The 55,401-nt window shown below is 71.3% G+C and carries 52 protein-coding genes and 1 pseudogene (2 of these 53 cut by a window edge); 29 read left to right on the forward strand and 24 right to left on the reverse strand.

Annotated features, from left to right (window positions below; genetic code table 11):
• Positions 1-457, forward strand: the 3' portion of a protein-coding gene (locus ACJX2R_RS05980) for a carbohydrate ABC transporter permease (RefSeq protein ID WP_262701182.1). 431 nt of this gene lie to the left of the window's left edge; the window shows 457 of its 888 coding nt (coding positions 432-888); its start codon lies off the left edge, out of view; the stop codon is at positions 455-457.
• Here the strand turns inward: ACJX2R_RS05980 and ACJX2R_RS05985 are convergent.
• The gene (locus ACJX2R_RS05985; RefSeq protein ID WP_413099123.1) at positions 451-1,548 is read right to left on the reverse strand and encodes a LacI family DNA-binding transcriptional regulator; all 1,098 of its coding nucleotides are present in this window, start codon (positions 1,546-1,548) and stop codon (positions 451-453) included. The two genes, ACJX2R_RS05980 and ACJX2R_RS05985, sit on opposite strands and share 7 nt — an antisense overlap.
• A 677-nt stretch (positions 1,549-2,225) precedes the next feature.
• On the opposite strand from ACJX2R_RS05985, the gene ACJX2R_RS05990 reads away from it, so the two are divergent.
• From ACJX2R_RS05990 to ACJX2R_RS06030, 9 genes are read left to right on the forward strand one after another with little or no spacing between them, the layout of a single operon-like run.
• Entirely contained in the window at positions 2,226-3,572 is a 1,347-nt protein-coding gene (locus ACJX2R_RS05990; RefSeq protein ID WP_413099124.1) for an SUMF1/EgtB/PvdO family nonheme iron enzyme, read from the forward strand.
• A gap of 9 nt (positions 3,573-3,581) precedes the next feature.
• The gene (locus ACJX2R_RS05995) at positions 3,582-4,295 is read left to right on the forward strand and encodes a class II aldolase/adducin family protein (protein WP_262701098.1); all 714 of its coding nucleotides are present in this window, start codon (positions 3,582-3,584) and stop codon (positions 4,293-4,295) included.
• A 4-nt stretch (positions 4,296-4,299) separates the two neighbouring features.
• Entirely contained in the window at positions 4,300-5,364 is a 1,065-nt protein-coding gene (locus ACJX2R_RS06000; RefSeq protein WP_413099125.1) for an LLM class flavin-dependent oxidoreductase, read from the forward strand.
• A complete protein-coding gene (locus ACJX2R_RS06005) occupies positions 5,361-6,755 on the forward strand; it encodes a condensation domain-containing protein (RefSeq protein WP_413099126.1) in 1,395 nt (464 codons plus the stop codon). The genes ACJX2R_RS06000 and ACJX2R_RS06005 overlap by 4 nt, the downstream gene beginning before the upstream one ends.
• Positions 6,739-8,496, forward strand: coding sequence for a non-ribosomal peptide synthetase (locus ACJX2R_RS06010; RefSeq protein WP_413099127.1), 1,758 nt, complete (start codon positions 6,739-6,741; stop codon positions 8,494-8,496). The genes ACJX2R_RS06005 and ACJX2R_RS06010 overlap by 17 nt, the downstream gene beginning before the upstream one ends.
• A complete protein-coding gene (locus tag ACJX2R_RS06015) occupies positions 8,493-9,713 on the forward strand; it encodes a PLP-dependent aminotransferase family protein (RefSeq protein ID WP_413099128.1) in 1,221 nt (406 codons plus the stop codon). Before ACJX2R_RS06010 ends, ACJX2R_RS06015 begins: the two co-directional genes overlap by 4 nt.
• Positions 9,710-10,201 (forward strand): pyridoxamine 5'-phosphate oxidase family protein, encoded by a 492-nt coding sequence (locus ACJX2R_RS06020; RefSeq protein ID WP_413099129.1) that lies wholly within the window; start codon positions 9,710-9,712, stop codon positions 10,199-10,201. The genes ACJX2R_RS06015 and ACJX2R_RS06020 overlap by 4 nt, the downstream gene beginning before the upstream one ends.
• Positions 10,198-11,451, forward strand: a complete 1,254-nt coding sequence (locus tag ACJX2R_RS06025) for an MFS transporter (RefSeq protein ID WP_413099130.1) — start codon at positions 10,198-10,200, stop codon at positions 11,449-11,451. Before ACJX2R_RS06020 ends, ACJX2R_RS06025 begins: the two co-directional genes overlap by 4 nt.
• Positions 11,452-11,467: 16 nt before the next feature.
• Positions 11,468-12,211 (forward strand): class I SAM-dependent methyltransferase, encoded by a 744-nt coding sequence (locus ACJX2R_RS06030; RefSeq protein WP_413099131.1) that lies wholly within the window; start codon positions 11,468-11,470, stop codon positions 12,209-12,211.
• Between the two features lie 4 nt (positions 12,212-12,215).
• Here ACJX2R_RS06030 and ACJX2R_RS06035 read toward each other — a convergent pair whose 3' ends face one another.
• Positions 12,216-13,238, reverse strand: a complete 1,023-nt coding sequence (locus tag ACJX2R_RS06035; protein ID WP_413099132.1) for a Gfo/Idh/MocA family oxidoreductase — start codon at positions 13,236-13,238, stop codon at positions 12,216-12,218.
• Positions 13,239-13,339: 101 nt separating this feature from the next.
• Positions 13,340-14,122 (reverse strand): TIM barrel protein, encoded by a 783-nt coding sequence (locus ACJX2R_RS06040; RefSeq protein WP_413099133.1) that lies wholly within the window; start codon positions 14,120-14,122, stop codon positions 13,340-13,342.
• A 262-nt stretch (positions 14,123-14,384) separates the two neighbouring features.
• Between ACJX2R_RS06040 and ACJX2R_RS06045 the strand changes: the two genes are divergently transcribed.
• Positions 14,385-15,410, forward strand: a complete 1,026-nt coding sequence (locus ACJX2R_RS06045; protein ID WP_413099134.1) for a LacI family DNA-binding transcriptional regulator — start codon at positions 14,385-14,387, stop codon at positions 15,408-15,410.
• A 22-nt stretch (positions 15,411-15,432) separates the two neighbouring features.
• Here the strand turns inward: ACJX2R_RS06045 and ACJX2R_RS06050 are convergent, their stop codons facing one another.
• Positions 15,433-16,128, reverse strand: coding sequence for a type 1 glutamine amidotransferase domain-containing protein (locus tag ACJX2R_RS06050; protein WP_262701109.1), 696 nt, complete (start codon positions 16,126-16,128; stop codon positions 15,433-15,435).
• Positions 16,129-16,330: 202 nt separating this feature from the next.
• Between ACJX2R_RS06050 and ACJX2R_RS06055 the strand changes: the two genes are divergently transcribed.
• A complete protein-coding gene (locus ACJX2R_RS06055) occupies positions 16,331-17,287 on the forward strand; it encodes a LysR family transcriptional regulator (RefSeq protein WP_413099135.1) in 957 nt (318 codons plus the stop codon).
• Between the two features lie 32 nt (positions 17,288-17,319).
• Here ACJX2R_RS06055 and ACJX2R_RS06060 read toward each other — a convergent pair whose 3' ends face one another.
• Both ACJX2R_RS06060 and ACJX2R_RS06065 read right to left on the reverse strand, forming a co-directional pair.
• Positions 17,320-18,036 (reverse strand): response regulator transcription factor, encoded by a 717-nt coding sequence (locus ACJX2R_RS06060; RefSeq protein WP_413099136.1) that lies wholly within the window; start codon positions 18,034-18,036, stop codon positions 17,320-17,322.
• Between the two features lies 1 nt (position 18,037).
• A complete protein-coding gene (locus ACJX2R_RS06065; RefSeq protein ID WP_413099137.1) occupies positions 18,038-19,288 on the reverse strand; it encodes a sensor histidine kinase in 1,251 nt (416 codons plus the stop codon).
• A gap of 262 nt (positions 19,289-19,550) precedes the next feature.
• Between ACJX2R_RS06065 and ACJX2R_RS06070 the strand changes: the two genes are divergently transcribed.
• The 3 genes from ACJX2R_RS06070 (at position 19,551) to ACJX2R_RS06080 (ending at position 24,607) form a co-directional block, all read left to right on the forward strand.
• The gene (locus ACJX2R_RS06070) at positions 19,551-22,010 is read left to right on the forward strand and encodes an ABC transporter permease (RefSeq protein WP_413099138.1); all 2,460 of its coding nucleotides are present in this window, start codon (positions 19,551-19,553) and stop codon (positions 22,008-22,010) included.
• Between the two features lie 124 nt (positions 22,011-22,134).
• Positions 22,135-23,568 carry a cytochrome ubiquinol oxidase subunit I gene (locus ACJX2R_RS06075; RefSeq protein WP_413099139.1) on the forward strand — a complete coding sequence of 478 codons (1,434 nt, stop codon included), beginning with the start codon at positions 22,135-22,137 and terminating at the stop codon, positions 23,566-23,568.
• Positions 23,569-23,584: 16 nt separating this feature from the next.
• Positions 23,585-24,607 (forward strand): cytochrome d ubiquinol oxidase subunit II, encoded by a 1,023-nt coding sequence (locus ACJX2R_RS06080; protein WP_413099140.1) that lies wholly within the window; start codon positions 23,585-23,587, stop codon positions 24,605-24,607.
• A gap of 50 nt (positions 24,608-24,657) precedes the next feature.
• On the opposite strand, the gene ACJX2R_RS06085 is transcribed toward ACJX2R_RS06080, so the two are convergent.
• The 11 genes from ACJX2R_RS06085 to ACJX2R_RS06135 form a co-directional block, all read right to left on the reverse strand.
• Entirely contained in the window at positions 24,658-25,527 is an 870-nt protein-coding gene (locus ACJX2R_RS06085; protein ID WP_413099141.1) for an FHA domain-containing protein, read from the reverse strand.
• Complete coding sequence (locus ACJX2R_RS06090; RefSeq protein ID WP_413099142.1) at positions 25,524-27,455, reverse strand: serine/threonine-protein kinase; 1,932 nt, start codon at positions 27,453-27,455, stop codon at positions 25,524-25,526. The genes ACJX2R_RS06085 and ACJX2R_RS06090 overlap by 4 nt, the downstream gene beginning before the upstream one ends.
• Before the next feature lie 215 nt (positions 27,456-27,670).
• The gene (locus tag ACJX2R_RS06095; protein ID WP_413099143.1) at positions 27,671-28,105 is read right to left on the reverse strand and encodes a septal ring lytic transglycosylase RlpA family protein; all 435 of its coding nucleotides are present in this window, start codon (positions 28,103-28,105) and stop codon (positions 27,671-27,673) included.
• A 74-nt stretch (positions 28,106-28,179) separates the two neighbouring features.
• Positions 28,180-28,992 (reverse strand): glycoside hydrolase family protein, encoded by an 813-nt coding sequence (locus ACJX2R_RS06100; RefSeq protein ID WP_413099144.1) that lies wholly within the window; start codon positions 28,990-28,992, stop codon positions 28,180-28,182.
• An 11-nt stretch (positions 28,993-29,003) separates the two neighbouring features.
• The gene (locus tag ACJX2R_RS06105; protein ID WP_413099145.1) at positions 29,004-29,801 is read right to left on the reverse strand and encodes a thaumatin family protein; all 798 of its coding nucleotides are present in this window, start codon (positions 29,799-29,801) and stop codon (positions 29,004-29,006) included.
• A 22-nt stretch (positions 29,802-29,823) separates the two neighbouring features.
• Positions 29,824-30,579, reverse strand: a complete 756-nt coding sequence (locus ACJX2R_RS06110; RefSeq protein WP_413099146.1) for a chitinase — start codon at positions 30,577-30,579, stop codon at positions 29,824-29,826.
• Between the two features lie 515 nt (positions 30,580-31,094).
• Positions 31,095-31,721, reverse strand: coding sequence for an alpha-ketoglutarate-dependent dioxygenase AlkB (locus ACJX2R_RS06115; protein WP_413099147.1), 627 nt, complete (start codon positions 31,719-31,721; stop codon positions 31,095-31,097).
• A gap of 167 nt (positions 31,722-31,888) precedes the next feature.
• The gene (locus tag ACJX2R_RS06120) at positions 31,889-32,824 is read right to left on the reverse strand and encodes a fumarylacetoacetate hydrolase family protein (protein WP_413099148.1); all 936 of its coding nucleotides are present in this window, start codon (positions 32,822-32,824) and stop codon (positions 31,889-31,891) included.
• A gap of 170 nt (positions 32,825-32,994) precedes the next feature.
• On the reverse strand, positions 32,995-34,110 hold the full coding sequence (locus tag ACJX2R_RS06125; RefSeq protein WP_413099149.1) for a polyprenyl synthetase family protein: 1,116 nt from the start codon (positions 34,108-34,110) through the stop codon (positions 32,995-32,997).
• The gene (locus tag ACJX2R_RS06130; RefSeq protein ID WP_413099150.1) at positions 34,107-35,153 is read right to left on the reverse strand and encodes a tetratricopeptide repeat protein; all 1,047 of its coding nucleotides are present in this window, start codon (positions 35,151-35,153) and stop codon (positions 34,107-34,109) included. The genes ACJX2R_RS06125 and ACJX2R_RS06130 overlap by 4 nt, the downstream gene beginning before the upstream one ends.
• Before the next feature lie 209 nt (positions 35,154-35,362).
• Positions 35,363-35,776, reverse strand: a complete 414-nt coding sequence (locus tag ACJX2R_RS06135; RefSeq protein ID WP_413099151.1) for a DUF4186 domain-containing protein — start codon at positions 35,774-35,776, stop codon at positions 35,363-35,365.
• A gap of 123 nt (positions 35,777-35,899) precedes the next feature.
• On the opposite strand from ACJX2R_RS06135, the gene ACJX2R_RS06140 reads away from it, so the two are divergent.
• Positions 35,900-36,643, forward strand: coding sequence for a class I SAM-dependent methyltransferase (locus ACJX2R_RS06140; RefSeq protein WP_413099152.1), 744 nt, complete (start codon positions 35,900-35,902; stop codon positions 36,641-36,643).
• Between the two features lie 29 nt (positions 36,644-36,672).
• On the opposite strand, the gene ACJX2R_RS06145 is transcribed toward ACJX2R_RS06140, so the two are convergent.
• Positions 36,673-37,233, reverse strand: a complete 561-nt coding sequence (locus ACJX2R_RS06145) for a GNAT family N-acetyltransferase (protein ID WP_413099153.1) — start codon at positions 37,231-37,233, stop codon at positions 36,673-36,675.
• Positions 37,234-37,342: 109 nt separating this feature from the next.
• Here ACJX2R_RS06145 and ACJX2R_RS06150 point away from each other — a divergent pair, with 109 nt between their 5' ends.
• From ACJX2R_RS06150 to ACJX2R_RS06165, 4 genes are all read left to right on the forward strand, one after another.
• A complete protein-coding gene (locus tag ACJX2R_RS06150) occupies positions 37,343-37,906 on the forward strand; it encodes a TetR/AcrR family transcriptional regulator (protein ID WP_413099154.1) in 564 nt (187 codons plus the stop codon).
• Between the two features lie 39 nt (positions 37,907-37,945).
• Entirely contained in the window at positions 37,946-38,332 is a 387-nt protein-coding gene (locus tag ACJX2R_RS06155; protein ID WP_413099155.1) for a tautomerase family protein, read from the forward strand.
• A 213-nt stretch (positions 38,333-38,545) separates the two neighbouring features.
• Positions 38,546-39,013, forward strand: coding sequence for a DUF2269 family protein (locus ACJX2R_RS06160; protein WP_413099156.1), 468 nt, complete (start codon positions 38,546-38,548; stop codon positions 39,011-39,013).
• Positions 39,014-39,126: 113 nt separating this feature from the next.
• The gene (locus ACJX2R_RS06165) at positions 39,127-40,182 is read left to right on the forward strand and encodes a lipoyl protein ligase domain-containing protein (RefSeq protein ID WP_413105779.1); all 1,056 of its coding nucleotides are present in this window, start codon (positions 39,127-39,129) and stop codon (positions 40,180-40,182) included.
• 52 nt (positions 40,183-40,234) lie between these two features.
• Here ACJX2R_RS06165 and ACJX2R_RS06170 read toward each other — a convergent pair whose 3' ends face one another.
• The 3 genes from ACJX2R_RS06170 to ACJX2R_RS06180 all read right to left on the reverse strand — a co-directional run bounded on the left by ACJX2R_RS06170 (position 40,235) and on the right by ACJX2R_RS06180 (position 43,000).
• On the reverse strand, positions 40,235-41,095 hold the full coding sequence (locus ACJX2R_RS06170; RefSeq protein WP_413099157.1) for a helix-turn-helix domain-containing protein: 861 nt from the start codon (positions 41,093-41,095) through the stop codon (positions 40,235-40,237).
• Positions 41,096-41,190: 95 nt separating this feature from the next.
• Positions 41,191-42,042 (reverse strand): hypothetical protein, encoded by an 852-nt coding sequence (locus ACJX2R_RS06175; protein WP_413099158.1) that lies wholly within the window; start codon positions 42,040-42,042, stop codon positions 41,191-41,193.
• A gap of 319 nt (positions 42,043-42,361) precedes the next feature.
• On the reverse strand, positions 42,362-43,000 hold the full coding sequence (locus ACJX2R_RS06180; protein ID WP_413099159.1) for a TetR/AcrR family transcriptional regulator: 639 nt from the start codon (positions 42,998-43,000) through the stop codon (positions 42,362-42,364).
• Between the two features lie 119 nt (positions 43,001-43,119).
• Between ACJX2R_RS06180 and ACJX2R_RS06185 the strand changes: the two genes are divergently transcribed.
• From ACJX2R_RS06185 to ACJX2R_RS06210, 6 genes are all read left to right on the forward strand, one after another.
• Entirely contained in the window at positions 43,120-43,956 is an 837-nt protein-coding gene (locus ACJX2R_RS06185; protein WP_413099160.1) for an SDR family NAD(P)-dependent oxidoreductase, read from the forward strand.
• Between the two features lie 432 nt (positions 43,957-44,388).
• A complete protein-coding gene (locus ACJX2R_RS06190; RefSeq protein WP_413099161.1) occupies positions 44,389-45,018 on the forward strand; it encodes a TetR/AcrR family transcriptional regulator in 630 nt (209 codons plus the stop codon).
• Positions 45,019-45,071: 53 nt separating this feature from the next.
• Positions 45,072-45,743 carry an enoyl-CoA hydratase-related protein gene (locus ACJX2R_RS06195; RefSeq protein WP_413099162.1) on the forward strand — a complete coding sequence of 224 codons (672 nt, stop codon included), beginning with the start codon at positions 45,072-45,074 and terminating at the stop codon, positions 45,741-45,743.
• Positions 45,744-45,844: 101 nt separating this feature from the next.
• Positions 45,845-46,300, forward strand: a complete 456-nt coding sequence (locus ACJX2R_RS06200) for a PaaI family thioesterase (RefSeq protein ID WP_413099163.1) — start codon at positions 45,845-45,847, stop codon at positions 46,298-46,300.
• Between the two features lie 88 nt (positions 46,301-46,388).
• The gene (locus tag ACJX2R_RS06205) at positions 46,389-47,483 is read left to right on the forward strand and encodes a CapA family protein (RefSeq protein WP_413099164.1); all 1,095 of its coding nucleotides are present in this window, start codon (positions 46,389-46,391) and stop codon (positions 47,481-47,483) included.
• 63 nt (positions 47,484-47,546) lie between these two features.
• Positions 47,547-48,002 carry a hypothetical protein gene (locus tag ACJX2R_RS06210; protein WP_413099165.1) on the forward strand — a complete coding sequence of 152 codons (456 nt, stop codon included), beginning with the start codon at positions 47,547-47,549 and terminating at the stop codon, positions 48,000-48,002.
• Between the two features lie 59 nt (positions 48,003-48,061).
• Here the strand turns inward: ACJX2R_RS06210 and ACJX2R_RS06215 are convergent, their stop codons facing one another.
• Positions 48,062-48,499, reverse strand: a complete 438-nt coding sequence (locus ACJX2R_RS06215) for a TIGR03618 family F420-dependent PPOX class oxidoreductase (RefSeq protein ID WP_413099166.1) — start codon at positions 48,497-48,499, stop codon at positions 48,062-48,064.
• A gap of 238 nt (positions 48,500-48,737) precedes the next feature.
• Between ACJX2R_RS06215 and ACJX2R_RS06220 the strand changes: the two are divergent.
• Positions 48,738-49,466 (forward strand): annotated as a pseudogene (locus ACJX2R_RS06220) (sensor histidine kinase); the annotation flags it as partial.
• Positions 49,467-49,497: 31 nt separating this feature from the next.
• On the opposite strand, the gene ACJX2R_RS06225 reads toward ACJX2R_RS06220, so the two are convergent.
• Positions 49,498-52,227: a helix-turn-helix transcriptional regulator gene (locus ACJX2R_RS06225; RefSeq protein ID WP_413099167.1), complete on the reverse strand. Its 2,730-nt coding sequence runs from the start codon at positions 52,225-52,227 to the stop codon at positions 49,498-49,500.
• Positions 52,228-52,299: 72 nt separating this feature from the next.
• Between ACJX2R_RS06225 and ACJX2R_RS06230 the strand changes: the two genes are divergently transcribed.
• Entirely contained in the window at positions 52,300-53,196 is an 897-nt protein-coding gene (locus ACJX2R_RS06230) for an MBL fold metallo-hydrolase (RefSeq protein WP_413099168.1), read from the forward strand.
• Positions 53,187-54,353, forward strand: coding sequence for a carboxylesterase family protein (locus ACJX2R_RS06235; RefSeq protein ID WP_413099169.1), 1,167 nt, complete (start codon positions 53,187-53,189; stop codon positions 54,351-54,353). Before ACJX2R_RS06230 ends, ACJX2R_RS06235 begins: the two co-directional genes overlap by 10 nt.
• Positions 54,354-54,445: 92 nt before the next feature.
• Here the strand turns inward: ACJX2R_RS06235 and ACJX2R_RS06240 are convergent, their stop codons facing one another.
• Positions 54,446-55,401, reverse strand: the 3' portion of a protein-coding gene (locus ACJX2R_RS06240) for an MHYT domain-containing protein (protein WP_413099170.1). It continues 13 nt past the right edge of the window; 956 of the gene's 969 nt are visible here — the last part of the coding sequence; its start codon lies off the right edge, out of view; the stop codon is at positions 54,446-54,448.

Consider the following 55,401-nt stretch of genomic DNA (forward strand, 5'->3'; position numbering starts at 1 on the left):
GCTGTTCCGGCAGATGCTCGCGATGAACCTCGTCGACACCTATGCGGCGGTGATCCTGCCGCAGGTGGTGGCGCCCGCGATGGTGTTCATCCTGAAGAAGTTCTTCGACGGCATTCCGCGGGAGCTGGAGGAGGCGGCCCGGATCGACGGGGCGGGCAGCTTCCGGGTGTTCTGGAGCGTGGTGCTGCCGCTGTCCCGGCCGATCCTCGCGGCCGTGGCCATCTTCGTCTTCATCAACACCTGGAACAACTTCCTCTGGCCGTTCATCAGCACCAGCGATCCGCAGCTGATGACGCTGCCGGTGGGGCTGTCGACCGTGAAGGACTCCACCGGGCTCCGCAACGCCCAGGAGTCGGCCGCCTCGATCCTCGGCTCCATCCCGCTGCTCGTCGTCTTCATGCTGTTCCAGCGGCAGATCGTGAAGTCGGTGGCCACCACGGGTCTGGGAGGTCAGTGAGCCGTAGTGGCGATACCGCCCTCGGTGGACTCGCGGGTGTGGAGGGTGTGGCCGACGACGACCTCCTGGGCCGGGCGGTCCGGTGTCTCGATCCGCTCCAGCAGCAGATCGACGGCGCGCCGGGCGATGGCGCCCTTGTCCGGCGCCACGCTGCTCAGGCTCGGTGTGCTGTAGCGCGCGGCCTCGATGTCGTCGAAGCCCATCACGGCCATGTCGTCCGGCACCCGCAGTCCGCGCTCGTACAGGGTTCGCAGCGCGCCGAGGGCGAGCGCGTCGTTGAAGCAGAACACGGCGTCCGGCAGGGCGGGCCGGTCCAGCAGCGCCGCCATCGCCCGGGCGCCCTCGGCCAGGTGGTAGCGGGGCGTCTCCCGCTCCAGGAGGGGGTCCAGCGGCAGCCCGGCCTCCTCCAGGGCCTCGCGGTAGCCGGTCCTGCGTAGCAGCGGTGTGCCGATGTACGGCTCGGGCTGGATGCCGATGGCGGCGATCCTGCGGCGCCCGCCGGCCACCAGATGGGCCACGGCCTCCTTGGCGGCGGTCACGTTGTCGATCACCACATGGTCGGCGAGGCCGCCGCTGGGCCGTTCGCCGATGAGCACGAGGGGCACGGTGCCGAGGTGGTTCGCCAGGGCGCTGCCGTGCAGGGCGAGCGGGCTCACCACCATGCCGTCCACGACCTGGTCACCGAGGCCGTGGATCACCGCCGACTCCCGCTCGCGGTCGCCGAGGGTCTGCTCGATCAGCAGGGTGCGGCCGTGTTCCTCGGCCGTGGTGAGGAAGTGGCGTCCCAGCTCGGCGAAGTACGGGACGTCCAGCTCGGGCAGGACAAGACCGAGCATGCCGGTGCTGCCGCGGCGGAGGTTGCGCGCCACCCGGTTGGGCCGGTAGCCGAGCTCCCGGATGGCCCGCTGGACCCGCTCCCGGGTCGCCGGGGACACATGCACAAAGCCGTTGATCACATTCGACACGGTCTTCGGGGAGACCCCGGCGAGCGTCGCCACGTCCTTGACGGTGGCGCTCCGGCCGGCACCGTCCGAGCGCTTCCGCCCCGGTGTCGCCTGGTCCCTGGTGGTCTGCTGTTTCACGGCGGTCACCGACCGATCCTAGAGCGTGCCGGTCGCGGGCCGCACCGCCGGGCACGCCGCGGGCCCCGTCCCGACCTCGGCGACCGCGGGCCGACGCGAAGATCGAAACACAACCGGAATGGAATACTCAATTCAGCTTGAACACCAAGATTACATAAAGTCGAAAATCTTTTTGGCTCGCATCCGTTGTGGCAGAGGTGACGGATGCCTATAGTGCCGTGAGGTGTACAGGCAACTCCCCGAGCGGATGCTGGACGTCACGCAACGGAGGAAGTGTAGTGCCGCTGATTTCCTGGGTGTCCGATCACCTCGGACTCTTTCGAAGATGCAGATGACCATGGTGCGCCGCTGACCACGGCGCCTGTCACTGACAAGACCCCCGGCCCGGTGCTGTCGCGGCCGGTGCGCATCTCTCTCAGGAATCCTTGAAACGGGGAGACCTTCTCGTCACCGCGCCCTCGGGCGCCCATGAGTGGCCACGCTGTGCGCGTGGCTTGGAAAACTCCGACCGGCGAGCGAATGGAGGTGACTGAGGATGACAGCCGAGGACTTCCTGGCTTCCCGCGAGGCGGGCGAGGCCGCGACCAAGTGGTAATCGTCGCGACCGATAGGTAAGGGGCGCCGGGCGGATCTCCGTATTCGCCCGGCACCCCGTCAGGGCAGTGTGTACGAGGGTGGGTGGGACAATGCTGCACGGCCTCTTGAACGAGGAATCAATAAACTTACTTCAGGGCCAGGAGTATCGCGATCGGATCCAGCGGATAGAAAAGGCGCTGACCGATGCCGCCGACGGCGACCTCTCGCTGAAGGAACTGGCCGAGTGGGCGGTCGGGCACCGGGACTGGAACGTCAGGCGCCTCGCCGTGGAGACCCTCGGCGCCCGGTTCGTCGACGCGCCCGAGGCACGGGCGGCAATCACCGAGGCGATCCACGACGACGTCGACTGGGTGGCCTTCACCGCCATCAAGGTCGCCGGAGAGCACCGGATCCCGGAGGCGGTGGCCCATATGATCCGCATCTCCGGCTGGCCCAGCAACTTCACCAAGCCCGCCTACGCCCGCAAGCCCGTGGGCTGCGGTGCCGCCTTCACCAAGCGCGCCCTGCTCGACTTCTTCGACTCCACCGATCCGGACGAGCTCCGTGAGCTGGAGGACCGCCACTTCGCCCGGCTGCGGGCCACGGTGGACTCCGCCAGACGCGAACCGGACCTGCGCGATGCCGTGCTGATTCCGGCCGGGCCCTTCATCGCCGGGGCCCGGGTGAACGACATCGGCCCCTTCCAGATGGACAACACCGACAATCCGCTGCGCGTCGAGGAACTTCCCGCCTATTACATCGACCGGACCACGGTGACCAACGCCCGGTACGCGGAATTCCTCGACGCGGTGGATGGCTCCAGGGAGTTCGCCCACCCCGATGAGCCGGACGGCAAGGACTACACCCCGGCGCACTGGCACGATCCCCGGTTCAACGGGCCGGACTCCCCGGTGGTCGGGGTCGACTGGTACGACGCCTACGCGTTCACCCGCTGGGCCGGGGGCAGGCTGCCCTCGGAGAACGAATGGGAGAAGGCCGCCCGCGGAACCGACGGCCGGATCTATCCATGGGGCGACGAATGGAGCAATGACAAGGCACAAAGCGTCTTCACGGCATACGGACGCGATGACATCCGGAATCTCGCGGAACTGGAGGAGCTGCTCGTCACCACCACCGTCTCCTGGCCCGAGCGCCCGGTGGCCGCGGCCGACTCCCATCCGGCCGGCGCGAGCCCCTACGGAGTCCTCAACATGGCGGGGAACGTCTGGGAGCTCACCCGCACCAATTTCTTCACCCGGGCCGATATGGCCCCCTTCTTCAAGGGACGCTCGGGGCAGGAATTCATGAACCGTCCCGAGGCTTTCCATGTGCTGCGCGGTGGGACGTGGACCTCGCCTCCGGTCTGCCTGTCGACCTTCTACCGAGGTAAGGATCTGCTCACCGACCGGCACAACGAAGTGGGATTTCGCTGCGTATACGACGCTTCTGGAAAGTGAGGACGCACCATGCCGGACCGAGGCGAGCGCGATGTGCTGCGGCAGTCTCTGGTGGAGGGGATCCACCTGCTCGCGGAGCTGGGCTACAGCGAGGGCATCGCGGGCCATGTGAGCGTGCGCGACCCGGAGGACCCGGATGCCTACTGGGTCAATCCCTTCGGTCTGGACTTCCACCATGTGAGGGTCGACGATCTGCTCCTCGTCGGGGCGCAGGGCACCGTCCTGGAGGGCTCGGGCGAGCTCAATCCCTCGGTGGACCCGCTCCATGGTGAACTGCACCGCAACCGGCCGGACCTGGTGGCCTTCGCCCATACCCACTCGATGTACGGCAAGACCTGGTCGTCCCTGGGCCGACTGCTCGATCCGATCACTCAGGACGCCTGCGTCCTCTACCGGCGGCACGGCCTGTACGACCGGTTCACCGGTCTGGTCAACGCGCGCCAGGAGGGCAAGGAGGTCATCGAGGCCATGGGCGACGGCACTGCCGTGATCATGCAGAATCATGGCTTCCTGGCCGGGGGCCGCTCCCTGGGCGAAGCGATCTGGCTGTTCATCGTGATGGAGCGGGCCGCCGCGTCCCAGCTGATGGCCGAGGCCGTCGGCACGCCGCGGCTGATCCCGCACGAGACGGCCCTGGAGACCGGGCGCGCGCTGGCCAGGCTCGAATTCGCCGACCGGCAGTACCGGAACCTGTACGAGACGACCTGCCGGCGCGGGAAGTGACACCATGAAGGTCGGGCTCAACTTCCTGCCCACCGTGGGCCCCGGCGAGATGCCGGCCGAGCGGTTCTACGACGAGATCATCGAGCTCAGCGAGCTGGCCGACCGGCTCTCCTTCAGCCATGTGAAGCTGGTCGAGCACCACTTCCACGAGTGGGGCGGATACAGCCCGGACCCGGTGGCGCTGCTGTCGGCCATCGCCCGGCGGACCACCCGCGTACGGCTGGTGACCGGGGCGGTCACCCCCGCGTTCACCCACCCCATCAAGCTGGCCGCCTCACTGTCGGTCCTCGACAACCTCTCCCACGGCCGCCTCGACGCCGGGTTCGGCCGGGCGTTCCTGCCCTCGGAGTTCGAGGCGTTCGGCGTGGACATGGCCGACAGCCGGGCTCTGCTGGAGGAGAACGTCGAGGCCGTCGAGCGGCTGTGGACGGACGAGGGCTTCCGCTGGGAGGGCCGCTTCCACCGCTTCGGCCCGCTGCCCGCGATGCTGCCCCGTCCCGCGCAGCGGCCCCGGCCACCGGTGTTCATCGCCGCCACCACCTCTCCGGAGACCTTCACCTGGGCCGCGTCCAAGGGGTACCACCTCATGATCATCCCGGTGGTGGCCAGCCATGCGAAGCTCACCGGGCTTCTCGATCTGTACCGCGCCACCCGGATGGAGCACGGCCACTCCCCCGACTTCCGACTGCACGTCAGCTATCACTGCTATGTGGCGGAGAGCCAGGACGAGGCGGTGGCGCGAGCCGAGGAGCACTACGCCGCGTACCGGGCCAAACAGCTAGAGGCTTACGGGAGTTGGCGCGGCATCACATCGGACCAGTACCAGGGCTATGAGCGCATGGAACAGGCGGCCCGCACGACCACGGTGGCCGGTCTGATGGCTGCCGACAACATCATCGTGGGCGGGGTGGCCGAGACCGCCGCCACCATCCGCCGCATCGGCAAGCTCTACCCCGGCGCCGAACTGAGCCTGCAACTGCGGTTCGGGTCCGTCTCGCACACCGAGGCCATGCGGGCGGTGCGGCTGCTCGGGGAGCGAGTGCTGCCCGAGCTCATGGAGGCCGTATGACCCCGTCCGGCGATCCGGTTCCGCTCAGTCCGCAACAGGAGTGGATCTGGGAGAGCATGCGCTTCATGAACCCGGACGACGCGGCGATGACCAGGACCAATGTCGCCCTGGCGTTCACGATCCGCGGCCCCCTGGACACCGGGCGGCTCGAACGGGCGCTGGCCGATGTCCACCGGAGGCACGAGGCGCTGCGCACCAGCCTCAGCGACCTGGGCACCGCACCTCGCACCCACGTCCAGGACGCGGAGGACTCGCCCCCGCCCCTCCTCGCCCTGGTGGATCTCTCCGGCGTGCCACCGGAGGATCGGGACGCCTACTGCGAGCTGGTGGCCGGCGCCGAGGAGCACCGCGTCTTCGACTATGTCCGGGGCCCGCTGTGGCGGGCGACGCTGGTGCGCCGCTCCCCGACGGACCATGTGCTGGTCCTGTCCGCCGCCCATCTGGTGCTGGACGCCCCCTCGGTGCAGCTGGTCGTCCGCCACCTGGCCGAGGCGTACGAGGGGACCGCCGCTCCGGCACGACAGGAGCAGTACCGCGACTTCGTGCGGCGGGCCGCCCGGCCGCCCGCGGACGCCGACCGGCGTCTGGAGCACTGGCGCCGGGTGCTCAGCCCCCCGCCCGCCCCGCTCGACGTCCGCACCGACTACCCCGCGGCCCCACCGCCGGTCTTCCTGCGGGAGACGACGCCGTTCCGGGCCGAGGCCGATGCGGAGGCCCTCGCCGGGCTCCGCGGCCGGGCGGGCGTCACCCCCTATCTGATCCATGTCGCGGCCTATGCGGCCGCCCTCGCGGACCTCTGCGGGGCGCGGCGCGTCGTGGTCGGATCCACGCTGACCCGTCTGGAGCTCAAACCGGATCCGCATACCGTCGGGCACTTCGCCGATCTGGTGCTGCTGCCGATCGAGGTCCGCCCCGAGCACACCTTCGGCGAGCTTCTGGAACACGTCAGGGACACCGCCCTCGACGCCTACGACAACCAGTTGCCGTATCTGCGCATCGCCGACGCGATCGACCCGGACTTCACGGCCAGACGGCCCTGGCCGGCGAGGGCGCTGTACCACGTGTGGGTGCGCGGCAGCGTCCTCAACGCCGACCTGGGCCCGCCGGAGCGTATCGGCGACGCCGAGGTCCGCCCCTTCGAGTTCACCAGGGAGACCTGCTATCCCATCGAGCTGGACGGCGATCGGTACGCGCATGTCTACGGCCAGAACGTGGTGCCCACCCTCTACGCCGGCCCCACCGGGCTGGAGGGCGAGATGACGTACAACCGCGCGGTCTTCACCCCGGGCACCGCACAGCGCTACGTCGACCGCCACTGCCAGAACCTGGAACGCATGCTCAAGGACCCCCAGACGCGGATCGGGGAGGTGTGGCATGACAGCGGCCGCTGACCCGCCCGGACACGGCCGTCCGGCCCGCACCCACGACCTGGTGCGCGACGCCGCACTACGGTGGCCGGACCGGCCGGCGCTGATCGAGGGCGACACCGTCCTCAGCTACCGCCAACTCGACCAGTGCGCCGAGGACTTGGCCCAGGCCCTGGTGGCACGGGGGGCGGCCGACGACATGACCATCGCGGTCAGCGCGCCACGCTCCGCCGAGCACGTGATCGCCGCGCTCGCCGTGTGGAAGGCCGGTGGCGTCTGTGTGCCACTGGCGACGGATCTGCCCCCGGCCCGGATCACGGAGATGCTGCGGATCGCCGGGGTGCGATTGACAGTGGGTCCGGGACCGGCCATCAGCGAGGTCGCGGATCCCGCCGTGGAGCAGCCACTCGCCGGTCTGCCCCCGGCTCCGGAGGGCGAGGACGGCGCCGTCGCCTGCGTCTACTTCACCTCGGGCTCGACCGGCAGCCCCAAGGCGGTGGCCCTCACGCACGCGGGCATCGTGAACGAGGCGCTGTGGTCCCATGACGCCTTCTCGATCCGCCCCGAGGACCGCAGCGGTTGGCTGGCCTCCCCCGGATTCGCCATCTCCCGATGGGAGTTGTGGACCCCGCTGACCGCGGGCGCCGCCATCGCCGTCTCCGAGGAAGGCACCGTCCGCGAGCCGGGGGCGCTCCGTGACTGGCTGCTGGACCAGGGGGTGACCTGGAGCATCGTGGTGACCGGGCTCGCGGAACGGCTCTTCGGCGTCCCCTGGCCCGCGGACTGCCCGCTGCGCCTGCTGGTGACGGGCGGTGAGCAGCTGCGGGTCTGGCCCCGCGGGCTGCCCTTCGAGGTCGTCAACTCCTACGGTGTCACCGAGGCGTCCAGCGTCCGCCTCGCGGCCCGGCTCGATCCCTCCGAGGGGTCCACCGGGCGTCTCCCCTCCGTGGGCCGTCCGATCCGCGGCACCCGGGTCCATGTGCTCGACGACGCACTGGCCCCGGCGCCCGACGGGGAGGTCGGGGAGCTGTTCCTCGGCGGTGTCGGACTGGCCCGCGGCTACCTCGGCGACCCGGAACAGACCGCACGGCGCTTCGTACCCGATCCGTTCCACGGCGGCGGGCGGCGCCTGTACCGCACCGGTGATCTGGTGCGCGTCGATGAGAAGGGGCGGGTGGAATTCGTCCGCCGGCTGAACGACGACCCGAAGGTCGGCGGTGTCCGCGTCGACCTCGCGGCCGTCGAGGCCGCGCTGCTCGCCTCGCCCGGGGTCACCGGGGCCGCGGCCGCGATCCGTGTCGATGACGGGGAGCGGCCACGGCTGGTGGGGTATCTGGTCGCGGACGACGACCGGCTGGCCCCCGATGAGGTGATCGACGCGGTCGCCCGGCGGTTGCCCCCTCAGATGGTGCCCGGCGTCCTGGTGCGCCTCACCTCCCTGCCGCTGCTGTCCAGCGGGAAGGTGGACCGCGGCCGGCTCCCGGAACCCACGGTGGACACCGTGTTCCGTGCTCGTCGGGCCACGGCCCGGGACGAGACCGAGCAGCAGGTCATCGACGTCTTCCGGGAAGTTCTCGGCCGCGCGGACATCGGCGCCCACGACGACTTCTTCGGCCTGGGCGGGGACTCCATGGGCGTCGCCCGGGTGCGGCAGTCCCTCCTGGAACGGCACGGCATCGATGTTCCCTACACCCTCATCTTCCGTCAGCGGACCCCGCGCCGGATCTGTACGGCCGCGAGCGACGGCCGGGAGGAGCCCAGGTGACCTTCACCGACGCGCCCAGCAGGCTTCCGGCGCTGGCGAACCGTACGAACCAGCTCGCGGACTCCGCCGTCGGCGCCGTGCTCCGGCTGACCGACGGCCACGATGTGATCGCTCTGGCGGCCGGCAGCCCGGCGCCGGAGACCTACTGCCACCAGGAGTTCACCGACGCCACCACCCGCCTGCTGAGCCATGGCGGCCTGCCGCTGCGGTACGGCGACGCGAGCGGGCTGCCCGAGCTCCGGTCGTGGATCGCGGCCCGGGAGTCCGCCGAGCTCGGCCGCCCGGTCGACGCGGGGCAGGTGCTTCTCACCCATGGCTCACAACAGGGCCTCGACCTGCTGTGCAAGGCGCTGCTCGATCCCGGGGACGTGGTCTTCGTGGACCGGCCCAGCTATGTGGGAGCGCTACAGGTCTTCCGGCTCTTCCAGGCCCGGGTGGTGGACATTCCCCTGGGTTCGGACGAGGGTCTCGGCCGACTCGAAGCGGCGCTGTCGGCGGAGGAACGGGCCAAAATCATCTACGTGGTGCCCACCTTCGCCAATCCGACGGGCGCCACCCTGGACACCGCGCACCGGCGCGGTCTGGCCGCCCTCGCCCAGCGGTACGGCTGCGTCCTCGTCGAGGACGACCCATACCGGGATCTCGTCTACGACACCGTCGCGCCCCGGCCGGCCGCCACCGCCTCCGCCGTGGCCGGCGCCGTACGGATGGGTACCTTCTCCAAGGTGCTCTTCCCCGCGGCGCGCCTGGGCCATCTGGTCGTCCCACCGTTCCTCACCGATGTGCTGATGAAGTTCAAACAGGCGGCCGACCTGGGGAATTCGCTTCTGATGCAGCAGGTGGTGCATGAGCTCGTCCAGAGGCCCGGCTTTCTCGCCACCCGGCTGGAGCGCGCCCGTCATCTCTATCGCAAGCGCCGCGACGCACTGGTGAGTGCCTTGGCCGGCTCCTTCGACGGGGCCTTGGAGTTCGAGGTGCCCCACGGTGGCTTCTTCGTCTGGGCGCGGCTTCCCGGGGGCGCCGACGCCACCGAACTGCTGGCCGCCGCGGTCGAGGAAGGTGTCTCCTTCGTACCGGGGACCGATTTCTACGCGACCGGGCCTGACCCGTCCACCCTCCGGCTGTCCTTCTCCTGCACCCGTGCGGAGGACATCGTCGAAGGCGTCGCCCGGCTGGAACGGGCGTGGCGGACCCTGCACAAGGGACCCCGCTCATGAAGCTCACCAGGGACGACGACGGAACCTTCCCGGGCCTGGACAAGGCCCCGTTCGACGTGGACGCGTTCCTGGCCCGGCCCCTGGTGGCCCGGCTGGCCACCGAGGGCCCACGGGTGCGGCCCGTGTGGTTCCTGTGGGAGGACCACGCCTTCTGGGTGCTCACGGGCCCCTGGGCCCGGCTGGAGGAGCGACTGGACCGCGCCCCGGTCTTCGAACTCGTGGTGGACTCGTGCGACCTCGCGACCGGCACCGTTCACCAGGTCATCGCCCGTGGCCACGGCCGGGTGGTGAACTTCGACACGGACCGGGGCCGCCGCAAGCTCACCCGGTACCTGGGCGAGCGGGAGGAGCTGTGGGACGCCCGGTTCAGCCTGCGCGGCGACCCGTCCGCCCGCGGCACGCGCTGGGCCCTGCTGGTGCCCGACACCCTGTGGATCGCGGACCTGTCCTTCCGCCCGCCCCGCGAAGCGCGAATGGACCGCCCATGAGCACGGACACCACGGACGAGACGGCGGACGGGGCCGCCGGCCACCGGTCCTACCGCCGGGTGCTGACGGGGAACCCGCGCCTGGCCGTGCTGCTCGCCGGTTATGTGATCTCCAGCGTGGGCGATGGCCTCCTGCTGATCGCCCTGCCGCTGCTGGCCATACGCCACCACGGGCAGCTCTCCGCCCCCGTGGCGGTCGGCCTGGTGATGACCGCACCGTATGTGCTGTCGACCGTTCTCGCCCTCAGCGTCGGCCTGGGACGGCTGCGACTGCCCACCCGGGCCGTGGTCATCACCGACAGCGCGCTGCGCACCGTCCTCTTCACGGTGGTGGGCCTCGCCGCCATGGCCGACCGGATCGACATCCGGTTCCTGGTGGTGGCGCTGCTCCTCGGGTCCGTCCTGCATCAGACGGCGTCCAGCAGCCGGCGCCTCGTCGCCACCGGTATGGCCGGGAAGGACGAGCTCTTCACCGTCAACGGGCTGCTGGGGTTCGCCAACAGCCTGGCGCTCTACGTCGTAGGGCCGGCCGTCGGTGGCGCGGTCACGGTCGCGTTCGGAGCGGACGTGGCCATCCTCCTCGAAGCACTCAGCTTCCTCCTGCTGTTCGTGGCCGTCGCGCTCGTCGTGCCGCCACAGCCGAGAACGCCCCGGGCGGAGCGGTCGGCGGAGTCCGGGTGGCGGATCCTGCGGCTGCGTCCCGTGGCCGCCCGTCTGTTCTTCGTGGTCTTCTTCTTCAATCTGTCCTATATGCCGGTGGAAGTGGCGCTTCCCGTGCTGGTCAACGGGGATCTCCACGGGGACGGAAACACACTGGGCATCATCTGGACCGCCTTCGGCGCCGGGGCGCTGCTCGGCGGGGCGCTCACCGGTTTCCTGCGGAAACTGCACCAGCAGGCCGTCCTGGTGGCGGTCATCGCGCTGTGGGGTGGTTCGGTGGTGCTTCTCGCCCTGGCCCCCTCCGGGCCGGTGGCGATGTGCGCCTTCGCCCTGGGCGGATTCATCTACGCTCCGTTCACACCAATCGCCTACACCTTTGTGCAGTCGGAGCTCCCGCCCCATGAGCAGCAGCCGGTGATCACGCTGTGGACCACCGGCTCGACGCTGGCCGCCCCGATCGGCCTGCCGCTCAGCGGCCCGCTGGTGAGCGCGCTCGGTGCGCGCGGCGGACTGCTGCTGTCCGCGGCATTCACCCTCGTTCTCGTTCCGTTCGCCGCCAAGGGCCTGCTGGGCCCGCGCCGAGTCGCATAGCCAGAGGAGTGCGCACGTGCAGGGATACGAATCGTCGACCTACGGCGACCACATGACCGACCACGACGCCATCGGCTGGCCGGCCGCGAAGGACGAGGACGCGGCGGTGGGGTTCCTCGTGGACGTGGCCAAGCCCGGCCACGCGCTGGAGCTCGGGGTGGGCACCGGGCGGGTCGCCCTGCCGCTGGCGGAGCGGGGGGTGCGGGTCACCGGCATCGACGCCTCCCCCGTCATGCTCCAGCAGATGGCCGACAAGCCGGGCAGCGCACAGGTGCGGGCCGTCCAGGGCGACTTCGCGGAGGCCGCCGTCGACGGGACCTTCGACCTCGTCTACGCCGTCCAGCACACCTTCTTCCTGCTGCGCGACCAGGAGACCCAGATCCGCTGCTTCCAGAACGTGGCCGCGCGGCTGGCCCCCGGCGGCGCCTTCGTCCTCCAGCTGTTCGTCCCCGATCCGCACCGGCTGATCCAGCCGCAGGCCAGCGACGCCCTTCATGTGGCTCTCGACCAGGTGGTCCTGCGGGTCTCGAAGTTCGACCGGGTGACGCAGACGGTCAACCGGCAGTACGTCGCCATCACCGAGGGCGGGACGAAGCTGTACCCCATGGTGTTCCGCTACGCATGGCCCACCGAGCTGGACCTGATGGCGCGGCTGGCGGGCCTCCGGCTGGAAGGGCGCTGGGACGGCTGGTCGCGGGCGCCCTTCACCGCGGAGGGCGGGTATGTCGTGGTCTACCGGAAGCCCGCCGAGGCGGTGTGAGGGCCTACGCCACGGTGTCGCCGACCCGGACGGGTCGGTTGGTGGTGACCGACTGGATGGCCGCGAGCGCGACGGACAGGGCGGCGCGGGCGTCCTGTCCGGTGACGGAGGGGGCGCGGCCGGTGCGCACACACTCGGCGAAGTCGGCGAGTTCGGCCACGTAGGCGTCGTGGAAGAGTTCCTGGTCGTAGGTGACGCATTCGGCGGCGCCGCCGTCCGGGCCGTAGGCGGTCAGATGGCTGCGGCGGAGGTCGCCCATGGTGAGCATCCCCGCCGACCCGAAGACCTCGCCGCGCACGTCGTATCCGTACACCGCCTGGAAGTTCGCCTCGGCGGTGGCGAGGGCGCCGTTGTCGAAGCGGATGGTGACCACGGCGGTGTCGAGCAGTCCGCGGTCCTTGAAGTCGGGGCGGACCAGGGCGTCGGCGAACGCGAAGACCTCGACCGGCGCGGCGCCGGGGTTGAGGTAGCGCAGCGTGTCGAAGTCGTGGATGAGGGTCTCCAGGAAGATCGTCCACGGCGGGATACGGCCCGGGTCGGCCAGCTTGGGGTCGCGGGTGAGGGAACGGAGCAGCTGCGGGGTGCCGATGGCGCCCGCGCGGACCTTCTCGTGGGCGGTGTGGAAGCCGGTGTCATAGCGGCGGTTGAAGCCCACCTGGAGGGGGACGCCGGCGTCGGCCGCGGCCGCGATGGCGCGATCCGCCTCCTCGAGGGTGACGGCCATGGGCTTCTCGCAGTAGACGGCCTTGCCCGCTCGGGCCGCGGCCTCGACCAGCCCGGCGTGGGTACGGGCCGGGGTGGCGATGACCACCGCCTCGACCCCGGGGTCGGCGAGCAGCTCGGCTATCTCGGTGTACGCCGTGGTGCCGCCCAGCCGGTCGCCGAGCTCCCGCGCGGCGCCGGGTGCCGGGTCGGCGACGGCGGCGAGACGGACACCGGGGAGGCGCCGGGCAAGGGTCTCGGCGTGGAAGGAGCCCATGCGCCCGGCGCCGATGAGGCCTATGGGGAGGGGGCGTGATGTGGTCATGCGGATGCTCCGTGGGGTCGGTGGGTGGCGGTGTGCGATGAGGGCTGGACGGCCTCGCGGGCACACTTCAGCGGTCAGGGCTGGACTCGCGGGCGCGCGCTTCAGCCGGTGAAGGCGGAGCGGAAACGCTCCAGGGCGAGGTCGCTGTCGCCGGAGGCCCATGCCTCCATGGCGACGGTGCCCTCGTAGCCGAGGTCGGCGAGGGTTCGGGCGAGGGCCGGGTAGTTGATCTCTCCCGTTCCGGGCTCGCGGCGGCCGGGCACGTCGGCCACCTGGATCTCGCCGATCAGGCCCCGGCCGTGGGCCCGGCGAACGAGCTCGATCAGGTTCCCCTCGCCGATCTGCGCGTGGTACAGGTCCAGGTTCATCCGCAGGCCCGGCCGGTCCACGGCCTCGACCAGCGCCAGAGTGTCGGCGGCCTTCGCGAACGGCACAGCGGGGTGATCGACCGCGGTGTTCAGGTTCTCCAGGGTGAAGGTGACCCCGGTGCGCTCACCCAGCTCGGCGAGGCGGGTGAGGGTGCGGTGGGCGGCGATCCACATCGGGCCGGTGGCCTCGCCCGCCACCGGCGCCACCGGCAGGCCGGCGCCGTCCAGCCCGGTGCCGTGCAGATTCAGCCGGGGGCAGCCGAGCCGATGGGCCACCTTGACCGACTCCTCGGCGGTGCGCAGGAGTTCGGCCGCCCCGTCCTCGTCCGTCAGGCTGCCGCGGAGGTAGCCGGTCATGGAGGAGAACACCGCACCGGTCCGCTCGAGGGCGGTCAGATCGTGTCGGCTCCAGTCCCAGATCTCGACCTGGAAACCGGCGTCGTGGATGCGCCGCGCCCGTTCCTGGACCGGCAGATCCCGGAAGACCATCTCGGCGCAGACCGCCAATGTGTACATCGCTATCGCTCGCCCTCTCTCCGGCCCCGGCAATAAAAACGACTAGAACGTTGCAGTCACTAGAACGTTCTAGAGGAACGAGCAGCAGTACGCCAGCCGCCGACCACCCCTGTCAAGGGCGGACGGCCGAATCACTAGAACGTTACAGAAGCGGGGAGCGAGTCGGCCGGGCCCTGGGCTACGATCGTCGCGCCCGGAAGCGAAACCCGGACCGAAGACGACACCTCGACCGAAGACGACACCTCGACCAGGGAGACCAGTGGTGCCACCGACGCCGGCCGTCCCCCATGGGAAGCGCCCGACCCTCGCGGACGTGGCGGCGCGGGCAGGCGTGTCCACGGCGCTGGTCTCCATCGTGATGCGGGACGCCAAGGGCGCCGGTGCCGCCACCCGTGAGCGGGTCCTCCAGGCGGCACGGGAGATCGGCTACCGGCCGGACGCCCGGGCCCGGCTGCTGCGCAGCCACCGCTCCCATCTCCTCGGGGTGCAGTTCGGCCTTCAGCACCCCTTCCACTCCGATCTGCTGGAGGGCATCTACGCGGTGGCCGAGCCCGCCGGGTACCAGATCGCGCTGAGCGCCGTGGCCGCCGGGCGCGGTGAGCAGCGCGCCACCGACACCCTGCTCGCCGACCGCTGCGAGGCCCTGATCCTGCTGGGCCCGCAGGCCCCGGCCGCGCGGCTGGCCGAACTCGCGGCACAGCTCCCGGTGGTCTCCGTGGCCCGGCGGCTGCGCGGGGCCGCCCCGGGGGTGGAGGTGGTGCGGACCGCGGATGACGAGGGCGCCCGCCAGGCCGTGGACCACCTGGTGGCCCTCGGCCATCGCGACATCGCCCATATCGACGGCGGCAGGGCACCCGGCGCCGCCGACCGGCGCCGTGGCTATCGCACCGCCATGAGCCGCCACGGCCTGGCCGACCGCGTCCGCGTCCTGCCCGGCGGTCTCACCGAGGAGGACGGCGCCGCGGGCGCCCGCGCCCTCCTCGACGCCGCTCCCCGGCCCACGGCCGTCCTCGCCTTCAACGACCGCTCAGCCACCGGGGTTCTGGACACCCTCCTCCGCGCCCGGGTCCCGGTCCCCGACGGGATCTCCGTCGTCGGCTTCGACGACAGCCACTTGGCGCGCCTGGCCCATGTCGACCTCACCACCGTCGGCCAGGACATCCCCCGGCTCGCCGAACTCGCCGTCGGCCGGGCCATCGCCCGCCTGGAGGGAGAGCGGATCCCCGACGGGGAGGCCGTGGTCGCCCCCCGTCTCGTCGTCCGGGGCACCACGGCCGGGCCCGCCTGAGGGGCGCGGGGAGGGGCGAGGGTCAGCCGAGCTTCTTGAGCAGTTCCTCGGCGAGCGGGCCGGAGGAGGCCGGGTTCTGGCCGGTGATGACGTTGCGGTCGACTTCCACATGCGGTGCGAAGGGGTCGCCGACCCGCACCGTCAGGCCCGCCTCGGTCAGCCGGTCCTGCAAGAGCCACTTGGCCTTGTCGGCGTTGCCGGCCATCTTCTCCTCCTCGTTGGTGAAGGCGGTGATCCGGTAGCCCGCGTACGCGTGGGTGCCGTCCTCCGTGACCGCCGCCAGCAGCGCGGCCGGGCCGTGGCAGACCACGCTCACCGGCATGCCACCGCGCACCGCGAGGGTGAGGATCCTGCCCGAGGCGGCGTCGACCGCGAGGTCCTCCATGGGGCCGTGGCCACCGGGCACATGGACGGCGTCGTAGTCGTCCAGGCGTACTTCGCTCAGCGCGATGGGGGCGCGGAACTCCGGTGCGGTCTCGGTGACGCTCCTGACCTTGGCGGCGTTCTCCGGGCCGCCGTTGGCCTCGGGGCTGAGGCTGGCGGAGTCCACGGGCGGCACGACGCCGCCGGGGGTGGCCACGGTGATCTCGTGGCCCGCGGCCTTGAGCGCCTCATAGGGGACCACGGCCTCGTCGGCCCAGTAGCCGGTGGGGTGCTTCGTACCGTCGGCCAGTGTCCACTGGTCGGCACCGGTCATCACGAACAGGATCTTCGCCATGCTCACTCCTCGATGCGATCACGCGCGCTCAGTGTGATCGCTGGGTTCTCCTGGGGCGTCGCCGCCCCGACGTTGCGCCGCCGTCCTGGCGGCGTGCTCGAAGGTAGATCCACCGGGCATCGGAATGCCAATAGACCAGTCGATCGACGCCATCGGGTTTCCGATGGCAGGAAGCGCCGGGCACCTCTCTATGCTGGGCCGCATGGCGGACGGGACACACCAGGACGGCGACATCCTCATCGGCGGCGGGGCGCCCCCGCAACATGCCGACCTGAATCTGCTGCGCACCTTTCTGACCGTCTACCGCTCCGGCTCGTTCACCGCCGCGGCGCCGCTGCTCGGACTCTCCCAGCCGACCGTCACCGCCCAGATCCGCGCCCTGGAGCAGCAGACCGGACGCGCGTTGTTCACCCGGCTCCCGCGCGGTGTGGAGCCCACCCACCTCGCCCATGACCTGGCCGGACACATCGCCGGACCGCTCGACGCCCTCGCCTCCCTCGGCGGCCGGAACACCGTACTCACCGGCCGTACCGCCCCCGTCCACCTGGCCGGGCCCGCGGAGTTGCTGTGCTCCCGCGCCCTGCCCGCACTCGCCCCGCTGGTCGCCGAGGGGGTGCGGCTGCGCATCACCATGGGGCTGACCGATCCGCTGCTGGAGGCGCTGCGCGCGGGACACCACGACCTCGTGATCGCCACCAGACGCCCCGGTGGCCGCACGCTGACCTCGCTCCCGCTGGCGGACGAGGACTATGTGCTGGTCGCCTCGCCCGGCTGGGCCCGGCGCGTCGGGGAGCGCCTGGCGGCCGACGGGCCGTGCGCCGCCGTCCGTGACGTACCGCTGATCACCTACGCGGAGGATCTCCCCATCGCCCGCCGGTACTGGCGCAATGTCTTCGGCAAGCGGCTCACCGCCCAGGCCGCGGTGACCGTGCCGGATCTGCGCGGGGCCGTGTCGGCCGTCGCCGCGGGCGCCGGTTACAGCGTGCTCCCCCGTTATCTGTGCCAGGACGAACTCACCTCCGGTGGGCTCGTCCTGCTCCATGAGCCCGAAGAGCCGCCGCTCAACACGCTCTTCCTGGTACAGCGGCCGGGTGCCGACGCCAACCCGGACGTCGCCCGGGTCCGGGAGCGGCTTCAGCGCGCCGCACGCACCTGGTAGCGCGCATTCGCCGGGGACACCCGCCGGGCCGGTCAGCCTCCGCGGTTCGGCGAGGACTCGTCCACCATGCCGTGCTCCCAGGCCCACGCCGCGATCTCGACGCGGTTGCGGGCGGCCAGCTTGCGCTGGACGTTGCCGAGGTGGGTCTTGACGGTGGACAGGGTGACATGGAGGTCCGCGGCCACCTCCTCGTTGGTACGGCCACGGGCGACCCGCCGGACCACCTCGACCTCACGCTGGGTCAGCGGCTCGATCAGCGCCTCGGGCCCGCCCCTCCCCCGGCGGGCCGGACGGGCCTCGGCGGGGACCGGCCGGTCACGGTGGGGTGCCATGTGCGCGAGCAGGCGGACGGTCACCGACGGGGAGATCAGCGAATTGCCCGACGCCGCGGCCCGTACCGCCTCGGTGAGCAGCCCGGGTGCGCCGTCCTTGAGCAGAAAGCCGCACGCGCCGTTGCGCAGCGCCCGGTAGACGTATTCGTCGAGGTCGAAGGTGGTGGCGATGAGGACGTTGAGGGGATCCGGCACATCCGGCCCGGCGAGCAGCCGGGTGGCCTCCAGACCGTCCAGTTCGGGCATGCGGATGTCCAGGAGGCAGACGTCGGGCCGCAGGCGGCGGGCCCGCTCGACCGCCTCGACGCCGTTCGCCGCCTGGGCGACGACCCGCATGTCCGGCTGGGAGTCGAGAATCATGTGGAAGGCGGCACGGACCATCTCCTGGTCGTCGGCGATGAGTACCTGGATCGTCATGTCACGCATGATCGCAGGCGATCGTCTCCTCAGTGGCCGCCTTGTCCAGCGGCAGGACCGCCCGGACCTGCCAGCCGCCGCCGTCCCGTGGTCCTGATGTGATGTGCCCGTTGACCTCCTCGACCCGTTCGGCGAGCCCCACCAGACCGTAGCCGCTCCCCTCGACCGGCCGCCCGGCGGCGGGCGAGGCGCCACCCTGCCCGTCGTCGACGACCGACACCTCCAGCCGCTCCGGATCGCCGGGCCGCGCACCGATCCGCACCTCCACCCGGCCGACCCCGGTGGCGTGTTTGCGGACGTTGGTCAGCGACTCCTGCACCACGCGGTGGACCGTGGTGGCGATGCCGGGCGGAAGTGGCCGATCGGCGAGTTCCGGGGCGAGGATCAGCTCGGCGGCCGGCCCCACCTCGGAGAACTCCTCGGTGAGGGCACGCAGATCACGCAGCCCGCCCAGTCCGCGCGGGCCCGCCGGATCGCCCGCGGGCCGGGTCGTGGCGGAGGCGGTGGCATGGTCCCGCAGACTGGTGACCATGGCGCGCATCGAGCCGAGCGCCTGGGATCCGGCCCGCTCGATCTGGGCGAGCATCCGGTCCAGATCCTCCGGGGATTGGGTGTGTCCGGCCGCGGCGGTGAAGCGCGCGGCCTTGGTCTGGGCGACGATCGCCGTCACGTGATGGGCCACGAAGTCGTGCAACTCCCGTGCGTGCTCCAGACGTTGGGCCTGCCGGATGGCCTCGCGCTCCCGCTCCCGCAGCGTGTCGTACAGACGCAGACACAGCCCCACCACCACCATGAACGGCACGACACAGACCGCGATGACGGCGATCAGGTTCTTGAGGTAGTCGTCCCACTGCTCGATCCGCAGCGGAAGGACCACGGCGGCGAGGGAGGACGCCGCGACCGGCCCGGCCGCCCGCAGTGGCGGGCAGCGCCGCACGGCCCGGGTGCTGAGCAGCAGCAGCGCACCCAACTCCACCATGCCCGGGGTGTTCGGGGGACGCTCGGACAGCTGCGCTTCCGTCACGGTCAGCACGCACGAGAGGGCCGCCGCGCCGGTGGCGCAGCGCGCGAAGAGGCGTTCCGGCACGGCGAGCGCGGCCAGGCACAGCACCCCGGAGACCATCGTCGCCGCGGCCATCGGCGGATGCGGCGCGTTCAGCCCCTCCAGGACCACGAGGACGACCAGAGCGCCGCCGACCAGGCCCCGCCGGAGGTGCCGGAAGCGGAAACGGGACCGGAACTGGGAGATCATGGCAGGTCACGCTACGGTCCGGCCGCCGTCGACACATCAGACTTGCGGCCGAGGAAACCCGGGAAGTGGCACGGTCCGCTTCGGCATTCCGGTGGATCCGCCACGCCACGTCCCCGCGAAGGATGGCATCCGGGGCGACCGGAGAGCGCTCGAGCCCGATGCGCCACGCCCCTTCCGACCGCTGCCCCCTCGATCCTCCCGAAGGCCGTCGATGTTCCGCACCGCCCTGCGCACCCTCCGATCCCATCGGCTCCGTTTCGCGATGCCCGCCCTCGCCGTCGTGCTCGGCGTGGCCTTCGTGACCGGCTCGCTGCTCTACGGCGACTCCGTCAGAGCGGCCGTGAACCGCGCCCGGTACAACTCCCAGCCCGATGCGTCCGTCTCGATCACCGCGGACCCCGCCGTGCCACACCGGCTCGACGACACGCTGTTGCGGCGGCTGCGGGCGCTGCCGTCGGCGGCCGCGGCGCGCGGTGTGGTGGAGGGCCGCTCCTTCCTCGTCGGCTCCGACGGCACTCTGGTAGGCGATCTGAACCAGGCCGCGGGCGTCAACTACGTGCCCGACGGCAGCGGCGAGGACGTCCGCTATCCACTCACCGAGGGCCGTGGTCCGCATGGCCCCGCCGAGATCGCCGTCGACCGGCGGACCGCCGAGCGGGCCGGGTACCGGGTGGGCGCCCGGGTGCGCATCGTCGTGGCCGGTACGGCCCGCGACGCACGGCTGGTCGGGGTCTTCACCGCCCATGACAGCCGGGTGGACTCCGGTGGCACGCTCACCGCCTTCGACACCGCCACCGCGCAACGGCACTTCGCCCCCGCGCCGAAGGGCTACTCGGCCATCACGCTGACCGCCGCCGAGAACACATCGGACGCCCAACTCGCCCAGCGGGCACAGAAGTCGCTGCCGTCCGGGCTGCGGGCGGTCACCCGCGCCGATCTGGAGTCCGGTGCCGCCTCCGCGGGGGACGCGGACAAGCTGACCACACTGCTGCTCAGTTTCGCCGGGGTCGCCCTGTTCGTCTCCACCTTCCTGGTGGCCAACACCTTCACCATGCTCAGCGCGGCCCGCGCCCGGGAACACGCACTGCTGCGGGCCATCGGCGCCACCGCCAACTACGTGCTGCGAATGGTCCTGGCCGAGGCCGCCGTGGTCGGCACGGCGGCCTCGGCCATCGGCTACGGTCTCGGCGTCGGCGCCGCGCATCTGCTGGGCAGCCTGTTCGACGCCTCCGGAGCGGGGAGCGCCACCGTGCCCGCACTGTCCGCCAAACCGCTGCTCGCGGCCTTCGCCGTGGGCATCGGTGTCACCGTCCTCGCGGCCTACGTCCCGGCCCGGCGGGCGGCGGCCGTACCGCCCGTGGCGGCGCTGCGGACCGTCCAGCCGTCCACCGCCGCCTCTCTGCGCCGCCGCAACGCCATCGGGCTGATCACCACGGCGTGCGGCGCGCTGCTGGTCGCCGCCGCCGTCGGCGAGCCGAACCTCCTCTTCGGCGCCGCGCCCCTGCTGCTGGTGGGCCTGATCGTCCTCACTCCGCTGCTCGCGCTCGGCGTCACCGGGTTGCTGCGCTCCCCGCTGACCCGGCTGGCGGGCGTCCGGGGCAAGCTGGCGGTGGAGAACGCCCGCCGCAATCCACGGCGTACGGCGGCCACCGCGACCACCCTGATGGTCGGTCTGGCGATGGTCACCGCCGTCACCGTGGCCGTCACCTCGGTGAACCGCTTCGACGAGCGGGAGGCCGACCGTTCCATGGCCTCGGACCTGCGCATCACGGCCGTCGACTTCGGGGAGGTCGGCGAGGGCACGGCGGCACGGGTGGCGCGGCTCGCCGACGCCGAGGCCGTCACCTCCGTCATCCCCACCTACGTCGACCTCGCCGACAAGACCCCCCTCCCGGTCACCGCGGTCGACCCCGCCGCGGTGGAACACGCCGCGTCGCTCACCGTCCGCGAGGGGTCGCTGGACCGCCTCGGCGAGGGCATCGCCGTCACCGAGGAGCTGGCCGCCGCCCACGGCTGGCGGCTCGGCTCCCGTGTCACCGGAAACTTCACCAGTGCGAGCGGGCGTACGCCGGACACCAGGACCAGTCTGCCCGTCGTCGCGATCTACGACGGCCCCGAGGATCTGACCCCCGCCCTCGTCTCCGAGCACGCCCTGCCACGTCCGGTCGGCGCCGAGGACCGGCCGAGCGTCGACTCGGTCCTGGTCAAGGCCGCCCCCGGCCGCACCGCCGCGCTCCAGGAGGAGATCCGGCGCACCCTGGACAACCCGGCGCTGCTGGTCCAGGACCGCGCCGACGCGCGGGCCGCCGCCACCGCGCGGACCGCGCCGTTCCTCAACATCATGTACGCCATGCTCAGCGTCACCGTGCTGATCGGCGCCCTCGGGGTGGTCAACACCATGGGCATGGCCGTATTCGAGCGGGTCCGGGAGATCGGGCTCCTGCGGGCCATCGGGCTGGACCGCGGTGGCATCGGATCCGTGCTGCGCCTGGAGTCGGTGACCATCTCCCTCTTCGGCTCCGCGCTCGGTGTCGTCGCCGGTACGGCCATCGGCGCGGCGGCGGTCCTCGGGCAGGAGGTCGTTCCGCTCGTCATCCCGTGGGACAGGACGGCCCTCTTCTTCCTCGCGAGCGCCGCGATCGGTGTGCTGGCCTCGCTCTGGCCGGGGCGGCAGGCCGCGCGCATCCCGATGCTGGAGGCCATCGGCGCGGACACCGAGTGACGGTCGGGGGCGACCGACGGTTGCCCCACCCCGGCGTGTCGCGGCCGGGAAACCACCGGGACACGACGGAGGCGGGTAAAGGTGTTTTTCCGGGAGGGGGCTCAGCGACGAGTGAGGAGCGGCCGTGCCCGCTGTCGACCAGCACCCGTGGCCGCAGGCCGCGGCCGCGGTGAGGGACTGGCTGGCGGGCCCGGCCACGTCCGGCGATCTGGCCGCGGCCCGCGCCCAGATGGGCTTCTCGCTCGCCTGGCACATCGTGGTGGCCTGTCTGGGCGTGGGGCTTCCGCTGCTCACCCTGATCGCCGAATGGTGGGGCGTACGCACCGGCGACCCCTCGTACCGGCTGCTCGCCCGGCGCTGGGCGCGGGCCATGGGGGTGCTGTTCGCCGTGGGCGCGGTCTCCGGTACGATCCTCAGCTTCGAGATGGGGCTGCTGTGGCCGGGGCTGATGGGCCGTTACGGCCAGGTCATCGGGTTGCCGTTCGCCATCGAGGGCATCGCCTTCTTCATCGAGGCCATCTTCCTCGGCATCTACCTCTACGCATGGGACCGGCTGCCGCCGCGCGTCCATATGCTCACCGCGATTCCCATCATCATCGCCGGTGTGGCCTCGGCCTTCTTCGTGGTGTGCGCCAACGCGTGGATGAACCAGCCGCGTGGCTTCACCGTCCGCCACGGCAGGGTCGTGGACGTCGATCCGCTGGCCGCGATGTTCAACCCGGCCAGCCCGCCGCAGACCGTGCATATGATCCTGGCCGCGCTGATGGTGGCCTCCTTCCTGACCGCGAGCGTGTACGCGGTCTCCCTGCTGCGCGGCCGCACCGACCGCTACCACCGCGCCGGGTTCTTCATCCCGTTCGTCCTCGGCGCCGTCGTCGCCCCCGTCCAGCTCGTGGTGGGCGACTGGATCGCCCGCTTCGTGGCCGAATACCAGCCGGTCAAGCTCGCCGCCATGGAGGGTGTCTTCACCACCTCCAGCCATGTGCCGCTCACCGTGGGCGGTATCGCGGGCGACCACGGCATCAAGGGCGGTCTGGAGATCCCCAACGGTCTCTCGCTGCTGGTCGGCTTCAGCCCCGGCACGGTCGTCGAGGGGCTGAACCAGGTGCCCCCGGCGCGGCGGCCCCCGATCACCGGCACCCATCTGGCGTTCGACCTGATGGTGCTCGGCGGGCTGTTCCTGATCGGGCTCGGGGTCTGGCTGCTGCTGGCCTGGTGGCGCACCCGGCGCCGGGGCGAGAGCGACCCGCTGGCCCGCCGGGGCACACGCCTCTTCCTGTGGCTGGCCTCCTTCAGCGGTCTGGCGGCGGTCGTCTCCCTGGAGTGCGGCTGGGTCGTCACCGAGGAGGGCCGTCAGCCGTGGGTGGTGCAGGGGGTCCTCAGCGTCCGCGACGCGGTGAATCCCGCCCCCGGCCTCATGACCGGGCTGTGGCTGGTGCTCGTGGTGTACGCCGCGATGACCGTGGCCACCGTCTATGTCCTGCGCCGGCTCGCGGGCGAGCGCCCGGTCCCGGTGGCCCCGCAGGAAGCCGATGTGACCGGCTATCCGGTCGTGTGAACCGCTGGAGGTCCTGATGCTCGCGGACACCGTCCTGGCGGTGATGTGGCTGGGTCTGATGTGCTACGCCCTCTTCGCCGGCGCCGACTTCGGGGCGGGACTGTGGGATCTGGTGGCCGGTGGCAGCCGTCGTGGACGGCCGCAGCGCGCGCTGATCGAGCACGCCATCGGACCGGTATGGGAGGCCAACCACGTATGGCTGATCTTCGTGGTGGTGATGTTGTGGAGCGGCTTCCCCGAGGTGTTCGCCGCCGTGATGTCCACCCTCTATCTGCCGCTGACCCTGGCGGCGCTCGGCATCATCGCGCGCGGCGCCGCGTTCGCGTTCCGCAAGGCCAGCACCCAGCTGTGGCAGCAGCGGCTGTTCGGGGCCTGCTTCGCCACCTCCTCGGTCGTCACCCCCTTCTTCCTGGGCACGGTCGCCGGTGGGGTGGCCTCCGGGCGCGTACCCCCGGGCCTCGCCGCGGGCAGTACGGTCACCAGCTGGCTCAATCCGGCGTCCTTCCTCGGCGGTGTGCTGGCCGTGGTGACCTGCGCCCATCTGGCCGCCGTCTATCTGTGCGCGGACGCGGCGCGCGGCGGCGGGCCCGAACTGGTGCGGGCGTTCCAGCGGCGCGCCCTGGTCAGCGGGCTGGCCGCGGGTGCCGTGGCGCTGGTGGGCATCGCCGTGCTGCACGCCGACGCGCCACGGCTGTTCCACGGGCTCACCCATCGCGCCCTGCCCCTGGTGGTGCTGTCGGCCGTCACCGGGGTGGCCGGACTGGTCCTGCTCATGCGGTCGCTGTGGGGCTGGGCCCGGGCCGCCGCCGCCCTCGCAGTGGCGCTCATCGTCTGGGCCTGGGGCGTGGCGCAGTACCCGCTGATGCTGGTCCCGGACCTCACCGTTGCACGGGCGGCCGCACCGCCGTCGGTGCTGGCCGCCGTGCTGATCGTGTTCGCGGTCGGGGCGCTGCTGCTGATCCCGTCCCTGGGCTGGCTCTACGCGCTCTTCCAGCGCCCGGAGACCGGAACGGCGGCGGGCGCCGAGGACACGCGCTGAACGGTCGACGAACGGTCAGGGCGCGCTGAGCGATGGAACTCGCCGAGCGGTCAGGCGGCGTCGATCAGGGCCAAGTCCGGGGGAACGAGCGTGGTCGACATCATCAGGGCGCGGATCAGATGGTCGTTGAGCGCGTTGCCGACCGGTTCACCGACCTCCTCGCGGGTCAGCCAGGGCACCCCGTCCCGGGACAGCGTCGTGCGGACGCGGTTGACCAGGTGCTCGACGCGCTTCTCGCTCCAGCCCTCAGCCGGGCGCAACTCCGCTAGCTGGGAGGCGGTCTGCCTCCAGGTGAGGGGCTGCGGCCGGGGCTCGTGGAGCAGATACCGCTGACCGAGGACGACGAGCGCGAGCTTCTCCTCGTCGGTGAGCACCCATACCCGGGGCGGGCGGGTGACATCCCCGGGCAGGGCCACCGGCCGCTCGGTCTCGGGACCGCTGACGAACACCTCCAGCAGATGCTCACGGCCGCGCGAGCCCCGGACGAACAGCGGGGTGTAGCCGGTCTCGAGGGGCAATGGCTCCTCGCCTGTGAAGAGCAGCCGGGACGGGAACCGGAGCGGCAACCGGCCGTTGTTGGCGACCCACCACCGGCCGTGGCGGTGGGTCAGTCTGCCCTGACAGCGGCTGACCTGGGGGTCGTCCTCACCCACACAGATGTGCACCTCGGGGCGGTTCCGCCCGAAGAGCAGCTCACGGCCGTCGCCGGGGCCGAGGGTCATGCCACCGGTCAGCGCGAGGGCGAAGGCGGTGCCCGGCACCGGCGCGGTCACCCCGCGGGCCAGGCTTCCGTGCGCGGCGGGCAGCGGGCGGCCGCCTGCGGCGGGGCGGCCCGTGCCGGGGCGGCGGGCGGCGGGGCGGCGGGCGGCGGGTGGCCGCCCGGTGGCAGGGCGGTCGCTGCCGGGAGGTGTTGTGGTCATGATGCCGGGAGTTTCTTCACGGCCGTGGCGGCGAGCGCCTTGGCGGTCTTGCAGAGCTTTTCGCTGGACCCCGGCCCGTAGACGTTCAACGACATGAACTCGACGGTGTCGTCGCCGAGGGAGTTGCGGTACGACCGGTGCAACACCCGGACCAGGCATGAGTCGTCGTCCCACTCATTCGGCGACACCGAGCTCCGCTTGCCGGCGATGACCGCCCGCTCTCCGTCGTCCGTGGTGAACTGGTTGTCCCGGTTGAACTCCACCTTCACCCCGGCGTCGCCCGAGCCGTCCGTCCACTCGCACTGCCAGTCCCCGAAGCCCGGGTCGCGGTCCGCCACCCGGACACCGGCGACCCGCTTGAGCTCATCGCCGTCCAGCACCCGGCATGCGTGTCCCCGGAGCAGGGAGCTCGCCACCGGCTGCCCGGAGCGCCGGGGGACCTGGCCGCGGTCCAGCACACTGACCGCGTAGTCGGTGGCGGCGTCGCCCAGTTGACAGGGGTCGGGCGCCGGGGTGTCGAGCCGCTCGGTGATGATCCAGATCTGCTTCCGGTCGGCGGACGCGATGTTCCGCAGGCACTCGTCGCCGTCGCGCTGATAGGCGCCGACGGTGACGTTGCCGACCCTTCTGGTGGGCACATCGCCACCCGGCTCCGGCGGATCGGCGCTGAAGTTGAGCTGGACGTCGGCGATGTCATCGCCGCTTTCGCCCTCCAGCAGGACATCGCACCGATCGATCTCACCGTAGTCCGGGTCGAGCACGGTCTCGCCGAAGCGGCTGAGTGAGGCGGGGTTGAGCAACTTGCAGGGATCGGCGGTCCGCGCGTCGCCTATGGTGCCCGCCGGTCCCGTCCCGGCCGACGAGTCGGCCGTACCGGACGCGCCACGCCCGCCGTCCTTCCCGGACCCGCCGCTCTCGTCGGAGCGCCCGCCGCCCCAGGGGCCGAAGAGGGTGGCGCAGGCCACCAGGACAGCGGCGGTGGCCAGCGCGGCCGCGGTGATGACCATCCGGCGGCTCGGGCGGCGCCACGCCCCCCGCACGGACGGCGGCACCAGGCGCATCGTGAAGGGCGTGCGGTCCAGCGTGTCGCCGTCGTGCGGGTCCTCGAGGTCCGCGATCCGCGGGGACGACGGCGCGACCCGCCGCAGCAGCCGTACGGCCTGGTCGGCCGCGGGGCGCCGCCTCGGCTCCAGTTCCAGCAGCTTGGTGAGCGCGTCCACCAGCGGACCGGCCCGGTGCGGGGTCTCGATATAGCCCTCGATGGCCCGCGCCACATAGGCCATGGGATGCGCTGCCTCGCCGTACGGGGACCGCCCCTCGATCGCCGCGTAGAGCGTCGCGCCCAGCGAGAAGACATCGGACTTCCGGTCGGCCGCCTCGCCCCTGGCCACCTCGGGCGGCAGATACGGCGGTTTGCCGCGCACCCCGCCCGTCTGGGTCATGGTGGCCTCGCTCCACAGCGCCCGGGAGATGCCGAAGTCGGTCAGCTTGGCGACCCCGTCCTCGGTGATCAGGACGTTCTCCGGGGTGACATCGCCGTGCACCACGCCCTCGGCGTGCGACTTCGCCAGCGCGGCGGCGATCTGGCAGCCGATGGCGGCCGCCTCCTCCGGAGGGAGCGCGACACGGCCGCGCACCATGTCCGCGAGGCTGCCCCCGGACACGTACTCCATGACGATCCAGCAGATCTCGCCCTCGTCCACGAAGTCGAACACCGAGACGATGTGCGGATGGTGCAGCCGTGCGGCGTTGCGCGCCTCATTGGTCAGGCGCGCAACCGCGCGGTCGTCGTCCGGACGGGCACACTTCACCGCGACCTGGCGGTCCAGCAGTTCATCGTGGGCCAGCCAGACGACGCCCATCCCACCTCTCCCGATGGGCTCCTGGAGGAGATATCGGTCGGCGACCTTGTCACCGGCCTCCGCCATCACCCGCACCCCCGCTACCCCGCTTCATCACCCGTCACGTTCCAGTGTCGCCACGGAGAGTACTTGCCCGCGAGGTCAGTGGGTAGCGCTTCCGGCGGATAGCCCCCGGAAAGAGGGAAGCCTCCGGCGCACGACGGTCGCTTCGCGAGCGGGGCGTCAGGGGACGGATGTGGAGCGCCGGAACCGGCGCTCCACATCCTTCACCAAATTCCCTTTCACCTCACGATTTCTTCTTTGACGACGATGTGTCCCGAGTCGGGATTGAGGACTCCGCCGAGCCGGGAGTACGCGCCGTCGGTCAGGTCCAGACACTTGGGCACGGACGGCGTCCAGCCGAAGGTGCCGCGGTCGTTGACGCGCACAATCAGTGACTTGCCGTTGGCCACGTTGGTGACCTTCACCTTGGTGCCGAACGGCAGCTGCGGGCTGCGGCTGAGGGAGGTGGCGGCGGTGTTCGCGTTGTTGTCGAAGAGTTCGCCGCTGGCGGTGTAGGCACCGGGCGGTATGTAGCCGTAGTGCGTGGCCCAGCAGTTCTGCCCGGGCGGCGGGGTGTCGCTGGTGGCCGCGGTGCTCGTCGGGGCGACGGTGACTACGGCGGTCAGTGCGGCGGCTCCGACCGCCAGTCGGCCGATCAGCGTTGCCTTGCGCATGGCGGAGGCCTCGTTTCGATTGTCGTGGTGTGGTGTGAATGGTGTGGTGTGGTGTGAGCGCGGGTGGCCTTGTCTCAGCCGGCCGCCCGATAGGCGGTGCCGATCCGGTTGGGCGTCGCGCCGTTGTAGAGCCCGGTGCCACCGCGGTCCGCGGAGAGCGTGAACCACGCGTACCGCTGGACGAAGGACAGGCCCTGAAGCATGGCGGTGGACTTCTTCACGAACGCGGCCTGCTGGGCCGGGGTCGGATACCTCGGGGTACCGGTCGAGAAGTCGATCAGCGCGTATTCGGTGAGCCAGATCGGCTTGTTGTAGCGGTTGTGGGTGGCCTGGAGATAGCCGCGCAACTGTTCGGTCGCGCGGGTGGCGTCGAAATCGGCGCCGTACCAGTGCAGGGGGATGAAATCGACCTTGTAGTTACGGTCGGCGGCGCCCTTCATGAAGCGGTCGAGCCAGCCACCGGCGACATCGCCGCCGTAGGCCACCGCGGGCGCGCCGAGCCGCATTCCGGTCGACTGGAGCCGGGGCCACAGATCGAGCGCCTTGGCGACGGTCATGTTCGCCTGGCCCGCCATGTCCGGTTCATTGAAGCCGAGCAGGGTCGTGCCCTGGCTCTTGGCCTGGTTGAGTTCGGCGTCGGTCACCGAGCCGGGACCCCAGATCATGGGCACGAATTCGACCCCGGCCGGAGGCTGGATCTGCTGCTTGCCCGAGGCCCAGGTGTAGAACCAGCCGACCTTGGCATCGGACATCGCGGCCGTGACCCCGTTGAACTTCCAGGCGCTGACGCCCTTCTTCTTCACCGCGGCGGTGGACGCGCCGGCGCCCGTCTGGCTTCCCGCGGTCAGCAGGGTCACCACCGCCAGCAGTACGGCGAGAAGTCGCATCCTCCGCATGGTCACGACCCCGCGTTGAAGGTCACGGTGAAGCCACTGCACTTGCCGCAGTTCTGCATCACCTGGTTACCGGGCTCCTGGTCCTGCTTGGAGTAGGCGTACGCCTTGGGGCACCGGGAGGCGATCGCGTTGCTGTACGGCGTCTTGACGTCCCGGTTGGGGTTGGTGCACAGCATCGGTGTGCCGTCCGGCCAGCGGGTGAGGTTGGCTGCCGGGCAGAACGGCAGCAGGTTCTGGGTGCAGCCCTGGGTGCCGCAACCTCCGCCACCCGCGGGGTTGTTGGGAGCGATCGTGATGGGGTTGGAGACCGCGTTGACGTAGCTCACGTTGTACCAGGGAGCGAGCGTGTCCTTGGTGTCGAAATTGAACTCGGCGAGGCTGACGGGCTGCTCGCCCAGCTCACAGCGGTCGGCGAACTTGCCGCAGTCCCCCACCTTGCAGTGGAAGGTGCTGCCCGAGGTACCGGTGCATCCCAGACGGGCGAAGAACTTTCCACGCCAGTGGCCGGGGTCGGCGTTCTCGGGGATCGTCACCGACGCCGACTGTCCCGGTTCCAGGATGGGCAGTTTGGCGAATTGCTTCGAGCCGTCGGCGTTGACGGCGCTGCCGATCCACACCTTCCGTCCGGTGTGATTGACGAAGGTGACGGTGTGGTTGGCCGCGCGGGCCGCCTTGGCCGCGACGGGTGCGTTGCCGGTCGGCATCGCCACGCTCGTGGCCGCGCTCGTCCCCGCGGTCGGCAGCAGGGCCGCCAGCACCACCAGTGCCGCGGTGGCCAGGCCGATCAGAATTCTGCGCATGACTCCTCCGTGGGAAGGGTGCTCAGCAGGTCAGATTGGCGCCCGGGGCGACGCCGAGGAGGCTGGTGAACTTCTTGTAGAGGTTGACCCGGTCCTGCATCTGGGCGGGGTTGGCCCCGTCGCACTCCTTCGCGCCGTTGATGGCGCGTATGGTCTGGCCGAATCCGGCGCCGGTGGTCATGGCCTTGTGTGCGGGCATGGAGCCGGGCCCGGACTGGGTGGTCCAGTACCAGAGCGCGGTCTTCCAGGAGATAGCGGCGTCCGTCCGCACCAGGCTCGGCTTGTTGAGCAGATTGACGCCCAGCGCGTCGCCCGCCGCCTTGTAGTTGAAGTTCCAGCTCAGCTGGATCGGTCCGCGTCCGAAGTACGCGGCCTTCCCCGCCGGACATCCGTAGGGGCGCGTCGTGTCGCAGTACTTCGGGTAGTTGGAGGTGTCCTGCTCCACGATGTGGCGGAGGCCGCCCGTCTCATGGCCGACGTTGGCCAGAAAGGCCGCTGCCTCCCGCTTCTTGACCGTCTCGGTGCCGGTCCTGGCGAAGCCGGGGAACCGGTTCATCGCACCGACCAGCGCGTCATACGTGTAAAACGCGTTCTTGTTCGGGAACATCCGCTGGTACTGGGCCCGGCTCACCACGAAACCGGCGGCCTGCGCCTGGACCGACGACGAGTCCCGCGTCGTGCCGGAGGCCGCGTCAGCGGCCGAAGGGGGAAGCGCGAGCGCCGATATACCGGCCGCCGCCGTCGCGGCCGTGGCCACGAGGGCACGTCTTATGGGCATGTCTCATCTCTCTTTCGTGGCGGGACATTCGGATGCCACAGCGCCGATGACGCACGGGGACGCACGCTCCGGGCAGTCATCGGGCGTGGCGGCACACGGGCGACGCGCCGCCGCCATGGGGGCGGGGTGCCCGTGGGAAGGTGCCGCGTGATGGCGCGGCGGGAAAGGTGCTACGGAAAACTGGTGAATCCACTAGGGGTCGCGAGTTGTGATGGTGTCAGGACCATGACAAGCTCGCATATCGGACACGGGCTTCGCGGCCCGGTCCGTCCATAATCGACCCAGCGACGGCGTGGCCACGACAGCGGCCGACACCCCTGAGACGGGACGTCCATTCACGGGGAACTCTCCGAGGTCCGGCCCCGGATGACGACATCCACCCGAGGCGCTCCCAAGAGCTGACGGGCCCCATGACACCGCCCCCGAACATATATGTCAATGGTCTGTACCAAAATCCAGCCGCATCAACAGCGCGCCGTGAGACCGCAGGATCGCGCCGCGGTGGCCGATGGGTGTCACCCCACGCCGCTGGGGCGGAACTGGACGCTGATGCGTGCGCCGGCGGCGCGGGAGGACTTGGGGATGGCGTGTTCCCACGTCCGCTGGCAGGAGCCGCCCATCACCAGCAGATCGCCGTGGCCAAGTGGCCGCCGTATGGCCTTGCCACCGCCACGCGGGCGCAGCAGCAGGTCCCGGGGCGTGCCCACGGACAGGATGGCCACCATGGTGTCCTCGGTCCTGCCGCGGCCGATGCGGTCGCCGTGCCAGGCCACGCTGTCCCGGCCGTCGCGGTAGTAGCACAGCCCGGCCGTCGTGAAGGGCTCCCCCAGCTCGGTGGCGTAGTACGCGGAGAGCGCCTCCCGGGCCTCGGCCAGGACGGGGTGCGGCAGCGGGTCCTCGGCGCCGTAGTGGGCGAGCAGCCGAGGGACGTCCACCATCTGCTCGTACATGTGCCGCCGCTCGGCCTTCCAGGGGACCTCGGCGGCGAGCTGGGCGAACAGGTCGTCCGCTCCCCGCAGCCACCCGGGCAGCAGATCGATCCAGGCCCCGGACCCGAGCTCGGTCCGGTGTGTCCCGCGCAGCGAGCCGAGACCGATGTCATCGGTCTGGTCGAAGAGCGAGCCCTGGAGATACGCACCCATATGTGCAGCGTACCCGCGTAATCGAGCAAGCGTTCTACTGGCGGACCTGAGCGGATGCGCCCAGGTCCGCTTCGGTGACAACGTCGCGGCTCAGCGGCGCACGACACCGTGTCCGGCGCCCTCCCGGTCACGTGGGCCACCTGGGCCACGCGGGCCACCTGGCCGGGTCACTCCGGGAAGCGGCTGCGATGGGCACGGCGGGTCAGTGGCTCGGCGATGGCCTCCACCAGCCAGTCCAGCTCGGACTGGTGGGCCCGTACCGGGTTGCGCAGGACACCGACCCCCTCGATGGAGATCTCCACCACGTCCCCGGCACGCAGGGTGAAATCGAGCGCGGGCACGATGCCGGTGCCGGTGGACAGCACGGCGCCATCGGGGAAGGGCTGGGAGTGCCACAGGTGGTCCACCAGCCCCCGCGGGGTGCGGTGGAACGCCGCGGTGGAGGTGGCCGCCTGGTACGCCGCCTCGCCGTCGCGCCACACCGCCATGGTGATGTCCAGCGCGTCGGGCGCGTCGATCTCCCAGGCGGGCACGATGGCCGAGGACACGGCGGCGCTTCCGGCGTAGATCTTGGCCTGCGGGAGGTAGAGCGGGTTCTCGCCCTCGATGGAGCGCGAACTCACGTCGTCGGCGACCAGATAGCCGACGGTCTCGCCGTGCCGGTTGAGCACCAGCGCCAGTTCGGGCTCGGGGACGTTCAGCTCGGAGTCGTCCCGTACGGCGATCGGCTCGCCGTCGGTCACCACTCGCCACGCCGGGGACTTGAAGAACAGCTCCGGGCGCTCGGCGTCGTAGATCCGCTCGTACACCGACTGCTCGGTGCTCTCCTCCACCCTGGCCTCGCGCGAGCGTTCATACGTCACCCCCGCCGCCCACAGCTCCATCAGCCCGTCCAGCGGTGGCAGCGGCAGGACGTCCCGCTCATGGGCGGCCGCCGGGCCGGAGGTGGTGTTCTCCACCAGGGCCCGCAGCTCCACCGCAGGCAGCCGCAGCAGCTCGCCGATGAGCGGCGCACCGGGGAAGGCCCGGATCCCGCCGGCGTCGTCGGCCACTCCGGTCCGGACCGTCCCGGCCTCATCGGCGAAGCGCACGATGCGTGTCATCTGTCGTCCTCTCCTCGTCTGACGGTGTGGTCGGTGCTCCTACCCAGCGGAGGGTGGTGACCGTGCACACACCGGCCGCGACGATGGCGACGAGGGCGGGGACCGGGCGCGGTGCGCGACCGCCGCTGACCACACGGCGGCAAGCCCCCGCGGATCAGATGTCGAACGGATCAGATGTCACGCCGTACGAGGAAGCCCAGCAGGGTGCGCAGTTCCGCGCTCGCGCGGGGTGCGAGCGGCAGGCTCTCCAGGCAGGTCTCCACGGCCGCGATGTGGCGATCGGCCTCCTCCAGGGCCGCGGAGCGGCCACCGGCCTGCTCGATCAGGGCGGCCGCCCGGCGCGTGGTGTCGTCGTCCGGGGACTCCGGGGACTCCGCGGTCTTCAGGGACTCCGGCTCCGGGGACTTCTCCAGCAGCGTGGCCAGCCGCTCGGCGGCCGGGGCGCCGGGGCCACGGGCGCTCAGCGCGGCGAGCACGGGGAAGGTCTTCTTGCGCTGACGCAGATCTCGGTGGACGGGTTTGCCGGTGACCGCGGGGTCGCCCCAGATGCCCAGCAGGTCGTCCACCACCTGGAACGCCACGCCCATGTGCCGTCCGGCCCGGTCCAGGGCGGCCACGGTGGGCTCCGGCGCCCCGGCGAGCGCGGCGCCCAGGGCGGCGGCGCAGCCGAGCAGCGCGCCCGTCTTGTGCTCGGCCATCGTGCGGTACTCCTCCGGCCCCACCGCCTCGGGTCCCGTCCAGGGGCGCGACTCGAAGAGCAGGTCGTCCGCCTGGCCGCGGACGAGGTCGCCCAGCGCCGCGCTCAACTGCCGCACCGCGGCCGCGGCTCCGGTGCCGTCCACGCCGGCCAGCGCCTCCACGGCCAGCGCGAACAGGGCGTCACCGGCGAGCACGGCCGGGCCGGTCCCGTACGCCTTCCACACCGTGGGGCGGGTGCGGCGGGTCTGGTCGCCGTCCATGATGTCGTCGTGCAGCAGCGAGAAGGTGTGCACCAGCTCCACCGCCACCGCCCCGGCGACCGCCGCCTCGCCGGATGCCCCGGCCGCCTCCGCGCACAGCACGGCCAGCGCCTGCCGCACCCCCTTGCCGCCCGATCCCTCGGCGGGCGTACCGCCCACATCGCACCAGCCGAAGGAGTACGCGGCCATCTCGGCCACCCATGGGTGCAGCCGCCCGACCGTGTCGGCCAGCGCGGGGCGCACCAACTCCCGGCAGCGGCCGAGGATCTCACCCGCGGTGGCGGTGGTCTCGCCCGCTCCTAGGAGCTCGGGGAACGTCGTCGTCACAGCGCCACCTCCAGGGCCTCCGTGAGGCCGAACTCCTCGCGGGCCCGGTCCACCATCCGGCGGGCGTGCCGCAGCCCGATCCGCTCCAGCACACCGGCCAGTTCGGACAGGTCATCGGCGGTTTCGGCACGGTCGCGGCCCAGCCGGGCCAGGGACTTGATGAGGCCGAGCCGGGCGAGACCCTCGCCGCGCGGCTCGCTCATGCCGCGGAACTCGTCCAGGGCCTGCTGGTACATCGCGCGGGCCCCCTCGTAACGGCCCGCGCGGTAGAGCACATTGCCGCGCATCTTGTGGTTGTACGCCAAGGCGCTCACCAGGTTCATCTCGCGACAGGTCAGCTCGGCCTCGGAAAGCAGCTCCAGCGCGCGCTCCACGTCCCCGTCGCGTACGGAGACGATGTCGGCCATGCCCCGCAGCGCCCATGCGTGTCCGCGCCGGTCCTCGGCCTTCGCGGCTATCTCCGCGGCCTCCTCGAACATCGCGTAGGCCGAGTCGTACGACCCGGTGTTGCGGTGCATCTGGGCGATGCCCTCGAGCGCCCATACGGTGTGGCGTGCCTCGCCACGTTTGCGTGCCTCGGCGAGGAGCCGCTCGTGCAGCACGCCCACCGCGTCGTAGTCGCCCTGGATGCGGCCGGTCTCCGCCATCCCGGCCAGTGAGTAGCCACGGACGACGATGTCCCCGCCGCGCTCGCCGAGGTCGGCCGCGAGGCCGAGCAGCCGCCACGCCAGCGCCAGCGCGCCCCGCTGCCGGGCTAGGGTGCCTCCGCTCCACAGCGCCCATGCCATCGCGCCGAGGTCCCCCGCCGCACGGGCCGCACGGTAGCTGGCCTTCCACTCACGGTCGGCCTCGCCCACCTGCCCCAGCCTCCGGTGCGCCTCGGCGACCGCGAGCCCCGCACGGGCCGCCTCGCCCGGGGAGCCGCCCCGCTCGGCCGCCCGCAACTGCTCGGTGCCCGCCGCCAGCACCTCGACCAGGGACGAGTTCACGGACAGGGTGGTGAGGGAGCCCTGGTACTCAGGGGCGAATGCCTTGCCGTACATGGATGCCTTTCCGTCTGTTGTTCGCAGGAGCGCACGCCTCTATACACTGTGCGTATACCTGGGGTGTATGCACCCTATGTATACACGGTGTGTATAGGAGCCGGGAAACCGGCGCCGCTTGGGTCACCGGTGTTGTGCGTCCGTTGCCGATCCAGACGCGATCGGACCCGGAGAGGTTTACCGTCCGGCTCGGTCGATGACAAAAAACCTTATGGACCTGGCCTGGTCCGCGCCTCCGCCACCTCGCGCTCGATCCAACGGCAGATCACATCGACCACATAGGTCCGTTCCGCCCGACTCAGCTCACGTCCCCTGGGGATCTCGTGCCAGCGCTCGAGACAGGTACGGCAGCAAGTGGCGGTCGCGTGCTGGGCGACGAACACGGGGCGGCCGCGATAGGGCGTCTGCTTGCCGTCCTTGTACGGCTCGGCGGGGGCCAGCCGCTTGGCGATCAAGTCGTAGGCGCGCCAGCGCAACGCCGACGGCCCGCTCAGCTCGGCCGTGACCCGATCGCGACCGCGCAGATGGAACTTCGCACGGAACGGATGACGCGCGATGGCGGCCAGCCGCTGGTCGAGCGATTCGGGGCTCGGACCGGACGGATTGGGCGTCGGGTCGGACATCGAAGGCTCCCGGAGACTCGGGGACGACAAAGGCCCCTCTCGATCGTATGACGGCTGACCCGAGGCACCGTCAGCCGGGGCCGCGCCTTGCGCGCCCCCACCCCCAGGGGCACTGTGACGGCCATGGTGGACACGCAGTTCTCCGATCGCCGGCTGGCCGCGCTGTACGACCTGTTCTGCCCCTGGGACGACCGCGGGGACTTCAGGTTCTATCTGCCCCTGGTGATGTCCGCCCGCTCCGTCCTGGACGTGGGGTGCGGCACGGGCGCGCTGTTGCGCGGGGCGCGGGAGGACGGGCACGAGGGGCGGCTGTGCGGGCTGGACCCCGCGGTGGGGATGCTGGAGGTGGCGCGGGAGCGCGCGGATGTGGAGTGGGTGCTCGGCGACCTGGCCTCGGCGCCGGGGTGGCACCGTGAGTTCGACCTCGTCGTGATGACTGGCCACGCCTTCCAGACGCTGCTCGGGGACGAGGAGTTGCGCGGTGCGCTGGCCGCGATCGCAACGGCGCTGACCGACGATGGCCGCTTCGTGTTCGAGACCCGCAATCCGCTGGTGCGGGAGTGGGAGGACTGGGACGTGCGGTACTCGGGTGAGGTGGTGGACGCCACCGGGGCCGTGGTGCGCTGTGTGTGCGAGGTGGAGAAGCCGGTGCGGGGCGATCTCGTGGCGGCCACGCACACCTACAGCGGCCCGGGCTGGGAGCAGCCCCTGCTGAGCCGCAGCACCCTGCGGTTCCTCGGCCAGGACGCGCTGGCGGGGTTCCTGGACGGGGCGGGGCTGGCTGTGGCGGAGCAGTACGGGGACTGGGACCGGGGGCCGCTGACGGACTCCAGTCCGGAGATCATCACCGTGGCCCGCCGCCACTGACCATGTCGCGCACGGCCGTCAGCCCGGGTTCAGGAGGGCCGCCGGACCGCCCGCCACTCCGGGGCGAGCACCGACCAGATCTCCATGTCATACCGCTTGCCCCGGTGCAGACGGCCCTCCCGCAGCACACCGTCCCTGGTCATCCCCAGCCGCCGGGCCACGGCGATGCTGGCCTCGTTCGCGGCCGCCGCCCACCACTCCACTCGGTGGATGCCCCGCTCCTCGACGGCCCAGTCGATGATCACGCGCGTGGCGCGGGTCACCAGCCCCTTGCCCACCGCCGACGGCTCCAGCCAGCAACCCGCCTCCGCGGTGCGCTGATTGACGTCCATCGTGCGGAAGAGGACCCCGCCGACCAGCTTGCCGTCCGTCCAGATGCCGTGGATCCGCCCGGTGTCGGTCGCCGCCTTGTCCGCGTACCCCTGGAGGAACGCCCGGGCCGACTCCAGGTCGGCCGCGGCGTCCGCCAGCGCGATGTACCGCCCGATGAACTCCCGCCCCCGGTCCATATGGGCAAGGAACTCCTCGGCCTGCCACGGCTCCAGCGGGCGCAGCTCCGCGCCGTCCTCGCCCAGGGGTATCGCGTACATCGTCACCTTCCACCGTCCGAACCAGCGCGCGCAGTACGGGGGTGATCCTCTCACCGGGGGGTCGTCCGCGCGTTTCCTTTTGTACCTACTAGTATGTAGGGTCGTATCCATGGACACCCGGGAACGACTCATCGCGAGCACCCGCGAGCTGCTGTGGGAGCGCGGCTACGTGGGCACGAGCCCCAAGGCGATCCAGGAGCGCTCCGGAGCGGGCCAGGGCAGCATGTACCACCACTTCCGCGGCAAGCCGGACCTGGCGCTCGCCGCGATCAGCCGCAGCGCCGAGGAGCTGAGGGGCCGGGCGGAGGCCGAATTCGGCGGTCCCGGCACCGTGGTCGAGCGGATCACCGCCTATCTGCGGCGGGAGCGGGACGCCCTGAAGGGGTGTCCGGTCGGCCGTCTCACCCAGGACCCCGATGTGATGGCGGATCCGGAGCTGCGCCGACCGGTCGAGGAGACCTTCGGCTGGCTCACCGACCGGCTGGCCGGGCTGCTCGCGGAGGGCCGGGCGCGCGGCGAGCTCGCGACCGGGCTCGACCCGGTGGCCACGGCCACCGCGCTGGTCGCGGTGTTGCAGGGCGGCTATGTGCTGGCCCGCGCCGCCGACTCGGCCGAGGTGTACGCCCGGACGATGGACGGGGCGCTCGGCCTGCTCACCGCCCATGTCCGCTGAGCCCGCGACCTTCCCCTGCCCCGAAAGAGAGCCCCCGACATGCCCTTCGTTCGCATTGACGCACTGCGGGCCGACCCCGACCGGCTCGACGCGCTCGGCCGCGCCGTGCACGACGCGCTGGTGGAAGCCATCGGCTTTCCGCCCAACGACCGGTTCCAGGTTCTGACCAGCCATGACGGCACCAGCGGCATGCTGCGCTACGACGACTACCTCGGGGTGCCGCGTGACGACGGCATCGTCTACGTCGCCCTCACGATGCGCTCGGGGCGCACACCGGCACAGAAGCAGGCGCTGTACCGGCGGATCGCCGAACTCGCCGAGGAGTACGCGGGGACCGAGCCGCGGAACGTGTTCATCACCCTGACCGAGAACGAGTCGGCCGACTGGTCGTTCGGACACGGGGTGGCGCAGTACGTCGATGGATGAGGCGTCGATACGTCGGGGTGTCGGGACGTTCGGACGTCGGGGTGTCGGGACGTCGCCATCGGGCCCGGCATGGCGAGAATCCGTTGACTTCTGTCATTTCAGCCCCTGGGTGATCTTCTCCCGGCTCCCTAGCGTGGGCGGGCACCACCCGCCCCACGCTCGGAAGGAGACGCTGGTGCCTGCCACGTTCGAAAGGGAGCCGGACGCCACCCGATGACCAAGATCCTGCTCTCCCTGCACGTCCTCGCCGCCATTGTCGCGATCGGCCCCGTCACCGTCGCCGCCAGCATGTTCCCGCCCGCGGCCCGCAACGCCCACGCGGCCGCCGCCGAAGGCGAGGCGGACCTGGGCACGGTCCGGCTGCTGCACCGCATCTGCCGTGTCTACGCCACTATGGGCCTGGCCGTGCCCGTCTTCGGCTTCGCCACGGCCGCCGTGATGGGCGTCCTCGACAGCGGCTGGCTCACCGCGTCCATCGCCCTGACGGCCGCGGCCGCCGGGGTCCTGGTCGCCTTCGTCCTGCCCCGACAGGGCGAACTCATCGACGGCCTCGGGGCGAGCAAGGCCCTGGAACGGTCCGACACCGCCCAACTGGCCATGTTCACGGGCGTGTTCAACCTGCTGTGGGCGACGGTGACCATCCTCATGATCGTCCGCCCGGGCTCGACCACCGGAGCCTGACCCCGCCCCGTCTCCCGCGCGGTGGCCCGAAGCCGGTCACCGCTCGGGATCCGGCCATGGGCGCGGGATAATGATCGGGAGCGCCGGGACGGAAACAGGAGGCGGTGCGGGACATGCACGGTGAGTACAAGGTGCCGGGCGGCAAGCTGGTCGTCGTGGATCTGGAGGTCCACGACGGCGCGCTGCGCGGGGTGCGGGTGGCGGGCGACTTCTTCCTGGAACCGGACGAGGCGCTGCACGCCATCGACCGCGCCCTGGAGGGCGCGCCCGCCGACGCGGACGCACAGGCGCTCGCCGCCCGCGTCAGGGCGGGGCTGCCGGCCGACACCGTGATGTTCGGCTTCTCCCCCGAGGCCGTGGGCATCGCGGTGCGGCGGGCGCTGGCCCGTGCCACCGACTGGACGGACTACGACTGGCAGCTGATCCACGAGGGGCCGCAGGACCCGGCGCTGCACATGGCCCTGGACGAGGTGCTGACCGACGAGGTCGCCACCGGACGGCGGCCGCCCACGCTTCGGGTGTGGGAGTGGGGCCGCCCGGCCGTCATCATCGGCAGCTTCCAGTCCCTCCGCAACGAAGTGGACCCCGCGGGCGCGGCTCGCCACGGAGTCACGGTGGTGCGGCGCGTCTCCGGTGGCGGAGCCATGTTCGTGGAGGCCGAGAACACCATCACCTACTCCCTTTCGGTACCGGCCTCTCTCGTCTCCGGACTGTCGTTCGCCGATTCCTACGCCTACCTCGACGACTGGGTTCTGGCCGCGCTCGGCGACATGGGCATCAAGGCCTGGTACCAGCCCCTCAATGACATCGCCTCCGCGGAAGGCAAGATCGCCGGTGCCGCGCAGAAGCGTCTTGCCAGTGGTGACGGCGCGGTACTGCACCACGTGACGATGGCGTACGACATCGACGCCGACAAGATGCTCGATGTGCTGCGCATCGGCAAGGAGAAGCTGTCCGACAAGGGCACCGCGAGCGCCAAGAAGCGCGTCGATCCGCTGCGCCGCCAGACCGGCCTGCCCCGAGGCGAGATCATCGACCGCATGCTCGGCTCCTTCCGCGCCCGCTACGGCCTCACTCAGGGGCATATCACCGAAGAGGAGATGGCACGCGCCGAAGAACTCGCTCTCGTGAAATACAGCGACGAAGGGTGGACAGCGCGGGTGCCATAGCGGCCACCCCGGTGCGGCGCGCCAGACCCGGTGCGGCGCGCCAGACCCCGTTCTACAGTGGCAGCGCGGTCCGGGTGGCGGCGGCAACACGCAAGTACTCCAGTTTTTCCTCATCCGAAGTGCCCGGCTCCGCCGTATAGGTCACGATCCTCACATCGTGGTCGGGCACCTTGAGTACATCGTTGTCGAGGCTTATTTCCCCTACCAGAGGATGCGTCAGGCGTTTGTGGCCACCCAGGCGTGAGCCGAGCGCCGGAGTGTTCCACATGCCTCGGAACTCTTCGCTGTTGCTCATGGTCTCATCAATCAGAATTCTCAATTCCTCGTCATGAGGATATGCTCCGCGCGTGATCCGGAGGTCCGCGACGAGAGCGGCTTTGAATTCGGTGACGCTCTGCTCCATGGGAAAGAGCGGATGACCCGTGCCTGGCGGCTCCTTGAACGCCGCGCGTACCAGGTTTCGTTCTTCTGGCGGTCGAAGGGACGGGTCACCCAGCAAGGCCGCCCACATGGATGTCCATGTCAGCAAGGTCCATGAGGCGGAGAACACTCCCACCGGAATGTTCCCCCAGCGGCTGACGAGCCGTTGCACACCAGGCGGCATCTGATGCGGGATGTTTTTGGGCGTCGGCGGAAGAAGTCCGGCCACCAGGTGCAAGTGGCAGGTTTCATTCGTACTCAGTCGCAGCGCGCGGGCAAGTGAGGCCACGACGTCCCGAGATGGGCGCAGGGCCCTGCCCTGTTCAAGCCGTAGCAGGTAGTCCGTGGATATTCCGGCCAGAAGAGCGAGTTCTTCGCGGCGCAAGCCAACCGTGCGCCGCCGTCGAGTGGCCGGCAGTCCAACGTCTTCAGTCGTGATCCGGGCACGCCATGCACGCAGCGTGTTGCCCAGCGAGTTCTCTGGACGACTCATGTCCCCATTGTCCCCGACCCGGCGGTCGATAGCATGGTACTGCCATTCCTGGGATAAATCGGACGACAGATCCGCTGGGCGAACCCGCTGCCGCCTCAGCCGAGGTGATCGAGATGGGCCGTCAGGAGGTTCGCGTCCCCGCCCGTGGTGAGCGCACCGCTGGCGACATAGACCGTATCGCCATCGACCGCCACTGATGTGGTGTTCTGTAGACCATCGCTCTCATCGAGGACGATACGGTCAGCTTTGCCCGGGGTAATCAGGACCACCTTACTCGGGACATTGAGTGCGGCCAGCAGTTGATCGCCGCGACCGGTGAAGGCGAAATCATCGACGCTGTCGAGTCCGGATGCCTTGACCCGATGTGGACCAGCTGTTCCCTTGTCCGTCAGCGGTATGCGAAGGATCGTTCCCCGGTCGATGTTGGAGACCCATACGGCTCCGTTGTGCACCTTCACGCCATTGGCGCCGAAGAAGTTGACCGGGGCGAGATCCTCTCCCGCGGCCCAGAGTTTGGCAGTTCCGCCGTGCGATCCGACCTGCCATATTCTGCCCTGTGTGGAGTCGGTGATGTAGAAGTTCCCCGTACGGCCGTCCCTGGCGAGTCCATTGAGGAAGCTCGCGGCCGGAAGAGCGGCGACGCGTTCCGGCTTGCCTCCCGGGCGCAGTTTCCATAGACCGGTGAGGTGTTCGTCCCCTGCCGAGTAGAGGAAGTAGACGGTTCCATCTCCAGTTCGTTCGACCCCCGTCACGGCAGCGAACCCGGTCGCGGGGGTGTTCACGCCCCCGTCCGCGGGGAGAGGCATGGTCGCCAGTACCTCAACACGTCCGCCAAGCGTGACGTGAGCCACCTGCCGCGACAGGATGAGGCCGACGTCCGCCGACCCGTCCGGCCGCACGATGACGCTCTCCGCCACCTGCCCGGCCGGACGGTCGAAGTGGGCCACGATCCGCGGGTGCGAGAGGGGCGGTGCGGCCGCTCCGGCTGTTGACGAGACCCCGGTGAGTCCGATCACCGCGCCGGCGGTGGTCGCCGTCAGGCGGAGGACAAGGTGTTTCGGCATGATCGTCTCCAGAAGTGATGCGCTTCATGGCAATCAGGCCGCTACGGCGAACGGGGTTGAGGGGGAACGACGGATGCTCCCCCGGATCTCCCGGGCAACCACAGACTGGCCTGCGGGAAGAAGCATCAGCGCATCCGCGCAGCCCAACCAGTACCCTGCTCATCTCTGGAACCGCAGGACCATGATCAGGACCATGATGCGGTCAGAGGGCGTCACCGGGGGCGGGCAGCGGTGTGTGTTCCGGATGGGCGCGGAGCCCGTCGAGGATGATCGCCAAATAGCGTCGCCACGACTCGGAGGGGCGTTCACCGGGAAGCCCCATGACGGCGTCGATCATCGCGGCGATCGGCGCGATATCGGCCTCGGTGACGCCCTCGCGCAGTGCGCCCTGAGCACGGGCCCGGCCCACGAGACCCTCGCAGTGGGTGGTGATCTCCCGTCGCGCCTGGGCGAGGGCCGTGTCCTCGAAGGTGTGGTGGCGCATCAACTCGCGCAGTCCACGGTTGTGCGCGGCCCGCTCCAGTGCCTTCTCCAGGAAGTCGGCCAGGGCGCCGAAGGCGTCGTCCTCGGCCAGGGCTTTGTGTGCCGCCGCCGCGATCTGGTTGAGCTCTTCGGAGAAGACGGCCTCCGCGAGCGCCTGTTTGTCGGGGAATTTCCGGTAGACCGTGCCGACGCCGAGCCCGGCATGGTGCGCGACGTCGTTGAGCGTGGCCTGAAGTCCGCGGGCAGCGAAGACCTCGCGTCCGGCTTGGAGGATGCGCCGACGGTTGAGTTCGGCGTCCCGTCGCAGTGGCCGCGCCGCTGCTGCCGCAGGGTCCTGGCCTGCCTCTTTCCTACTCATGGAGACTCTCCCGCCGACGCGCCCACGATGCGGATACATCATATCCGCTTCATGGTACGGTCCTCGCGTAAGCGGATATCCCTTATCCGCATCTTGGGTGACGGGGAGGAGAGTCAGGGATGCAGACCGTCGTCATCACCGGAGGAACCGATGGACTCGGCAAAGGGCTCGCTCTGCACTACCTGCGCCAGGGAGCGCGCGTCCTCGCGGTCGGCAGCACCCCCGCGAAGGGAGAGGCGCTGCTGGCGGAAGCGGCGGCCGCCTCGACTGACGGGCGCGCCGTCTTCGTGGAGACCGATCTGACCTCGGTCACGGCGGCCAAAGAACTCATCGCCACGATCGAGAGCACCTGTTCCTCGGTGGACAAGCTCATCCTGTGTGCTCAGCGGTACCGGCTCTTCGGCTCCCGCACCGTCACCCGCGAAGGGTTCGAGCACAGCTTCGCCCTTGCCTATCTGAGCCGATACGTCCTCAGCCACGGCCTGCGCAAAGCCCTGGAGTCCTCGCGGCAGCCGGTCATCATGAATGTCGGTACCCCCGGCGTCCCCCTGGGCCGGATCCACTGGGACGACCCGCAACTGGCGCGGCGCTACAGCGGCACCAGGGCCACATTGCAGTCCTTCCGCGCCAACGACCTGCTCGGCGTGGCCTTCGCCGCCCTCCATGCCGATACGCCCATCCGCTACATCGGCTACAACCCCGGCGTGGTGTCAACCGGTATGCCCAACCACCTTCCGCAGCCGCTGCGTGCCGTCACCAAGGCGTCCTTCGCCCTGCTCGCGGCCTCCGTGCCGAAGGCCGTCGCCCCGATGACACGTCTCCTCGACGAACCGCCGGACGCCCCCGTCAGCGCGTACCGCACCACACGCCGAGTGCCGCTCAGCGGCCGTACGTTCGACCGAGAAGCGGCACTGCGCTTGCACCGTCTCACCCAGGAGCTGGTCGACGCGGTGTGAGGACGCGCCCCTGGCGATCCGCTCCGCGCCGGGACTCAGGCGAGACCCCGTTTCACACGCTCGGCGTCGATGCGATCCGCCGGTCGGGGTCGTGGCGGACCTGGCCGGCGGCGCACGCCTCGGCCAGGGTGCTGCCCCAATCTCGGGGTCGGCGAGTTCGGCTTCGCTGAGGTAGCTGACGTCCAGCAGCGGGCTGAGCTGCCCGGGTTCGAGGAACGTCATGCCGAGAAGTTCACTGAAGTCGGTGCGGGCCTCCCACTGCGCGAGCCGCTCTTCGAACATGATCCTTCTCCACTGATCGGGTGGGTGTGGGGACGACCCTAGCGACGCCCTCTGACAACGGTCGGTGACCAGGCGCATTCGCCGATGGCTCTTGCATGTTCTATGTCATGGAGCATAAGTTACCCACACGTAAGGGAGGTGGTGGGCGGCATGGTCCGGCGCAAGAGCGACAGCCGTCAGCGGATGGTGCTGAGCGCCGCGGCACTGCTGCGTGAGTACGGCGCGAGCGCCACGAGCATCGACCGGGTGCTCGCACACAGCGGGGCCCCGCGTGGCTCGGTCTACCACCACTTCCCGGGCGGGCGGGCGCAGTTGATTGATGAGGCGGTGGCGCTCGCCGGTGACTTCATCGCCGGGCTGATCGAGACCGGCGTGCGGGCCGATGACCCGGTGGAGGCGGTCGACGCCTTCTTCACACTGTGGCGCGCACGGCTCGTCGAAGGCGACTTCCGGACCGGCTGCCCCATCGTGGCGGTGGCCGTCGAGACCAACGACGACGCCCCGCAACTCGCCCGCTCCGCGGCCGCCGCGTTCACCCGCTGGCAGGAGGCGCTGGCCGCCCTGCTCGTCCGGCACGGTCTGTCGGAGGAGCGGGGAAGGCGGCTGGCCGCGTTCATCATCGCCGCGGTGGAGGGCGCCGTCATCATGTGCCGGGCCGAGCGGAGCACCGCCCCGCTGGAGGCGGCCGCCGCCGAGATCCACGACCTGCTGGCCCACGCTCTGCGTACCGCCGGCTCGTCGGCGGACCCCGCTCGCGACCGCGACGCGCCACCACCGTGAAACCACGCCACCACCGTGAAGCCGTGGTGAACCACCGCCGTGAAGGAGCAGCCATGCCCACGCTGGACCGCCAGGACAACGTCTTCGTGCTCGATCTCGGGGACGGCGAGAACCGTTTCCACCCCGACTGGCTCGCCGCCGTCGACGGCGCCCTGGACGAGGTGGAGAAGGCCGAGGGAGCGCGCGCCCTGGTGACGGCCGCCACCGGCAAGTTCTACTCCAACGGTCTGGACCTGGACTGGCTGTTGGCACACGCCGACCAGCACCAGGACTATGTCACCTCCGTCCACGGACTCCTGGCCCGGATGCTGTCGCTGCCGCTCGTGACCGTGGCCGCGTTGCAGGGGCACACCTTCGCGGCGGGCGCGATGTTCTCCCTAGCCCATGACGTCCGGGTGATGCGCGCCGACCGTGGCTTCTGGTGTCTGCCCGAGGCGGACATCAACATCCCCTTCACCCCGGGCATGTCCGCCCTCATCCAGGGCCGGCTGAACCCGCGCACCGCCCACGAGGCCATGGTCACCGCTCGTCGTTACGGCGGCCACGACGCGCTCGCCGCCGGGATCGTCGACCACACGGCGGCGGAGGCCTCCGTCCGTTCGACCGCCGTCGAGCTCGCGGCGGCGCAGGCGGGCAAGGCCGGTGACACCCTCGGCACCATCAAGGCCCGGATGTACGCCCCCGTACTGGCCGCCCTGAGTGCGAAGGACAACCCCCTCGGCTGACCAACCCCCATGGCTGACAACCTCTTGGCCGCCTGCCCCACCGGCTCCCGCGCCGTACCCATCCCGAACGGCGCGGGCCACCACGACCGCAAGGAACGCCTGTGACCACCACCGATCCCACCGCCCTCTCCGGCCTCGACCTCATCCGATGGGTGCAGTCAGAGCGTCCCACCGACGTTCCCACCATCGGTCGGCTCCTCGGTATGCGCTTCGACGAGGTCGATCCCGGACGCGTCGTCGTCTCCCTCGACACCCGCCCCGACTTCGCCAACCCCCTCGGCACCGTCCACGGCGGCATCGCCGCCACCCTGCTCGACTCGGCCATGGGCTGCGCCGTTCACACCACTCTCCCCGCCGGGGTGGGCTACACCACCCTGGAGCTCAAGGTGAACTACATCCGCGCCGCCCGCACCGACGGGCAGACCCTCAGCGCCGAAGGCACCGTCCTGCACGCCGGTCGCCGCACCGCCACCGCCGAGGGCAAGGTGCTGGACGAACAAGGGAAGTTGATCGCCCACGCGACCACCACCTGCATGATCCTCCGCGCGGACGGCTGACCGGCCCGGCCGACACCCGGCCGACCGCTCCCGGCCTCCCGCGTAGCCTGATCCCGTCGCGGACCGGCCCGAGCGGGAGGAGTGGCAGATGAAGCTGATCGCCGTGGGGGACGTGGTGGTCGCCCGTAGACCGGCCGTGGCTCTCGACGGGGACCTCTCCGCCGGCACCTCGGCGCTGCCGCTGCTGCGGGACGCCGATCTGACGATCGGCAACCTCGAGGTCCCGCTGACCGACACCGGCTACCCGGCCGAGAAGCCGGTCGCCTTCCGCGTGGGCAGCGAAATGGCCCCCGAGCTGGCCCGGCTCGGCTTCGACGCCTGTTCGCTGGCCACCAACCACGCACTCGACTACGGCATCGACGGTCTGCGCAGCACCAGGGCGGCTCTGGACGAGGTGGGTGTCGCCCACGCCGGGGCCGGGGAGAACCTCGACGAGGCATCGCGCGCCGTACGGCTCTCCGGCCGGGGCCGCGCCGAGGTGGCCTTTCTGAGCCTGTGCTGTGCCCTGCCGCCGGGCTTCAACGCCACCTCGCACCGGCCCGGGATCGCGCCGGTGCGGGTCGAGCAGGCCTATGAGTTCGACGGTGTGCTGATCGAGGAGCAGCCCGGGACCGTGCCGTATGTCCGCACCAGGGCGCGCGAGGCCGATGTGGTGCGCGCCGAGGAGGCGGTCCGGCGGGCCAAGGAGCTGGCCGCCACGGTGGTGGTGGCGGTGCACTGGGGCGTTCCCTGGTGCTATCTGCCCAGCAACCAGGGGCCGTTGGCGGAGTACCAGCGGCCGCTGGGGCGGCGGCTTGTCGACGCCGGGGCGGATCTGGTGATCGGACACCATCCGCACTGCCTCCACCCGGTCGAGCGGTACGGGGACGGACTCATCCTCTACTCGACCGGAAACTTCCTGTTCCATCCCTGCGAGGAGGTGGCTCCCGCCGACCGGCGCCCGCCTACCCGCTACAAGGAGCGGATGTCCGACCGGCCGTGGTTCGAGAGCGCGGTGTTCGAGGTGGCCCTGGGGGACGGCCCGCCCCGGCTGCGTCTTCATCCGGTCGAGCTCACCGCCGACGGCGAGCCGGTGATTCCCCCGGCCTCGACGGCGCGGCGGATCCTGCGGCAGGTCGAAGAGGTCTCCCAGGAGCTGTCCCCCGCGACGAGGGTCGACGGGGACGGCCGCGTCCAATTCTGACCAGGCCGATGCCGGGATGACGGTGGCCACGGGACGGGTCCCCACCGGGGTGACTCAACCTGGATGCCCGATCCCATCGGAGAGGAGACGATCGTGGCACGCATTTCGCGCATCACTCTGGCTCTCACGGCCCTGCTCGGCGTGGCCGTCCTCAGCGCGCAGAGCCCCGCTTCGGCGGCCGCCCAGGACAACCCGACGGCCTTCAACACCAGGGAACAGTTCCTGGACGCCCACCCCACACCCATCATGGACAAGGTGTGCATCGACCGCCGCATCGAGCTGGCAGCCGGCAACTACGACTGGAACCAGGTTCTGGGCGATGCGAAACGCTCGAACGTGTACCTCGGCGCGGGCTGGTACACCTGGGAGGACTGCCTCATTCCGGATGATGGCTTCTATCGTCAGGAGACATCGCTGAACCCCGACAACTCCGACTGGCAGACGATCAGGCTCAAGGACGACGAACGACTGACGCAGTCCGCCATCTTCACGTGGGGCTCGTACCTCGACCCGCTCTGACCAGCCACCACCGCGCGGTGGCGCCGGGGCCGTCCCGTGGCCCCGGCGCCGCCACGGGGTCAGTTGCTGTAGACGCGCTCGGGGTGGACGAAGACCGCGGCGCGGCGCTGCTCGGCCATCACACGGTCGTAGGCCGCCCAGTCGTCGTGGCTGCCGCCCGCGGCGGTGAAGATCTCGCGCAGCAGCAGCCGCAGCCGCTCCGGGTCGATCCCGGGGAACGGGTCGTCGGGCCCCGCGATCTCGGTGCGGCCCTCGACTGCGGCCCAGTTCCATCCGGCGCGGAAGACCAGGGTGGCCCGCGGCCGCGCCCGCAGATGGGCGAGTTTGGCGGGACCGTAGGTGACGAAGGCGACCACCTGGTCACCGGAGGCCGGATGGCCGACGATCCCGGCGTTGACCACGGATGCCTGGACCGAGCCGTCGGCGCGCGTCGTCGACACGACCGCCAAGTGGTGGTCGGCCGCGGCGATGCGGTCCACTTCGTGAAGATCCGTCATCGGGTGCCTTTCTGGGCGGACCGGTTCCTCCACCATGACTCCCCCGGCCCGTACCCGCACTCCGATGCGTCCATGCCGGTGACTCCAGGGCGGGGCATGCCGGTGAGTCCCGGGCAGGGGCATGGGGGTGTAGCGGGCTCCACCGTCGAAGGGGCGGCTCGCTCTCCCGCGTGAGTCCGCCCGGTCTTCTAGCCTCGTCGGCATGGGTAGGCGAATGCGGCACGCGGCGCGGGCCACGGCCCGGCTGGCCCGGCGGGTGGAGGAGCTGGTGGAGACCCGGGCGGGCGCCATCGCCGCTCACGGTGCCGAACTACGGCGTATCGAGCGGGAGTTGCACGACGGCACCCAGGCGCGGCTGGTCTCCCTCTCCCTGCGGATCGGACTGGCCAAGCGGGCGTACGACCGGGATCCGACGGCGGCCCGCAGGATGCTGGACGATGCGCAGGACCTGGCCGACGAGGCGCTGGCGGAGCTGCGCCATGTGGTGCGCGGCATGCATCCGCCGGTCCTCACCGACCGTGGTCCGGCCGGGGCGGTACGGGCGCTCGCGGCGAGCAGCGGGCTCGATGTCACCGTCCGGGTGGACGGTCTGGAGGACGGGGCGCGGGCACCGGCGGCGGTCGAGGCGGCCGCGTACTTCGTAGTGGCGGAGGCGCTGGCGAACGTGGCCGGGCACAGCGGCTCCGACCGGGCCGAGATCCGGCTGGCCCGTACCCCGGGCGGGTTGTGTGTCTCGGTGCGCGACGAGGGACGAGGCGGCGCCGAGGCCGCCGACGGCGGGTCCGGCACGGACGGACCCGGCGCCGGGGAGGCGGGTGGCGCCGGGCGTGGTCCCGGACAGGGCGCCGAAGCCGGCCTCGGGCTGCTCGGGATACGCCGCCGTGTCGCCGCGCTCGATGGAACGGTGACGGTGACCAGCCCGCGCGGCGGGCCGACGGTCATCGCCGTGGAGCTGCCCTGCCGATGGCGATCGCCGGGAGCACACGTGGCCACCGCCACTACGACTGGCCGGACGCCTCGATCAGGTCGCGCAGCTGGGAGCGGGCGGTGACGCCGAGCTTGGGGAAGCTGCGGTAGAGGTGCGAGCCGACGGTGCGGGGAGAGAGGAAGAGCCGTTCGCCGATCTCGCGGTTGCTCAGGCCCTGCGCGGCCAGGCGGATGATGTGCTGCTGCTGCGGGGACAGCGAGGTGAGGGCGTCGGGACCGGCGGGAGCGGATTCGACACCGGCGGCGCGCAGTTCGGCCTGGGTGCGGTCGATCCAGGAGGGGGCGCCGAGGCGGCGGAAGGTCTCCAGCGCGGTGTTCAGCTGGTGGCGGGCCTCGGTGATGCGGTGGCGGCGGCGCAGCCATTCGGCGTGGTCCAGCAGGATCTGCGCGCGTTCGAACGGCCATTGGCCGCCCGCTGGTTCGGCGAGGGCCGCGGTGAAGTGCGGCTCGGCCAGGGACGGTTCGAGCAGTGCGCGGGCGCGGTGGATCAGGATGCGCATCCGGGGCGAGGAGTCCTCGGCCAGCCGGTCGGCGGTGCGCTCCACTATGGCGGCGGCCTCGGCGCCGTGGCCGGTGCGGACGGCCGCGGCGGCCAGTTCGGCGACCCCCGGGTAGGAGCACGCGTAGTGGACGGGGTCGCCGTCGGCGGTGAACAGCAGGCGGAACTGCTCGTACGCGCCGATGTGGTCGCCGTCGGCCACCGCGGCCATGCCCAGCGCCCACCGGGCCCGGACGGCGACGGCGCGGCTGCGGTGCGGGTCGACGAGGGACAGCGCGGCCGAGCCCGCGGTACGGGCCTCATCGGTCCGTCCGGTCAGCGCGAGCGCGGCGGCCTCGAGCGACCGTGCGGCGGCGTCGAGATGCGGCAGCCCGGCGCCCGCGGAGTTGGTGTTCACGGCGGCGGTACGGGCCTGCGCCCACCGCCCGTGGTCCAGGTACGACCACCCGGCCGAGCAGCCGAGGCCGATGGGCAGGGAGCCGCCCAGCCGCCAGCGGTGGAGGGCGTCGTCGAAGATCCGTACCGCGAGTGCGGTCTCGTCGAGCAGCCAGGCCATGGCACCGAGCGAGATGAGCCGGGCGGGGTCGCCGCCCGCCCGCTCGACCAGCGCCGGGATCGCCGCCACCCGCTCGGACCGGTGCGCGGTGGGGTCGGTCACCGCGAGCGTCCAGGGGTCGTCGTGTGCTCGGGCCCTCACGGTGTGGCGGTATTCCTCGTCGCCCGAGTAGAAGCCCGCCACCGACGCCGAGGAGAGCGCGACCCGGCGCAGCTTGGGGTCCTCCGCCGCCCGCAGCAGCAAGGACATCGCGGTGTCGTGCTCGGTGCTCAGGGTGAGCACCTGGCCCACGCGCAGGGACGCCTCGGCCGACAGCTCCGGGTCGTCGGTGAGCGCGGCGGCCTGCGCGGCGAGCCTGCGCACCCAGTGCGGCTGTCCGGTGGACACCGCGGCGCCCGCCGCGGCCACCAGGCGGCGGGCGCGGTCGCGCCGCCCGGGACTCAGCTCGGCGGCCCGCTCCAGCGCGGTGGTGGCGGCGGTGTATCCGCCACGCTCCCGGGCCCTGGCCGCCGACTCCTCCAGCGCGGCGGCGATCTCCTCGTCGGGCCCCTCCGCGGCGGCGGCCAGATGCCAGGCCCGGCGGTCGGGCTCGGCGCCGAGCAGTGTGGCGAGGTCGCGGTGGGCCCGACGGCGGGCGGCCAGCGGTACGGAGTGGTAGATGGCGGACCTGATCAGCGGATGCCGGAAGCGGGCCCGCCAGCCGTCGCGGCCACCGCCGGTGATCCGCAGCAGTCCGGCGGCCTCGGCCGGGGCCAGCGCCTCGACCCGGCCCGCCACCGCCCGGTCGTCCGCCGCCACCAGGAGCAGTGCCTGCCGGGTGGCCTCGGGCAGGGTCTCGAGGTCGGCGGCGAAGACCCGCATCAGACGATCGGTGGGCGGCAGGAGCTCCCCGTCGGCTGAGTCGGCCGAGTCCGCGCCGCAGGCGCCGTTCGCCCGGGCCAGTTCGATCAGTGCCAGCGGGTTTCCGGCGGCCTGGTCGAGGATGCGCAACCGGCGGCTGCCGGTCGGCGGATACGCCTGCCGGTCCAGCAGCAGGCCCGCGGCGGTCGCGTCCAGCGGATCGAGGTTGAGCAGGGGAAAGCCGGAGAACGGCGCCGTGGCCCCGCCCCGGGCGCCCTCACCCGCCCGGTCCCTGGCCCCGGCCAGCACGGCGAGGGGTTCGTCGCCGATGCGCCGGGCGGCGAAGGCGATCAGCTCCAGCGAGCCCGCGTCGATCCACTGGAGGTCGTCGGCGACCACGAGGACGGGCGACTGCCGGGCGAGCTCCGACAGCAGCGTGAGCAGCGCGACCCCGAGCAACAGCCGATCGGGCGGGCCGCCGCCTCCGGTGTCGTCGCCGCCGGGCTCGGCCTCCCCGAGGTGGGCGTCGCCGGGCTCGGCCTGCCCGGAACCATCACCCCCGAAGCCGTCCCCCAGCCCCATGGCCCCCAGCAGCGCCGCCCGCTGCCGCCCCGGCAGCCGCCCGGTCTCCGCCAGCACCGGACGCAGCAGCTGATGCAGCCCCGCGAACGTCAGGTTCGCCTCGCTCTCGCTGCCCGTCATACGCAGCACCCGGCCCCGGTGACGATCCGCCGCGAGGCCGAGCAGCGTGCTCTTGCCCGCGCCCGGCTCACCCGTAAGGATCAGTACACCGCTGGTCAGACCGAGTACGGCCGCACTCTCACGCTCCCGCCCGACCATGGTCATCCTTTGACTCTAGCCCGTGGTGCAGTCATCTGACCGATACCGCCGGCGCCCGCCGACGCGCAGGCTGGAGACATGGACACCATCACTCTTGGAAACGTCGAGATCACCCGCGTGGTGGAGGTGGCCCCGAGGGGCCTGCCGCGCGGCTTCGTCTTTCCCGACGTGGCCCCGGAGCACTGGCGCGCGCACGAAAGCTGGCTGGCCCCCGAATTCCTGGATCCGGCCGCCGATGAGATCCGCACGATGATCCAGACCTGGCTGCTCCGCAGCGAGGGCCGGACGATCCTGATCGACACGGGCATCGGCAACGACCGGGAGCGGCCGGGGATGCCGCCCTTCCACCATCTGCACACGAACTACCTCGGGGAGCTGGCCGCGGCCGGGGTCCGCCCGGCCGATGTGGACCTGGTGATCTGCACCCATGTGCACGGGGACCACGTCGGCTGGAACACCTCATGGGCGGACGGCGAGTGGCGGCCGACCTTCCCCAACGCGCGGTACCTGCTCCCCCGCGCCGACTTCGACTACTGGAACCCGGAGAACGGGCATCGGACCCGCTCCGGCCCCCGGATGACGAATGTGTTCGAGGACAGCGTCGCCCCGGTGCACCGGGCCGGGCAGGCCGTGCTGTGGGAGGGCGACCACTACGACGTCGACGCCCAGCTGCGCATCGAGCCCGCCCCCGGCCACACCCCCGGCTCGTCGGTGGTGCGGCTGCGGTCGGGTACGGATCGGGCGGTCTTCGTGGGCGATCTGATGCACAGCCCGCTACAGATCGTGGAGCCGGACGTCTGCCCGTGTTTCGACGAGGACGAGCCCCGGGCGCGGGTCTCCCGGCGCCGGGTGCTGGGCGAGGCCGCGGACGAGGGCGCGCTGTTGTTCCCCGCGCACTTCCCCGGTGCGAGCGCGGCCGAAGTGCGGCGTGACGGTGAGCGGTTCGCGGTGAAGGAGTGGGCGGCATGGCGATGAGTGTGTTCCGGAACATCCCGTACGCGGCCGGGCCGACCGGCGCCGCGCGATTCGCCGCCCCGGCCCCCGTACCCGCCACAGCGGCCTCCGTGCCCGGCGTACCCGCCGCACCCGGCACCGACGGGCCCGGGCCGACGGCTCCGGCACCCGAGCGGCGGTTCCCGGCGGACCTGAGCCCGCTGATGGGCCCGGGCTGGGTGCGTGGCGAGGACTATCTGACGCTCAACGTCTGGACGCCGGGGACCGACGGAAACGCCCCGGTGATGGTCTTCGTGCACGGCGGCGCGTTCCTCTCCGGCACCGGCCAGGCACCGGTGTACGACGGGACGTCCTTCGCCCGCGACGGCGTGGTCCTGGTCACCCTCAACTACCGCCTCGGCGCGCTGGGTTGGCTCGATCTGCCGGACGCCCCGCGCAACCGGGGCCTGCTGGACGTGCTCGCCGCGCTGCGCTGGGTGCGTGAGCACATCGCGGACTACGGCGGGGACCCGGACCGGGTCACGGCCTTCGGACAGTCGGCCGGAGGAATGATCATCAGCGCGTTGCTGGTGATGCCCGAGGCGGCCGGGCTGTTCCGGGGCGCCATCAGCCAGAGCGGTGGGCTCCACGCCCTGACCGGCGCCGAGGCGGCGGAGACGACCCGGGCCCTGGCGGACCGGCTGGGCGTTCCGGCGACGGTCGAGGCGTTCGCCGACATCCCCGACGAGCGTCTGGTGTCCGCGCTCGCCGAGGTGCCCGGGGTGGGGCCGAGGCTGTCGCCGCTGGGTGTGGTGCTCGACGGGCTCGACGACACGCCACCGCCGCATCCGGTGGATCTGCTGGTGGGCACGAACACCCAGGAGTCGCTGCTGTACCAGCGGCCGGAACAGAGCGCGGCCATCGACGCGATCTTCCGCGACGCCCGTGAGCGGCTGGTGTCCCGCTCCGACAAGGCGTTCACCTACGACTTCGACTGGCGGGGCGGGCCATTCGGCGCCTGCCACGCCGTGGAGCTCCCGTTCGTCTTCGACACCACCGATCTGCCCGCGCTCCGTACGGCGAACGGACTGCTCGGACCGGACATCCCGCCGTCGCTGGCCGCGGAGATGCACGGCGCGTGGGTGCGCTTCGCCAAGAGCGGGGATCCCGGCTGGTCGGGAACGCACCGGTTCCATTGACGGGGTGCCGCGAGGTGGCCGTGGCGGCGGATCGGTGTCCGCTCCGCGCGCGGATCACGGCCGCCTCGTCGTGCCCCGGAACGGTCGTGGCTTCACCACTCGCGGTACTCCCGGCGGCCGTGGCGCGGGGCCGGGCGGCTCGTCCTGGCCCGCGCGGGCTCCCCCTCCGGTGGCCAGGTCCGGGCCCGGGCGGGCTCCCCCTCCGGGGGCCAGGTCCGGGCCCGCGCGGGCTCCTCCTCCGGCGGCCAAACCGGCCAGACCGGCCGGGGCGGTGGTGGCGGCGGGGTCCTGCTCGCACTGTCCGCCTTCTTCGCGTTCCACTCCCCCTCGCCCAGGACGAGCAGCGGATCGAACATGATGATGGTCCCCGCGATCACCAGGAAGATCACCGGGCCGATCAGCATGGGGAGGATGAGCGAAGCGGGCGCCTCACCGCCCACGGAAGCGCTGAGCACATCGTCCAGCCGCACGCTGACCGCGGCCATGCCCGTGTAGTGCATCCCGGTGACGGCCACCCCCATCACCAGGCTCGACGCCAGGCTGGCGCGGAAGCCGTAGATGGTCACGGCGGCCCAGAGGGCGGCGGTCGCGGCCACGACCGCGATCAGGACGGAGAGCAGGACGGTCGGCACGGAGTACTCCAGATGCCCCTGCATGCGCATCGCGGACATCCCGATGTAGTGCATGGCCGCGACGCCGAGTCCGGTGAACACACCGGCCGAGAGCAGCACCCCCGGGGAGGTGCCCCGGTAGCCGACCATGAAGACGCCGATGCCCACGACGAAGATCGCCACGATGAGGCTGAGAAGGGTGATCGGTATGTCGAAGCCGATCGGGGTCTCCTTCACGTGGAACCCCATCATCGCGATGAAGTGCATCGTCCAGATGCCCGAGCCGATCGACGCGGACCCGAGCGCGAGCCAGCCCGCCTTCCAGGAGCGCTGGGTGCGCACGGACCGGGCGGTGCAGCGTAAGCCGAGGGCTCCTCCCAGACAGGCCATGAGATAGGCCGCCAGCGGGGTGGTGGCCCCGTAGTTGAACCCGTCGA

Source organism: Streptomyces sp. Inha503 (assembly GCF_047215865.1).
GTDB lineage: Bacteria > Actinomycetota > Actinomycetes > Streptomycetales > Streptomycetaceae > Streptomyces > Streptomyces lycopersici.

Excerpts from the sequence above, each read along its gene's own strand:
- ACJX2R_RS05990 (WP_413099124.1), top strand. The coding sequence starts at position 2,226 with ATGCTGCACGGCCTCTTGAACGAGGAATCAATAAACTTACTTCAGGGC.
- ACJX2R_RS05995 (WP_262701098.1), top strand. The coding sequence starts at position 3,582 with ATGCCGGACCGAGGCGAGCGCGATGTGCTGCGGCAGTCTCTGGTGGAG.
- ACJX2R_RS06000 (WP_413099125.1), top strand. The coding sequence starts at position 4,300 with ATGAAGGTCGGGCTCAACTTCCTGCCCACCGTGGGCCCCGGCGAGATG.
- ACJX2R_RS06005 (WP_413099126.1), top strand. The coding sequence starts at position 5,361 with ATGACCCCGTCCGGCGATCCGGTTCCGCTCAGTCCGCAACAGGAGTGG.
- ACJX2R_RS06010 (WP_413099127.1), top strand. The coding sequence starts at position 6,739 with ATGACAGCGGCCGCTGACCCGCCCGGACACGGCCGTCCGGCCCGCACC.
- ACJX2R_RS06020 (WP_413099129.1), top strand. The coding sequence starts at position 9,710 with ATGAAGCTCACCAGGGACGACGACGGAACCTTCCCGGGCCTGGACAAG.
- ACJX2R_RS06025 (WP_413099130.1), top strand. The coding sequence starts at position 10,198 with ATGAGCACGGACACCACGGACGAGACGGCGGACGGGGCCGCCGGCCAC.
- ACJX2R_RS06035 (WP_413099132.1), bottom strand. The coding sequence starts at position 13,238 with ATGACCACATCACGCCCCCTCCCCATAGGCCTCATCGGCGCCGGGCGC.
- ACJX2R_RS06040 (WP_413099133.1), bottom strand. The coding sequence starts at position 14,122 with ATGTACACATTGGCGGTCTGCGCCGAGATGGTCTTCCGGGATCTGCCG.
- ACJX2R_RS06050 (WP_262701109.1), bottom strand. The coding sequence starts at position 16,128 with ATGGCGAAGATCCTGTTCGTGATGACCGGTGCCGACCAGTGGACACTG.
- ACJX2R_RS06055 (WP_413099135.1), top strand. The coding sequence starts at position 16,331 with ATGGCGGACGGGACACACCAGGACGGCGACATCCTCATCGGCGGCGGG.
- ACJX2R_RS06060 (WP_413099136.1), bottom strand. The coding sequence starts at position 18,036 with ATGACGATCCAGGTACTCATCGCCGACGACCAGGAGATGGTCCGTGCC.
- ACJX2R_RS06065 (WP_413099137.1), bottom strand. The coding sequence starts at position 19,288 with ATGATCTCCCAGTTCCGGTCCCGTTTCCGCTTCCGGCACCTCCGGCGG.
- ACJX2R_RS06070 (WP_413099138.1), top strand. The coding sequence starts at position 19,551 with ATGCCCGCCCTCGCCGTCGTGCTCGGCGTGGCCTTCGTGACCGGCTCG.
- ACJX2R_RS06080 (WP_413099140.1), top strand. The coding sequence starts at position 23,585 with ATGCTCGCGGACACCGTCCTGGCGGTGATGTGGCTGGGTCTGATGTGC.
- ACJX2R_RS06085 (WP_413099141.1), bottom strand. The coding sequence starts at position 25,527 with ATGACCACAACACCTCCCGGCAGCGACCGCCCTGCCACCGGGCGGCCA.
- ACJX2R_RS06090 (WP_413099142.1), bottom strand. The coding sequence starts at position 27,455 with ATGGCGGAGGCCGGTGACAAGGTCGCCGACCGATATCTCCTCCAGGAG.
- ACJX2R_RS06095 (WP_413099143.1), bottom strand. The coding sequence starts at position 28,105 with ATGCGCAAGGCAACGCTGATCGGCCGACTGGCGGTCGGAGCCGCCGCA.
- ACJX2R_RS06100 (WP_413099144.1), bottom strand. The coding sequence starts at position 28,992 with ATGCGACTTCTCGCCGTACTGCTGGCGGTGGTGACCCTGCTGACCGCG.
- ACJX2R_RS06105 (WP_413099145.1), bottom strand. The coding sequence starts at position 29,801 with ATGCGCAGAATTCTGATCGGCCTGGCCACCGCGGCACTGGTGGTGCTG.
- ACJX2R_RS06110 (WP_413099146.1), bottom strand. The coding sequence starts at position 30,579 with ATGCCCATAAGACGTGCCCTCGTGGCCACGGCCGCGACGGCGGCGGCC.
- ACJX2R_RS06115 (WP_413099147.1), bottom strand. The coding sequence starts at position 31,721 with ATGGGTGCGTATCTCCAGGGCTCGCTCTTCGACCAGACCGATGACATC.
- ACJX2R_RS06120 (WP_413099148.1), bottom strand. The coding sequence starts at position 32,824 with ATGACACGCATCGTGCGCTTCGCCGATGAGGCCGGGACGGTCCGGACC.
- ACJX2R_RS06130 (WP_413099150.1), bottom strand. The coding sequence starts at position 35,153 with ATGTACGGCAAGGCATTCGCCCCTGAGTACCAGGGCTCCCTCACCACC.
- ACJX2R_RS06135 (WP_413099151.1), bottom strand. The coding sequence starts at position 35,776 with ATGTCCGACCCGACGCCCAATCCGTCCGGTCCGAGCCCCGAATCGCTC.
- ACJX2R_RS06140 (WP_413099152.1), top strand. The coding sequence starts at position 35,900 with ATGGTGGACACGCAGTTCTCCGATCGCCGGCTGGCCGCGCTGTACGAC.
- ACJX2R_RS06145 (WP_413099153.1), bottom strand. The coding sequence starts at position 37,233 with ATGTACGCGATACCCCTGGGCGAGGACGGCGCGGAGCTGCGCCCGCTG.
- ACJX2R_RS06150 (WP_413099154.1), top strand. The coding sequence starts at position 37,343 with ATGGACACCCGGGAACGACTCATCGCGAGCACCCGCGAGCTGCTGTGG.
- ACJX2R_RS06155 (WP_413099155.1), top strand. The coding sequence starts at position 37,946 with ATGCCCTTCGTTCGCATTGACGCACTGCGGGCCGACCCCGACCGGCTC.
- ACJX2R_RS06160 (WP_413099156.1), top strand. The coding sequence starts at position 38,546 with ATGACCAAGATCCTGCTCTCCCTGCACGTCCTCGCCGCCATTGTCGCG.
- ACJX2R_RS06165 (WP_413105779.1), top strand. The coding sequence starts at position 39,127 with ATGCACGGTGAGTACAAGGTGCCGGGCGGCAAGCTGGTCGTCGTGGAT.
- ACJX2R_RS06170 (WP_413099157.1), bottom strand. The coding sequence starts at position 41,095 with ATGAGTCGTCCAGAGAACTCGCTGGGCAACACGCTGCGTGCATGGCGT.
- ACJX2R_RS06180 (WP_413099159.1), bottom strand. The coding sequence starts at position 43,000 with ATGAGTAGGAAAGAGGCAGGCCAGGACCCTGCGGCAGCAGCGGCGCGG.
- ACJX2R_RS06185 (WP_413099160.1), top strand. The coding sequence starts at position 43,120 with ATGCAGACCGTCGTCATCACCGGAGGAACCGATGGACTCGGCAAAGGG.
- ACJX2R_RS06190 (WP_413099161.1), top strand. The coding sequence starts at position 44,389 with ATGGTCCGGCGCAAGAGCGACAGCCGTCAGCGGATGGTGCTGAGCGCC.
- ACJX2R_RS06195 (WP_413099162.1), top strand. The coding sequence starts at position 45,072 with ATGCCCACGCTGGACCGCCAGGACAACGTCTTCGTGCTCGATCTCGGG.
- ACJX2R_RS06205 (WP_413099164.1), top strand. The coding sequence starts at position 46,389 with ATGAAGCTGATCGCCGTGGGGGACGTGGTGGTCGCCCGTAGACCGGCC.
- ACJX2R_RS06210 (WP_413099165.1), top strand. The coding sequence starts at position 47,547 with ATGCCCGATCCCATCGGAGAGGAGACGATCGTGGCACGCATTTCGCGC.
- ACJX2R_RS06215 (WP_413099166.1), bottom strand. The coding sequence starts at position 48,499 with ATGACGGATCTTCACGAAGTGGACCGCATCGCCGCGGCCGACCACCAC.
- ACJX2R_RS06225 (WP_413099167.1), bottom strand. The coding sequence starts at position 52,227 with ATGACCATGGTCGGGCGGGAGCGTGAGAGTGCGGCCGTACTCGGTCTG.
- ACJX2R_RS06230 (WP_413099168.1), top strand. The coding sequence starts at position 52,300 with ATGGACACCATCACTCTTGGAAACGTCGAGATCACCCGCGTGGTGGAG.
- ACJX2R_RS06235 (WP_413099169.1), top strand. The coding sequence starts at position 53,187 with ATGGCGATGAGTGTGTTCCGGAACATCCCGTACGCGGCCGGGCCGACC.